Annotated in this window: 53 protein-coding genes (2 of these 53 cut by a window edge); 37 read left to right on the plus strand and 16 right to left on the minus strand. The window is 33.1% G+C overall.

The genetic code is table 11. From position 1 onward, the window contains the following. The 4 genes from JE46_RS10550 to JE46_RS10565 form a co-directional block, all read right to left on the minus strand. On the minus strand, positions 1–2,090 hold the 5' portion of the coding sequence (locus tag JE46_RS10550) for a hypothetical protein (RefSeq protein WP_031455245.1). Its footprint begins 1,342 nt before the window's first position; 2,090 of the gene's 3,432 nt are visible here — the first part of the coding sequence; the start codon lies at positions 2,088–2,090; its stop codon lies beyond the left edge, outside the window. Between the two features lie 87 nt (positions 2,091–2,177). Then, positions 2,178–2,405, minus strand: a complete 228-nt coding sequence (locus JE46_RS10555) for a DUF5808 domain-containing protein (protein ID WP_031455246.1) — start codon at positions 2,403–2,405, stop codon at positions 2,178–2,180. A gap of 152 nt (positions 2,406–2,557) precedes the next feature. Next, the gene (locus JE46_RS10560; RefSeq protein ID WP_031455247.1) at positions 2,558–3,817 is read right to left on the minus strand and encodes an aspartate kinase; all 1,260 of its coding nucleotides are present in this window, start codon (positions 3,815–3,817) and stop codon (positions 2,558–2,560) included. 111 nt (positions 3,818–3,928) lie between these two features. Next, a complete protein-coding gene (locus JE46_RS10565; RefSeq protein WP_031455248.1) occupies positions 3,929–4,399 on the minus strand; it encodes a GNAT family N-acetyltransferase in 471 nt (156 codons plus the stop codon). A 171-nt stretch (positions 4,400–4,570) separates the two neighbouring features. Here JE46_RS10565 and fbp point away from each other — a divergent pair, with 171 nt between their 5' ends. After that, positions 4,571–5,578, plus strand: a complete 1,008-nt coding sequence (gene fbp, locus JE46_RS10570; protein ID WP_031455249.1) for a class 1 fructose-bisphosphatase — start codon at positions 4,571–4,573, stop codon at positions 5,576–5,578. A gap of 64 nt (positions 5,579–5,642) precedes the next feature. Then, positions 5,643–6,017 (plus strand): hypothetical protein, encoded by a 375-nt coding sequence (locus JE46_RS10575; RefSeq protein WP_031455250.1) that lies wholly within the window; start codon positions 5,643–5,645, stop codon positions 6,015–6,017. Between the two features lie 155 nt (positions 6,018–6,172). Here JE46_RS10575 and JE46_RS10580 read toward each other — a convergent pair whose 3' ends face one another. After that, positions 6,173–6,604 (minus strand): TerB family tellurite resistance protein, encoded by a 432-nt coding sequence (locus JE46_RS10580; protein WP_031455251.1) that lies wholly within the window; start codon positions 6,602–6,604, stop codon positions 6,173–6,175. Between the two features lie 169 nt (positions 6,605–6,773). Here JE46_RS10580 and JE46_RS10585 point away from each other — a divergent pair, with 169 nt between their 5' ends. From JE46_RS10585 to JE46_RS10605, 5 genes are read left to right on the plus strand one after another with little or no spacing between them, the layout of a single operon-like run. After that, positions 6,774–7,367: a HupE/UreJ family protein gene (locus JE46_RS10585; protein ID WP_031455252.1), complete on the plus strand. Its 594-nt coding sequence runs from the start codon at positions 6,774–6,776 to the stop codon at positions 7,365–7,367. 5 nt (positions 7,368–7,372) lie between these two features. Further along, entirely contained in the window at positions 7,373–7,804 is a 432-nt protein-coding gene (locus tag JE46_RS10590; RefSeq protein ID WP_031455253.1) for a deoxycytidylate deaminase, read from the plus strand. Continuing rightward, positions 7,804–9,381, plus strand: coding sequence for a S41 family peptidase (locus JE46_RS10595; protein WP_031455254.1), 1,578 nt, complete (start codon positions 7,804–7,806; stop codon positions 9,379–9,381). Before JE46_RS10590 ends, JE46_RS10595 begins: the two co-directional genes overlap by 1 nt. Before the next feature lie 18 nt (positions 9,382–9,399). Further along, positions 9,400–9,765 (plus strand): nuclear transport factor 2 family protein, encoded by a 366-nt coding sequence (locus JE46_RS10600; RefSeq protein ID WP_031455255.1) that lies wholly within the window; start codon positions 9,400–9,402, stop codon positions 9,763–9,765. A gap of 17 nt (positions 9,766–9,782) precedes the next feature. Beyond that, the gene (locus JE46_RS10605; protein WP_031455256.1) at positions 9,783–10,094 is read left to right on the plus strand and encodes a hypothetical protein; all 312 of its coding nucleotides are present in this window, start codon (positions 9,783–9,785) and stop codon (positions 10,092–10,094) included. 122 nt (positions 10,095–10,216) lie between these two features. On the opposite strand, the gene JE46_RS10610 is transcribed toward JE46_RS10605, so the two are convergent. From JE46_RS10610 to JE46_RS10620, 3 genes are all read right to left on the minus strand, one after another. Continuing rightward, on the minus strand, positions 10,217–10,822 hold the full coding sequence (locus tag JE46_RS10610; RefSeq protein WP_031455257.1) for an FAD-dependent oxidoreductase: 606 nt from the start codon (positions 10,820–10,822) through the stop codon (positions 10,217–10,219). A 1-nt stretch (position 10,823) separates the two neighbouring features. Continuing rightward, positions 10,824–11,024, minus strand: a complete 201-nt coding sequence (locus JE46_RS10615; RefSeq protein ID WP_031455258.1) for a hypothetical protein — start codon at positions 11,022–11,024, stop codon at positions 10,824–10,826. Positions 11,025–11,126: 102 nt separating this feature from the next. Continuing rightward, positions 11,127–11,705 carry a MarC family protein gene (locus tag JE46_RS10620; protein WP_031455259.1) on the minus strand — a complete coding sequence of 193 codons (579 nt, stop codon included), beginning with the start codon at positions 11,703–11,705 and terminating at the stop codon, positions 11,127–11,129. 314 nt (positions 11,706–12,019) lie between these two features. Between JE46_RS10620 and JE46_RS10625 the strand changes: the two genes are divergently transcribed. From JE46_RS10625 to JE46_RS10635, 3 genes are all read left to right on the plus strand, one after another. Further along, positions 12,020–12,589, plus strand: coding sequence for a DUF3109 family protein (locus JE46_RS10625; protein ID WP_031455260.1), 570 nt, complete (start codon positions 12,020–12,022; stop codon positions 12,587–12,589). Positions 12,590–12,959: 370 nt separating this feature from the next. After that, the gene (locus JE46_RS10630; protein ID WP_031455261.1) at positions 12,960–13,937 is read left to right on the plus strand and encodes a ribonucleotide-diphosphate reductase subunit beta; all 978 of its coding nucleotides are present in this window, start codon (positions 12,960–12,962) and stop codon (positions 13,935–13,937) included. 266 nt (positions 13,938–14,203) lie between these two features. Continuing rightward, complete coding sequence (locus JE46_RS10635; RefSeq protein WP_031455262.1) at positions 14,204–16,594, plus strand: ribonucleoside-diphosphate reductase subunit alpha; 2,391 nt, start codon at positions 14,204–14,206, stop codon at positions 16,592–16,594. Between the two features lie 286 nt (positions 16,595–16,880). Here JE46_RS10635 and JE46_RS10640 read toward each other — a convergent pair whose 3' ends face one another. Further along, the gene (locus tag JE46_RS10640) at positions 16,881–17,195 is read right to left on the minus strand and encodes a GIY-YIG nuclease family protein (RefSeq protein WP_031455263.1); all 315 of its coding nucleotides are present in this window, start codon (positions 17,193–17,195) and stop codon (positions 16,881–16,883) included. A gap of 247 nt (positions 17,196–17,442) precedes the next feature. On the opposite strand from JE46_RS10640, the gene JE46_RS10645 reads away from it, so the two are divergent. From JE46_RS10645 to JE46_RS10740, 19 genes are all read left to right on the plus strand, one after another. Further along, positions 17,443–18,840, plus strand: a complete 1,398-nt coding sequence (locus tag JE46_RS10645) for a DUF1800 domain-containing protein (RefSeq protein WP_031455264.1) — start codon at positions 17,443–17,445, stop codon at positions 18,838–18,840. A gap of 12 nt (positions 18,841–18,852) precedes the next feature. Beyond that, positions 18,853–20,016 carry a DUF1501 domain-containing protein gene (locus tag JE46_RS10650; RefSeq protein ID WP_031455265.1) on the plus strand — a complete coding sequence of 388 codons (1,164 nt, stop codon included), beginning with the start codon at positions 18,853–18,855 and terminating at the stop codon, positions 20,014–20,016. Positions 20,017–20,158: 142 nt separating this feature from the next. Next, positions 20,159–20,362 (plus strand): addiction module protein, encoded by a 204-nt coding sequence (locus tag JE46_RS10655; RefSeq protein ID WP_031455266.1) that lies wholly within the window; start codon positions 20,159–20,161, stop codon positions 20,360–20,362. 308 nt (positions 20,363–20,670) lie between these two features. Further along, positions 20,671–20,916 (plus strand): hypothetical protein, encoded by a 246-nt coding sequence (locus JE46_RS10660; protein ID WP_031455267.1) that lies wholly within the window; start codon positions 20,671–20,673, stop codon positions 20,914–20,916. A 397-nt stretch (positions 20,917–21,313) separates the two neighbouring features. After that, complete coding sequence (locus JE46_RS10665) at positions 21,314–22,153, plus strand: prephenate dehydratase (RefSeq protein ID WP_031455268.1); 840 nt, start codon at positions 21,314–21,316, stop codon at positions 22,151–22,153. Positions 22,154–22,236: 83 nt separating this feature from the next. Next, on the plus strand, positions 22,237–23,382 hold the full coding sequence (locus tag JE46_RS10670) for a pyridoxal phosphate-dependent aminotransferase (protein ID WP_031455269.1): 1,146 nt from the start codon (positions 22,237–22,239) through the stop codon (positions 23,380–23,382). Positions 23,383–23,689: 307 nt separating this feature from the next. Further along, positions 23,690–24,547 carry a prephenate dehydrogenase gene (locus JE46_RS10675; RefSeq protein ID WP_031455270.1) on the plus strand — a complete coding sequence of 286 codons (858 nt, stop codon included), beginning with the start codon at positions 23,690–23,692 and terminating at the stop codon, positions 24,545–24,547. Between the two features lie 11 nt (positions 24,548–24,558). Continuing rightward, positions 24,559–25,641, plus strand: coding sequence for a bifunctional 3-deoxy-7-phosphoheptulonate synthase/chorismate mutase type II (locus tag JE46_RS10680; protein WP_007811176.1), 1,083 nt, complete (start codon positions 24,559–24,561; stop codon positions 25,639–25,641). A 221-nt stretch (positions 25,642–25,862) separates the two neighbouring features. Further along, on the plus strand, positions 25,863–28,919 hold the full coding sequence (locus JE46_RS10685) for a VIT domain-containing protein (RefSeq protein ID WP_031455271.1): 3,057 nt from the start codon (positions 25,863–25,865) through the stop codon (positions 28,917–28,919). A gap of 117 nt (positions 28,920–29,036) precedes the next feature. Next, a complete protein-coding gene (rsgA, locus tag JE46_RS10690) occupies positions 29,037–30,020 on the plus strand; it encodes a ribosome small subunit-dependent GTPase A (RefSeq protein WP_031455272.1) in 984 nt (327 codons plus the stop codon). An 84-nt stretch (positions 30,021–30,104) separates the two neighbouring features. Next, the gene (gene dtd / locus JE46_RS10695; RefSeq protein ID WP_031455273.1) at positions 30,105–30,557 is read left to right on the plus strand and encodes a D-aminoacyl-tRNA deacylase; all 453 of its coding nucleotides are present in this window, start codon (positions 30,105–30,107) and stop codon (positions 30,555–30,557) included. 63 nt (positions 30,558–30,620) lie between these two features. After that, positions 30,621–32,528: a DUF3857 domain-containing protein gene (locus tag JE46_RS10700; RefSeq protein WP_031455274.1), complete on the plus strand. Its 1,908-nt coding sequence runs from the start codon at positions 30,621–30,623 to the stop codon at positions 32,526–32,528. A gap of 25 nt (positions 32,529–32,553) precedes the next feature. Next, positions 32,554–34,563 carry a DUF3857 domain-containing protein gene (locus JE46_RS10705; RefSeq protein ID WP_031455275.1) on the plus strand — a complete coding sequence of 670 codons (2,010 nt, stop codon included), beginning with the start codon at positions 32,554–32,556 and terminating at the stop codon, positions 34,561–34,563. Between the two features lie 2 nt (positions 34,564–34,565). After that, on the plus strand, positions 34,566–36,554 hold the full coding sequence (locus JE46_RS10710) for a DUF3857 domain-containing protein (RefSeq protein ID WP_031455276.1): 1,989 nt from the start codon (positions 34,566–34,568) through the stop codon (positions 36,552–36,554). A 2-nt stretch (positions 36,555–36,556) separates the two neighbouring features. Continuing rightward, positions 36,557–36,883, plus strand: a complete 327-nt coding sequence (locus JE46_RS10715; protein ID WP_012022600.1) for a nucleotide pyrophosphohydrolase — start codon at positions 36,557–36,559, stop codon at positions 36,881–36,883. A gap of 134 nt (positions 36,884–37,017) precedes the next feature. Then, positions 37,018–38,241: a 3-phosphoshikimate 1-carboxyvinyltransferase gene (gene aroA, locus JE46_RS10720; protein WP_031455277.1), complete on the plus strand. Its 1,224-nt coding sequence runs from the start codon at positions 37,018–37,020 to the stop codon at positions 38,239–38,241. Between the two features lie 344 nt (positions 38,242–38,585). Continuing rightward, positions 38,586–39,635, plus strand: a complete 1,050-nt coding sequence (queA, locus tag JE46_RS10725; RefSeq protein WP_031455278.1) for a tRNA preQ1(34) S-adenosylmethionine ribosyltransferase-isomerase QueA — start codon at positions 38,586–38,588, stop codon at positions 39,633–39,635. Between the two features lie 379 nt (positions 39,636–40,014). Then, positions 40,015–41,292 carry a kynureninase gene (kynU, locus tag JE46_RS10735; protein WP_031455280.1) on the plus strand — a complete coding sequence of 426 codons (1,278 nt, stop codon included), beginning with the start codon at positions 40,015–40,017 and terminating at the stop codon, positions 41,290–41,292. 94 nt (positions 41,293–41,386) lie between these two features. After that, positions 41,387–41,821 carry a YMGG-like glycine zipper-containing protein gene (locus JE46_RS10740; protein ID WP_031455281.1) on the plus strand — a complete coding sequence of 145 codons (435 nt, stop codon included), beginning with the start codon at positions 41,387–41,389 and terminating at the stop codon, positions 41,819–41,821. A 65-nt stretch (positions 41,822–41,886) separates the two neighbouring features. On the opposite strand, the gene JE46_RS10745 is transcribed toward JE46_RS10740, so the two are convergent. Continuing rightward, complete coding sequence (locus tag JE46_RS10745) at positions 41,887–43,698, minus strand: hypothetical protein (protein ID WP_031455282.1); 1,812 nt, start codon at positions 43,696–43,698, stop codon at positions 41,887–41,889. An 87-nt stretch (positions 43,699–43,785) separates the two neighbouring features. Then, entirely contained in the window at positions 43,786–45,342 is a 1,557-nt protein-coding gene (locus tag JE46_RS10750; protein WP_031455283.1) for a hypothetical protein, read from the minus strand. A 103-nt stretch (positions 45,343–45,445) separates the two neighbouring features. On the opposite strand from JE46_RS10750, the gene JE46_RS10755 reads away from it, so the two are divergent. Continuing rightward, positions 45,446–47,830 carry a penicillin acylase family protein gene (locus JE46_RS10755; RefSeq protein ID WP_031455284.1) on the plus strand — a complete coding sequence of 795 codons (2,385 nt, stop codon included), beginning with the start codon at positions 45,446–45,448 and terminating at the stop codon, positions 47,828–47,830. A 46-nt stretch (positions 47,831–47,876) separates the two neighbouring features. Here JE46_RS10755 and JE46_RS10760 read toward each other — a convergent pair whose 3' ends face one another. The 4 genes from JE46_RS10760 to JE46_RS10775 form a co-directional block, all read right to left on the minus strand. Continuing rightward, on the minus strand, positions 47,877–48,302 hold the full coding sequence (locus tag JE46_RS10760; RefSeq protein WP_031455285.1) for a VOC family protein: 426 nt from the start codon (positions 48,300–48,302) through the stop codon (positions 47,877–47,879). A 31-nt stretch (positions 48,303–48,333) separates the two neighbouring features. Continuing rightward, on the minus strand, positions 48,334–49,074 hold the full coding sequence (locus JE46_RS10765; RefSeq protein WP_031455286.1) for a DUF6597 domain-containing transcriptional factor: 741 nt from the start codon (positions 49,072–49,074) through the stop codon (positions 48,334–48,336). Positions 49,075–49,117: 43 nt separating this feature from the next. After that, positions 49,118–49,573 (minus strand): hypothetical protein, encoded by a 456-nt coding sequence (locus JE46_RS10770; protein WP_031455287.1) that lies wholly within the window; start codon positions 49,571–49,573, stop codon positions 49,118–49,120. A gap of 195 nt (positions 49,574–49,768) precedes the next feature. Then, positions 49,769–50,185, minus strand: a complete 417-nt coding sequence (locus tag JE46_RS10775) for a DUF6157 family protein (RefSeq protein WP_031455288.1) — start codon at positions 50,183–50,185, stop codon at positions 49,769–49,771. 509 nt (positions 50,186–50,694) lie between these two features. Here JE46_RS10775 and JE46_RS10780 point away from each other — a divergent pair. Beyond that, positions 50,695–52,035, plus strand: a complete 1,341-nt coding sequence (locus JE46_RS10780) for an FAD-dependent oxidoreductase (protein ID WP_031455289.1) — start codon at positions 50,695–50,697, stop codon at positions 52,033–52,035. Between the two features lie 58 nt (positions 52,036–52,093). Here JE46_RS10780 and JE46_RS10785 read toward each other — a convergent pair whose 3' ends face one another. Further along, on the minus strand, positions 52,094–53,611 hold the full coding sequence (locus JE46_RS10785) for a helicase HerA-like domain-containing protein (RefSeq protein WP_031455290.1): 1,518 nt from the start codon (positions 53,609–53,611) through the stop codon (positions 52,094–52,096). A gap of 388 nt (positions 53,612–53,999) precedes the next feature. Here JE46_RS10785 and JE46_RS10790 point away from each other — a divergent pair, with 388 nt between their 5' ends. The 6 genes in view from JE46_RS10790 to JE46_RS10815 are tightly spaced (at most 52 nt apart) and all read left to right on the plus strand, a layout consistent with a single transcriptional unit that may run on beyond the window. Next, a complete protein-coding gene (locus JE46_RS10790) occupies positions 54,000–54,824 on the plus strand; it encodes a MotA/TolQ/ExbB proton channel family protein (protein WP_031455291.1) in 825 nt (274 codons plus the stop codon). A gap of 52 nt (positions 54,825–54,876) precedes the next feature. Continuing rightward, on the plus strand, positions 54,877–55,509 hold the full coding sequence (locus JE46_RS10795; protein ID WP_031455292.1) for an ExbD/TolR family protein: 633 nt from the start codon (positions 54,877–54,879) through the stop codon (positions 55,507–55,509). Between the two features lie 19 nt (positions 55,510–55,528). Continuing rightward, a complete protein-coding gene (locus tag JE46_RS10800) occupies positions 55,529–56,077 on the plus strand; it encodes an ExbD/TolR family protein (protein ID WP_031455293.1) in 549 nt (182 codons plus the stop codon). Between the two features lie 34 nt (positions 56,078–56,111). Next, entirely contained in the window at positions 56,112–56,915 is an 804-nt protein-coding gene (locus tag JE46_RS10805) for an energy transducer TonB (RefSeq protein ID WP_031455294.1), read from the plus strand. Continuing rightward, entirely contained in the window at positions 56,915–57,145 is a 231-nt protein-coding gene (locus JE46_RS24500; protein WP_031455295.1) for a hypothetical protein, read from the plus strand. The genes JE46_RS10805 and JE46_RS24500 overlap by 1 nt, the downstream gene beginning before the upstream one ends. Before the next feature lies 1 nt (position 57,146). Then, a protein-coding gene (locus JE46_RS10815; RefSeq protein ID WP_031455296.1) for a PstS family phosphate ABC transporter substrate-binding protein crosses the window boundary here: on the plus strand, positions 57,147–57,671 show its 5' portion. 402 nt of this gene lie beyond the right edge of the window; the window shows 525 of its 927 coding nt (coding positions 1–525); it begins with the start codon at positions 57,147–57,149; its stop codon lies off the right edge, out of view.

Here is a 57,671-nt window from a genome sequence, read left to right on the forward strand (position 1 = left end):
GAAAATTGATTGGTAACTTTGTCTTTTTCCTGATTGTCTTCGATCTGAATATTGCCGCCAACCCAGTTTTTTCCAAAATGATATTTGGTTTTGGTCAGGTTTCTAATAAATTTTGAAGTTGAAATTGTGGCATCACTCTTCAAAAAGCTCCCCTGATTATCGATAGTCCAGTTTTTTAATTTAAAAAATGCTGTTGCTGTATGTCTGGTTCCTGAATAATTTTCTTTAAAGTCTAATTTTTCAAACTGATAGTTGAATAAACCAATGCTGGAAGTTTTTTTCTTTGAAAATAAATCAAAATTCAGACCAGTTACCAAAAGACTCTGATTTCCTAAAAAAGGAGTACTTAAATTCCAATCCCTGTTAAATTCAATATTGTATAAACGTTCAACTGATTTAAAATTTTCTTCTACAAACTGATAATTGGCATACCCATCCAATGTCCAGTTTTTAGAAAAAAGTCGTTTTTTTGTATTCAATTTCAAAGCAACTCCGTTATTATCGTTATCATCATTATCCGAAAATAAATTTTTGTCGTTATTACTTATTGCAATTTCAAAATCAACCAGCGTTTTTTCATTAGGATTGTATTTTCCTAAAAAAGTGGCTGCCTGAAGTTTCATGGGTGCCACTAATTGTATAATAGGTTCGTAATTTCCCTGAAGAATTCCGTTTACAGGAGCAATATATTCATAAATCCGCTCAACTGAATTTGTGTTCTGAATTACATAATTTCCGGAATTAACTCCAACTAGGCTAAATTTTACATTGTACAAAACATCAGCTGAGTTGTTTGAATATTCATAAATTTCGACTGAATTTTGAATTGTTTTTTTGTATAAAATTTTAGTGTTGGAATAAGTGTCTTCATAGGCAGATGGTGCTGTCATTAAAGCTGTGTCATCTCCTGCCTGACTTAAAACTTCAACTTGTTCCGAAGAAAGATTTTGCTGTAAAGGCTGATTTTTTAAATCATTTTCCGAATATAAATACCCTGCAAAACTCCAGCTTTTGTTTTCATGAGAAGCGCCGGCATAGGTTACCATTCGGTTATAATTTCTATCCGAATATTGATATTCAATATTGATTCGCATTTCGGAAGTAATCGTGAAAAGTGATGTAAAAACAATTTCTCCGGCATTGTAATCAATCACATAATCATTATTTTCGCCTCTTTTAAGCAAAATACCATTCACATAAACACGTTCAGATCCCGAAATAACCAAAACATACAATTCTCCATTTTGTCCTTTTAGTTTATATGGCCCCTGATTGCCTTCCTGACCTGTAAAGGTACTTTTGGCATATTGTCCTTTTGCAAAAGCTACTGATGCAAATACATTGGTTTTATTATCCTCTTCTCCAAAATCAAAACTGGTCGAAAGTCCCTGCACTTTTTTGTTGAAACTCAAAAATTGTGTTTTTCTGTTTTCTAAAAAGACATCACCTGCCCGAATGTTCCAGTCGTCACTGAATAATTCCATAAAGATATTATCGAACTGATCCAGTTTTTGCGAATAACCGCCGTCCTGCAATGGTATGTTACTGTCCTGAAGCGAAGCCCGCAGACTTATTTTATCTGAAATTTTTCCTGTAATCTGAAGATCTAAATTAGAGTTTAAAACCGTATTTTGGTTGTTTCCAATTGTAACACCACGAGTGATGCTCCCGGAGGTATTCAGTCCGTCAAACGGAGTTGCTTTTTTAGCATTGGGATTTTCTATTTTATATAATTTTTCAGAACCAATATCATTACTCACTACCTGACTCGATTTGTAAAGACTGTATTCTTTGGTTAGAAATTCAGGATATTTTAAATAATTAACAATAAGCGTATCGGAATCTGAAGTGAATTTTTCATTTAAAAGAAGTTTTCCTTTTTGAAAATCAATTTTATAAAATGTCGAATCTACAGGTTCATTTTTAGAATTTAAAAGCTGAAAAAAACCGGAATTGATACTCACATTTTCCAGATGAATAGTATCTCGTGTAACAATTACTTTTTTGGTTTTATAGAGTAAATTTGTTTCCTGAGCCTGAAGCCCGGAAAACCAGATGAAAAGCATTAAAAACAGTAATTTTTTCAACATAAATACTTTAACTCTAAAAAGTCAAAAGTAGTATTTATAATTGGGAAATGTTGTGGCTGATAAGGTTTTAGTTATTGGATAAAATGCTTAATTGAGGTGTCTTCCTATTACAATAAGAGTTATCATTAAGATGATCAATGCAAAAACAGAATGAGGATTCGCAAAATTAGTGGTGTATCCAAATTGCTTTATTTTTTTAGGGGGAAATAGTCTTTTATCTTTTGGGTTATAATAAAAAACACCCCAAATCCAATTATCAGGGTCATTTTCCCATTTGTTTTTGGTTTCTTCATCTGGGTCATTATCGTAATCCATAATTTGGAAGATTAATAGAGTTGATTTTCTTAAACGAATATAAATTTAATGAATTGTTTTATAAGGTACTTCCAAAAGATTATAAAAAACAAAAGGCTTCACTTTTAGGTGAAACCTTTATTATCTTGAATTAAATATAACCTCTTCTAGGTTTAATTGAGTTCTTTGGTTACAATCTGCATAGTCTCTCGGCTTACTTGCTTTAGTAAAACTTCTTTGTTTTCTTCAACGGTTTGTGCCGCTTCTTCACTAAAATGACGAATTGTATACAATGTTACATTGTCAGTAAAATCGACTTTGAATTTTTTCGAAAGAATCGCATTCAGTTCGTTGAAGTTTTCAAATTTATCTTCAACACAAACAGAGAAACTAATCGCTGAGTTCTGAATTAAATTTACCTTTAATTTAAATTCATGAAATAATCCAAAAATTTCACTGATATTTTCTTCCATGATAAAGGAGAAATCAATAGAAGAAAGCGAGATTAAAAGCTGGTTTCTTTTTACAATAAAACAAGGTAGATAAGGTTCTAAATCAACTCCTTTAGAAACACACGTTCCTTTTAATAGCGGGTTGATAAAAGATTTAACATATAACGGAATCTCTTTTTTCTGTAAGGGCTGTAATGTTTTCGGGTGAATAACCGTTGCACCGTAAAAAGCAAGTTCAATGGCTTCACGGTATGAAATCTGATTTAATAAACTCGCATTTTCAAAATAACGAGGATCTGCATTCATAACTCCCGGAACGTCTTTCCAGATGGTAACACTTTCAGCATTCAGGCAATAAGCAAAAATTCCGGCAGTATAGTCAGAACCTTCACGACCTAAAGTGGTAGTAAAATTATTTTCATCAGCCCCTAAAAATCCCTGAGTGATGTTTAATATTTTTCTTGTTACATTTTTGCTGATGTTTTGCTGGGTAGTTTCCCAATCTACTTCTGCATCTCTGTAATTAGAATCTGTTTTTATAAAATTACGAACATCAAGCCATTGCGTCTGAATTCCTCTGAAATTCATAAAATGACTTAGGATGTTTGTCGAAATCAATTCACCAAAACTCACAATCTGGTCGTAAACAAAATTGTAATTTGGAGATTTATTGTGTGCCAAAAAATATTCTAATTCTGAAAATTGCTCATTAATTGCAGCAAAAACTTCGTGTTTTTCGTCCTCAAATAAATCTAGTAATATTTGGGTGTGATATTTTTTTATCTCTTGTACAGAAGAACTAAGTTCTGCTGATTTATCGAAATAGTTTTTAATAACGACTTCTAATGCATTTGTGGTTTTTCCCATAGCCGAAACTACTAAAATCACATCTTCATAACCCACTTTTTGTAAAACGTCATAAACGTTCTTAATTCCTTCAGCATCTTTTACCGATGCACCACCAAATTTAAATACTCTCATCTTTAATTTGTATTGTTGAGATACACTGCAGTGCGTCTCTATCAGTTTTTTAAAATTTTAATATTTGACAGACCATCCTCCTTTTGTTCTGTCGCTTTTTGTTTGATTAGTTTATTTTTCTAAGTACGAATTAATGCCTGCTTCATCCATTTGAACTACTCTCCATTCCTCGATAACTTTTGCGCCAGAGTTCTCGTAGAAATTTACAGCTGGAGTATTCCAGTTGAGAACATTCCATTCAATTCTTCGAACATTTTCTTTTTTTCCTTGTTTCATTATTTCAGAATAAAGTGCAGATCCTAAACCGGTACCACGCATTTTTTCTTTTACAATTAAATCTTCAAGGTGTATTGTTTTTCCTTTCCAGCTAGAATAACGATAATAATACAATGCAATTCCAACAATTTCCTTATCAACATCTGCTACAAAAACATGAAACAATGGATTTTCTCCAAAACCATCACGAATCAAATCTTCTTCGGTTATTAAAACAGCATCGGGCTCTTTTTCGAATATTGCAAGCTCCTGAATCAGTGCTAAAACCGATTTCATATCTTCAGGTTTTCCTTTTCTAATATCCATAATTCATATTTTTAACCTGTTATTCTCTAATTAAGTATTTTTTTAAATGAAACTTTTTGTGTTTCATTAGCAAATATACAATAGTAGCAAACTAACGAAATAATTTTTGAATCATTCTCACAAAAAAAGCGATATTTGTGACTTATAATTAAAAACTACAACGATATAGCAATGGAAGAACGCAATAAAACACTGGGAGAGTTTATTATTGAGAACCAAAAAGCATTTCAGTATTCATCCGGTGAACTGTCCCGGATTATCAACTCTATACGTTTGGCGGCAAAAGTCGTAAACTATAAAGTAAACAAAGCTGGATTAGTGGATATAATTGGCGCAGTAGGCGAGCAAAATATTCAGGGAGAAGAACAGCAAAAATTAGATGTGTATGCAAACGAAGTATTTATCCAGACGTTAATAAACCGTGAGATTGTCTGTGGAATTGCTTCAGAAGAAAACGACGAATATATTACTGTCAAGGGGAGCGACAACAGTAATAATAATAAGTACGTGATCTTAATGGATCCTCTTGACGGATCTTCAAACATTGAAGTGAATGTTTCTTTGGGAACAATTTTTTCTGTTTTTAGAAGAGTCACCCCAATTGGAACTCCGGTAACAAGCGAGGATTTTTTACAGCCGGGCATTAATCAGGTGGCAGCCGGATACGTAATTTACGGAACATCTACTATGCTGGTGTACACAACAGGACATGGTGTAAACGGATTTACTTTAAATCCTGCCATTGGTACATTTTATTTGTCACATCCAAACATGCAATTTCCTAAAGACGGGAATATTTATTCGGTAAACGAAGGGAATTATGTACACTTTCCGCAAGGGGTTAAAAATTATATTAAATATTGTCAGCGCGAAGAAGAAGACAGACCTTACACTTCAAGATATATTGGAAGTTTAGTGTCTGATTTTCATAGAAATATGATTAAAGGAGGGATTTATTTATATCCAACAAGTTCAAAAGCACCAAAAGGGAAATTACGTTTGATGTATGAGTGCAATCCTATGGCCTTCATTGCAGAACAAGCCGGTGGAAAAGCAACAGACGGTTTTGGAAGAATTATGGAAATCCAGCCAACCGAACTGCATCAAAGAGTTCCGTTTTTCTGTGGAAGCATTAACATGGTAGAAAAGGCAGAAGAGTTTATGGCAGAAGCACAATAGCCATGATTTTTTTCTAAACGCAACCTTTTTACATTTTCAATGTCTTTTAAGTAAAATAAACCTTATGAAAAAAATATTGATTTTAGTTATCATGGTTCTGGCTCTATTTGGCTGTTCTAATGACGATTCGTCCGAATTAAGAATTCGATTATCGAATGCGAGTAAATTTAATTTTCAAAATATTACAGTAAATACTTCAACTGGAAATGTGAGTTTTGAGAATGTAAATTCCGGGCAGAATACGACATACAAAATATTTGCAAAAGCATACAGTTATGCATTTGTTGAGTTAGAAATTGACGGAAAAACGTATACATTGCAGCCTATTGATTATGTTGGAGAAACACTACTAAAAAAAGGAAATTATACATATGAGATTACTGCAAATGACTCTCAGGAACGATACGGAAAATTAAGTTTGACATTAGTCAAAAATTAAAATGCCAAATTCAGTTCTTATTAAATAAATTGTTGAAAATAAATAATTTGATATTTTGTAATTGATAATCTGGAGATATTATAAATAAAAGAAACCCGACAAATTTAAATTTGTCGGGTTTTATATTTAATCTAGATAACTGAAAAAGCAGAATATTATTTGTTCATGTGCTGCATTTCATAGATAAAGGTATCTCCATCTACTTTTTTGTCTACTAACGACAATGCTTTTGCAATGATATAATTTACATTGCTTGGAGTAAAACCTAAAGCAATACTTATCTTTTTTAATAATACTTCTTGTTTATCTTCAAGATGATGATCAACATGTACCATTCTTGTTAAATCATATAAACGCTCTAAACGCTGAACATATGAATAAGGTGGGTTGATAGGATATTTCAACGGATCTTCAAGGATTTCCTCGTACTCAGACTCTGTTATTTCTAAACGGGAAGCAAGTTTGTCCAAGAAGCTTTTTTCTTCAGGGTATACAACTCCGTCTGCTAATGCTACACGAACAATAGCTGAAAAGTGACCTTTATTTCTTTGTTTGAATTCGCTATCAAATAAATCTGAAAATGACATAATTAAAAGGGTTTTTATTAGGCAAAGATATATTTTATTTTAAATTATTAATTTTAAAGTTCTCATAAAATTTAACTTATTTTTATCCGTTCAATGAATAAGGGCTTTGTTTAATTTTCAAAATAAATCGTAAGTTTACAAGCCCAAATTAATTAATACAAGTAACCTCATGTCAGAATTTTGGATTTATTTTCAGATAGGTTTAAAGCATGTTTTAGATATTCATGCGTATGACCATGTGTTGTTTTTAATCGCTTTAACAACTCCGTATGCCTTTAAGGACTGGAAGAGGATTTTATTACTCGTTACGGTGTTTACGGTTGGGCATACATTAGCATTGTTGCTTTCTGTTTTTGGAATTATAGCCGTAAAAGCAAATTTGGTAGAGTTTTTAATTCCGGTTACAATTTTAATAACCGCATTTTTTAATCTTTTTACAGCTGGTAAAGCCTCTAAAAATGAAAGTATTAATCTTGTGTTTTTTCTGACCTTGTTTTTTGGAATTATTCACGGGCTAGGATTTTCAAATTATTTTAAGACTATTTTAGGTGGGACAGCTTCTTCAAAATTAGTACCTTTATTGGAATTTGCACTTGGAATTGAAGCAGCGCAATTAATAGTAGTTTTTGTGGTTTTGGTAATATCATATATCGTACAGACTGTGTTTCGTTTTTCAAAACGCGATTGGGCGCTTGTAATGTCGGCTTTTATTATCGGAGTTGTAATTCCGATGATTGTGGAAAGCCCAATTTGGAACAGATAAATTAAATGGAAATAAAAAAATTAAATAAATACGATAAAGCATATTTGCGAATTGCAAAAGAATGGGGTTCATTATCGTATTGTAAGCGTAAACAGGTTGGTGCAATTATCGTAAAAGACAGAATGATTATTTCTGATGGTTACAATGGTACACCATCCGGATTTGAAAATTGCTGTGAAGATGAAGATGGATTAACACGCTGGGATGTTTTACACGCTGAAGCAAATGCTATTTTGAAAGTAGCCAGATCAACACAATCGTGTGAAGGGGCGACCTTATATATTACGCTTTCGCCCTGCAAAGAATGCAGTAAATTAATACATCAGTCTGGTATAAAAAGAGTAGTGTATCAGGATGGATATCGTGATGATTCCGGAATTCAGTTTTTAATAAAAGCCGGTGTCGAAGTAGAACATATTCCTTTTTTAGAAGAATAATGAAATTCAATCCAAAATATTTGCCAATTATTATCGGAGCAACTTTTGCTCTTGGAACAGTTCTCGGAAGCCTTATGAATGCTCCTGTTGAGGATCAGTTTTTGGCAAAAAATTACTCTAAAACCAAGCTGAATAAACTAATTGATTTTATCAATAATGAGTATGTAGATAGTGTTAATACGGATTCGATTGTAAATCTGACTGTAGATAATATTCTGTCCAAATTAGACCCGCATTCTGTTTATATTCCGCCTAGTGAACAAGCAGAAGTTGCCGAAAGTATGAAAGGTGATTTTGTAGGTGTAGGAATTAATTTTTATATGTATAAAGATTCTGTAGCCATTATAAAACCTGTTGAAAACGGTCCTTCGGCAAAAGCCGGAATAAAATCCGGAGATCGCATTTTATATGCCGGAAAAACAAAATTATATGGCAGAAAATTGCCTTCTGACAGCTTGTTTTCTAAGTTAAAAGGCATAAAAGGTTCTGAAATCGAATTGACAATTTTTAGAAAATCAGAACAAAAGAAATTAAAGTTTAAAATCAAGAGAGATGTAATCCCGCTAAAAAGTGTTGATGCTTCTTTGTTGCTTGACAATAAAACAGGTTACATCAAAATCAATCGTTTTGCCGAAACAACTTATGATGAGTTTAAGGCTGGTTTGTCAAGATTAAAACAAAAAGGCATTCAGTCGCTGGTAATCGATCTTCGTGATAATGGCGGTGGTTATATGGAAGAGGCTGTGGCTATTGCCGATGAGTTTTTGAAAGACAAACAGCTTATCGTGTTTACCAAAAACAAAAATGGAACTACCGAAAAAACATACGCAACCAAAAGTGGAAGTTTTGAAACCGGAAAAGTAACCGTTTTGATTAATGAAAACAGTGCTTCGGCAAGTGAGATTCTGGCGGGTGCTATTCAGGACAACGATCGTGGAACTATCGTAGGAAGACGTTCTTTTGGAAAAGGTTTAGTACAGCGCGAAATGGATTTCAATGATGGTTCCGCTGTCCGTTTAACTGTTGCGAGGTATTACACCCCTACCGGAAGATCTATTCAAAAACCGTATGCCAAAGGAAACGAAGAATATTATAAAGAATCTGAGGCAAGGATAAAATCAGGTGAGTTGTATGCAAAAGACAGTATAAAAGTGGCCGATTCTTTAAAATTTAAAACACCAAAAGGGAAAATAGTATACGGAGGTGGCGGAATCGTTCCTGATGTTTTTGTGCCAATGGAAGCAGAGCACGGCAATGAAAATGTAGCTTACTTGCTGCAAACAGGAGTTGTAGGCCATTTTGTCTTTGAAGAACTGGATAAAAACAGAAATGCTTTCGCAGGACTTCATTTTAATGCGTTTTTGGACAAAATGAAAAAGTCTGATGTTTATTTTAAGAAATTCAAAAACTACATTTTTATGACCGGCCTGGATCTTAAGTTAGATAAAACCAAAGATTTGGTCAATCGTTATATTACTGCCGAGTTTGCCCGACAATTATACGGAGAATTGTATTATTATGATGTAATTTTAAAAGAGGATGCCATGATTAAAAAGGTTCTGAATGTAAAGAAATAATCTTCTAATTTTTTTATAATGAAAACAGAAACTATTGTAAATGCTGAAATCGAACTTCTGACAGCTATTAAAAAAGCGGATGTTTTGGTTTTAGAAAAGATGTTGCACGACGATTTGCTATTCAATTTGCCGGACGGAAATACCATTACTAAAGAATTCGATTTAGATTCCTATCGCTCAGGTAAAATAAAAATTGATTCACTGGAAGCTTCAGATCAAATTATCAATATAATTGGTGATACTGCTGTGGTTGCCGTGACCATTTCTTTAAAAGGAGCATTTAATAATGATCCAATAAGTGGTGTTTTTCGTTATGTCAGAGTCTGGAAACAATTTGATGAAAGTTTAAAAGTAATAGCAGGAAGCTGTGTCGCCTTACAATAAATAATAAAATAAAAAACATGAAAAATCTAATAAAAATAAGCTTTCTATTCGTTTTAATGACTTTTGTAGCTTCTTGTGCCTGTATGAAAGATAAAAATACAGTTTCAGGAAAAGTTGAATCTATTGAGAATGGTAAGGACGGTTATACGGCTAAAATCAATACAGCTAAAAATGAAGTTTATTTTGCAACAGTTAGTATTGTGAATGTTGGCGGGCCGGAAAACTTCAAAAGATTTAAAGAAGGAGATGAGGTTTCGGTACAAGGAGAAATCTGGAAAGCCGAAAATGAAAATCATATTAAGGTAGCCAGGATTATTTCGGTTAAATAAATTTTAGATACCTGAAGAAAAAAATAAAACCATTAAGAAATTAAGTTTATTTAGCAAAAATGCTAAATAAACTTAATTTCTTAATGGTTTGTAATTTTATAAAGAAACTTATTTTTGAAATTTTATCGAATACTGTCATGTGTATGAGTCTGCACGCCATTATTCCATAAAGTAAGAATATCAGTAGCAACAGCAGCGCCGCTTCCAGCAGCAATAGCCAGCTGACTTCTCCAGCCTGCCAAAGTTCCAATAACATAAATGCCATCGGCTACTTTATGATCGTCATTTTTAAGCTGGATACGTTGTTTTTCAGGTAAGGCTTTTTTGTGTGGTTCAACATATTGCATCAAACCTTCGATGTCAAAAGTATTCGCAGAGCCTATTCCTATTACAATGGTTTTTGTCTGGTAACAGTTTTTATTTGTAGTTACCGTAAATTCAGGATACATACCCTCAATTTTAATTACTTTCTCATTTGGAATCTGAGAAATGTGTGGGTATGTCTGAGTTAAATCTTCTGTGCTTTCAGATAATAATTCGGATCCTAATTTGCCTGGTTTTATGCCGTAAGCGTTATAAAAAATAGCTTCTTGTAACGAAGAATTTTTTTGATGTGTAAAAATTCCGATTTTTTTATCGGTAACAAAAGCTTTGTTTTTAGCAGAACCTAATACGAGAGCACAGGACATGCCAGAAACGCCTCCGCCAATAATTAAAACATCAAACATATTATCTGCCGTTTGTTTTTTCTTCGATACTTTTCGAAATTCTAAAAATTAAAAGAATTAAAACGGCACAGAATGAAGCGGCAATTCCAATTAAAGCTACTGCGCTGTCTCCCTGAAAAGGATTTTGGAAATCAAGCTGCGTAATATTAAAAACAATTAAAGCTAATGCCAAAAGCACTAAGATGGAAGTAAAGATTTTCATAAGGCTGTTTGTTTGTCTAAAATAGTAAAGAATAGCTTTTTAAGTGAAAAACTTTTGAGCTGTATTTTAGAATTTTATGTAGCAAATTTATAAAAATATCCTTTAGACGAACAAACCTTTAACATTAGCTGCGAATAATTTAACAGCTATTGCTAAGAGAATTACTCCAAATGTCTTGCGGACTACACCAAGTCCGTTTTCTCCCAGTAAATTTTCTATTTTTTTAGAGGATTTTAAAACGATGTAAACCAGGATAATATTTAATAGAATTGCAATAATAATATTAATGGTATGAAATTGAGATCGCAACGAAAGTAAAGTAGTCATGGTTCCTGCTCCGGCAATTAACGGAAAAGCTAATGGAACGATTGATGCTGATCCAGGTTCTTCATCACGGTAAATTCTAATTCCTAAAATCATCTCCAGTGCCAGAAAGAATAGCACAAACGAACCTGCTACTGCAAACGAATGTACATCAATTCCTATTAGATTCAATAGCCCTTCTCCAATAAAAAGAAAAACAATCATTATAGTACCTGCAACAAGTGAAGCTTTTTCAGATTCGATATGGCCTACTTTAGCTCGTAAATTCACAATAATCGGAATGGAACCCACAATATCAATAACAGCAAAAAGCACCATGCTTATTGTAATGATTTCTTTTAAACTGATTTCTAACATATCGTTTTGATTTTTAGGGGTTAAAAACTTTGCAAAAGTAGTTAATAAAGTTAGGTGATTTTTTGACACCATGTATTTTTGTTACAAAAACATGTTTTTGTTGTTAAAAATGAAATATTTGTAACAATGATGCTTTTTGTAACATAGTTTCGCAAACATTTTGTGCAAATATTCACGAAGTATTATTTTAAACATCATAAATAAGAATAAAACTTCAGTGAAAGTTATGTAAACCTTTACGAATCTCCATGCTGGATTTTTTATGTCTTTTCTTTGACTATCTTTGCACTTTATAAATTCAGTATTTTATTATCATGTTTCAATTAGGAAAAACCATTATTTCAGAAGATATTCTTGAAAAAGAATTTGTGTGCAACTTGTCAGCTTGTAAAGGAGTCTGCTGTGTTGACGGGGATGCCGGTGCTCCTTTAAGTGAAGCAGAGACAAAAATACTGGAAGAAATTTATCCGAAAGTAAAACCTTTTTTGCGCAAGGAAGGAATTGCAGCTATTGAAGCGCAGGGAACCTGGGTAAAAGGAACCGATGGCGATCTTGAAACGCCTTTAATCGATAATAAAGATTGTGCTTACGTGATTTTTGATGGTAAAACCGCTCTTTGCGGAATCGAGCAGGCTTATAATCAGGGAATCGTTGACTGGAAAAAACCTGTTTCCTGTCATTTGTATCCAATCCGTGTGAAAGATTTTACGGAATTCGCTGCAGTCAATTATGATAAATGGGATATTTGTGATGATGCCTGTTCTTTAGGAAAGGAATTAGAAGTTCCGGTTTATAAATTTGTCAAAGAGGCACTAATTCGCCGTTTTGGAGAAGACTGGTATTTAGAACTTGAGAAAGTTGCTGAAGAGCTAAAAAATAGCTAAGAAATAGCTGAAAAACGTAAAGAAATTTTTTGAAAAATATCTAATGCATAACGTGTATTTTTCACACCTATTTTGACTCAAAAAAATAAAAATTTCACTCAAAAAAAACTTTTTAAAAGAATTTAAAATACTTGCTTTTTATTCTAAAAATTCTATATTCTACGGGGGTTTAAGAGGAAATGACTAAACTTAAGTGTCTTATTTTCAAATAATTAAATAATTGTATGAAAATCATGTCATTTATCGTAGTTGTTAAAAACTATGTCAGATTGTGAATAAGTTTGAGTTTGATTTTTGACGACAAATGACAATCTTTGTAATCGTTCTGAATAAGGGGAAATTCATTATAAAAATTAAACAAAAAACAACAATGTCACAAGTTGAACCAATACTACAAGAAAACAAGAATCGTTTCGTTATTTTTCCAATTAAACATCATGATATTTGGGAATGGTATAAAAAAATGGAAGCTAGTTTTTGGACTGCCGAAGAAATTGATTTGCATCAGGACTTGACAGATTGGAACAATAAATTAAGTGACGACGAAAGATATTTCATTAAACACATTTTGGCATTTTTTGCTGCTTCTGACGGAATCGTAAATGAAAACCTGGCTGAGAACTTTGTAAATGAGGTACAATATGCCGAAGCTAAATTTTTCTACGGTTTCCAAATTATGATGGAGAATATTCACAGTGAGACTTATTCTTTATTAATTGATACTTATGTCAAAGACGAAGCAGAAAAAGCAGAATTGTTTAATGCCTTAGAAGTATTCCCTGCAATTGGTAAAAAAGCAGAATGGGCTTTAAAATGGATCGAGTCTGATTCGTTTGCTGAAAGGCTGATTGCTTTTGCTGCGGTTGAAGGAATTTTCTTTTCAGGAGCTTTTTGTTCTATTTATTGGTTAAAAAAACGTGGTTTAATGCCAGGTTTGACTTTCTCTAATGAATTGATTTCCCGCGACGAAGGTGTACATTGTGATTTTGCGGTTCACCTGCATAATCACCATTTGATTAACAAAGTTCCAAAAGAAAGAATTAAAGAAATCATTGTTGATGCTTTAAATATCGAAAGAGAATTTGTTACAGAATCTCTTCCGGTTAGTTTGATTGGAATGAATGCAACTTTAATGACACAATATTTAGAATTTGTTGCAGACAGATTATTAGTAGAATTAGGTTGTGAACGTGTATATGGATCGGCAAATCCGTTTGATTTCATGGACATGATTTCTCTTCAGGGAAAAACCAATTTCTTTGAAAAACGTGTTGCAGAGTATCAAAAATCAGGTGTGATGAACACAGATAGTGATGCTCAGAAAATTTCATTCGATGCAGATTTTTAGACAACAAAAATATTTTAGTGTTTAACCCCAAAATAAACACTGATTAAGATTAAAATTTTATAACAAAACATTTTTAGAATCTCTTTTCCCAAATCGAAGATTCAATAATTTTCAACGCTTTTTCGGTCTGATTTCAGATTGGAATAGGGTAGCTATTGAGAATGCTGTAATTCTCAAAAAATAATTAAAAATCACACAATGTTTAAGTGCTGGAATTCGTTTTCCAGTGACTTTAATTTTTTCAATAACACTAAAAAAGTAAGCTTATGTATGTAGTAAAAAGAGATGGCCACAAAGAGCCGGTAATGTTTGATAAGATTACAGAAAGAATCAAAAAATTGTGTTACGGGCTTAATGAGCTTGTAGATCCTGTTAAGGTAGCCATGAGAGTTATCGAAGGATTGTATGACGGAGTTTCTACATCTGAACTTGATAATCTTGCTGCAGAAACAGCGGCTTCTATGACTATTGCACATCCTGATTATGCGCAATTGGCAGCTCGTGTGGCAATCTCAAACCTGCATTCAAATACTAAAAAATCGTTCTCAGAAACGATGAAAGATATGTATCACTACGTAAATCCAAGAAACGGTCAGGATGCACCATTAATTGCTGATGACGTATATAAAGTGATTCAGGAAAATGCAGCTTTCTTAGATTCTCATATCATTTATACCAGAGATTTCAATTACGATTATTTTGGTTTTAAAACCTTAGAGCGTTCGTATTTGTTGAAAATCAATGGAAAAATCGTTGAGCGTCCACAGCATATGTTGATGCGTGTTTCGGTAGGGATTCACTTAGATGATTTAAAATCGGTAATTGAGACTTACGATTTAATGTCTAAAAAATATTTCACGCATGCAACGCCAACGTTGTTCAATGCTGGAACTCCAAAACCACAAATGTCTTCTTGTTTCCTTTTGGCTATGCAGGATGACAGTATTGATGGTATTTACGATACTTTAAAACAAACAGCAAAAATCTCGCAATCAGCAGGAGGAATTGGTCTTTCTATTCATAACGTTCGTGCAACAGGATCTTACATTCGCGGTACAAACGGAACTTCAAACGGAATTGTTCCAATGTTGAGAGTATTCAATGATACAGCACGTTATGTAGATCAGGGTGGTGGAAAACGTAAAGGAAGCTTTGCGATTTACATCGAAACCTGGCATGCGGATATCTTCGATTTCTTAGATTTAAAGAAAAATACAGGAAAAGAAGAAATGCGTGCAAGAGATTTATTCTTTGCTATGTGGACATCCGATTTATTCATGAAGCGTGTTCAGGAAGATGGCTCCTGGACGTTAATGTGTCCTAACGAATGTCCTGGATTATATGATGTTTACGGAGAAGAATTCGAAAAATTATACCTCGATTACGAATTCAGAGGAAAAGGAAGAAAAACAATCCGTGCCCGTGAATTATGGGAGAAAATCCTGGAATCTCAAATCGAAACGGGAACGCCTTATATGTTGTACAAAGATGCAGCAAACCGTAAATCGAACCACAAGAATTTAGGGACAATTCGTTCTTCAAACTTGTGTACTGAGATTATGGAGTACACATCAAAAGATGAAATCGCGGTTTGTAATTTAGCTTCAATCTCATTACCAATGTTTATTGAAAACGGAAAATTCGATCACGAAGCACTTTACAATGTTACAAAACGTGTAACTCGTAACCTGAATAAAGTAATCGACAGAAACTACTATCCGGTAAAAGAAGCTGAAAATTCTAACATGCGTCACCGTCCGGTAGGATTGGGCGTGCAAGGTCTGGCAGATGCTTTTATCATGTTGCGTATGCCGTTTACAAGTGATGAAGCTAAAAAATTAAACCAGGAAATTTTCGAAACGTTATACTTCGCAGCCGTAACCGCTTCTATGGAAATGGCGAAAGAAGAAGGGCCATATTCTACATTTGAAGGTTCTCCAATGTCTAAAGGAGAATTCCAATACAACATGTGGGGAATGAAAGATGAGGAATTATCTGGTCGTTGGGACTGGGCTTCCTTAAGAAAAGAAGTAGTAGAGCACGGAGTTCGTAACTCATTATTGGTTGCGCCAATGCCGACAGCGTCTACTTCTCAGATTTTAGGAAACAACGAAGCATTCGAACCATATACTTCAAACATTTATACGCGTCGTGTATTGTCTGGAGAGTTCATCGTAGTAAACAAGCATTTATTGCATGATTTGGTTGAAAGAGGTTTATGGAACGAGTCATTGAAACAGGAAATCATGCGTCATAACGGATCTGTTCAAAACATTGATGTGATTCCGCAAGACCTGAAAGAATTGTATAAAACGGTTTGGGAAATGTCGATGAAAGATATTATCGATATGTCCCGTCAAAGAGGATATTTCATTGACCAGTCTCAGTCACTGAACTTATTCATGCAGGATGCCAACTATTCTAAACTTACATCAATGCACTTCTACGCTTGGCAATCCGGTTTAAAAACAGGTATGTATTACCTAAGAACAAAATCAGCAGTTGATGCAATTAAGTTCACATTGAACAACGATAAAAAAGAAGAAACACCAGCTTTAGTTGCTGAAACTGAAGAAATCAATATTGAGGAATACAAAGCGATGTTGTTAAAAGCACAAGCTGCAGGTCCTGAGGATTGTGAAATGTGTGGGTCTTAATTTTTTTAGAATAAAGAAGATAGAATAAAGAGAAAAGATTTATTATGAGTAATAGAAAGCAGTTATTGTCATGATAGCTGCTTTTTTTTATCCATAATCTTTGTCATTCCGAGGAACGAGGAATCTTCGCAAGAAACTCGACAAAGATTGATGATTTGTATTGCAGAGTTTATTGTGAAGATCCTTCCTCCGTCAGGATGACAAAACGGTGAGAAAAATCATTAAGGATTAATAACTGCAAGTCCCACAAGTATTTTAAGATTGATAAACTTTGAAAATAGTAATTTCAATCAAACAAATTGTTCAAAAAATCCAAATCTGGATTAAGAGTTTTAATTAACTCAATTTTTTTATTTCTACTCCAGCCTTTTATTTCTTTTTCACGACTAATAGCTTCTTGAATCCAAGTAAATTTTTCATAATACAATAAAAACTCAACTTTATATTTTGAAGCAAAACTTTTATTTCCATCAGTAATATTTTCTTTATGCTGAATTAAACGAATTTTTAAATTGTTGGTTACTCCAGTATAGAAAACAGTTTTTGATTTGTTTGTTATAATGTAGATGTAATAAGTATGGGAGCCTTCGTATATTAGCATGGCAAATTTTTTTAAATCACAAATAAAGAAAGATTTTTCTTGTTTTAAATGCATTTTACTAAAAAATATGTGAACCTATTGGTGCGGAGTTTCTTGCGAAGATTCCTCGTTCCTCGGAATGACAATTTTCATGAGAAAATTTTGCTTTACAATAGTCAACAGCTTTTAAATCTTAGTAATGTTTTAGGTCATTTGAATTAAACCTTTTCAAAAAACAAAAGTCTTATTTTAAACAAACCTCTTTGTTATGAAAAAAAGCAATCTTTGGTCGTTACGATTAGGCTTCTCAGGAAAGGAAGCTGCTAAAATTGAAAAAATAGGATTAGAAAAATTTCTAAAGAGATCTTATGATTCAAAGTTCGATAATCAACTTCCTGCTTTTTTACAAGACAGTCCCAAAACAATTGCTGAATATAAAGAATTACGTCAGTCCGTAAAAAATCTCGATCCAGAAGAGAAAAATAAAATTCAGAGAAAAGAAACCTTAACTACAGCTGAATTAAAAAAATGGTGGGTTGCCAAAATGCAAACCGATGAATTTCCGTTACGTGAAAAAATGGTTTGTTTCTGGCACAATCATTTTGTTTCTACTTCCCAAAAAGTAAAAATCAATTACTGGATTTACCAGCACAATATGATTTTACGTGAAAATGCTTTTGGAAATTTCAAGGAACTTACCAAAAAAATGGTAAAATCGAATGCTATGGTCAAATACCTTGATAATGTCGATAATAAAAAAGGCAAAATTAACGAAAACTTAAGCCGTGAGTTGCTGGAACTATTCACCATCGGAATCGGCAATTATACCGAAGAAGATATAAAAAACGGAGCAAGAGCTTTGGCCGGATTGAATTATGGTGATGAAGGAGCTGTTTACAAAAAAAACGCCGAAGATAACAGCAACAAAACCTATTTTGGAAGAACGGGAAACTGGAAAGCCGATGATTTAGTTGACATTATTTTTGAACAAAAAAGCATTCCGTATTTAATTACACGAAAAATTCTGAAATGGTTTCTTTATGATAATCCCTCAGAAGAATCGGTGAAATATTATGGTGACTATTTCAGGAAAGTAAATTTTGAAATGAAACCGTTGCTTACTAAAATCTTTACTGAAGAATATGCCAAAGATGTTTCGGGCAATAAAATCAAAGACCCTCTGGTTTATATTTTTCAGCTTATTGATGAATTGCAGTTAAAAGATTACGATGAAGCGATGATTGTTGCTTTTCTAAAACAGCAGGGAATGGATTTGTACAATCAGGTCAATGTGAAAGGCTGGGATGGAGGAAATTCATGGCTGACTTCGCAGGTTTATCTACAACGAAACAATACTTCGGACTTGCTTTGCAGCGGGCGAAAACTTTCAAAAAAAGTACTTAATTCGATGAATAATGAAAACCCGAAACCTAAATTAGAATTGGAGAAAAGAGAGGTAAAAGTTGAATTTGATGCCAACGGAAATAATAAAACCATTATTGCCGAATTGTCAAACAGATTGTTGTTTAATGTAAACGAATCCATGCAAAAAGATATGGAAAATCTGCTTAAATATGATTTTGATCCTAAAGAGCCCAATGCCAATTTTGCAGTAGTGCGTTTGTTTAATTATATCACCAAATTACCCGAATACCAGTTAATTTAAAATGCTATCATCATGAACAGAAGAAATTTTCTAACCTTAACTGGAACTTTTACGGGCGGAATGCTCGTGCTTCCAAGTTTTTTGCATGCATTTGGCGAACAAAGTAATTTGGTAATCGGTGAACAGTGCCTGGTTTTTGTTCAGCTCAACGGAGGAAACGACGGACTGAATACTTTTATTCCTTACGATGATCCGTTGTATTACGAATACAGAACTAAAATTGCCCTGAATAAAGATATAGTGGTGGGCAAAAATAAAGGAATGGCATTTCATCCGGCATTAAAAGATTTTGCTCAGATGCAGCAAAACGGAGATTTAACCGTAATTCAGAATGTCGGTTATCCGGAACCGGTTCGTTCGCATTTCCGCAGTCAGGAGATTTGGCAGACAGCTGCAGATTCTAATAAATACATCAACGAAGGCTGGTTAGGAAGATATCTGGATTTACAATGTCACGACCATCAGCCAACAGCCGGGATCAATCTCGATTCGATTGACAATCTGGCCTTGAAAGGTTTGGAGCCGAATGCAATTACAGTAAAAGATCCCGATCGTTTTAAAGTGAAATCAAATAAGGAAAATGAAAAGCTGTCTGAAAATCCGCAATTGGATTTTGTTCGGAAAATAGCTAACTCGGTTGTAGAAGGTTCAGATGATATTCAGAATGCACTAAAACAATCCAAAACAGAAATCAGTTATCCAAAAACAGGATTGTCTAAAAATCTCGAATGGATTGCGAGGCTGGTAAAAGGAAACCTGAATTCAAAAGTGTATTATACATCACTTGGCGGATTTGACACGCACGACAATCAGCTTTCTCTTCATGAAAGAAAATTGACAGAACTGAATGATGCGTTATTTAGTTTTTATACGGATCTGAAGCAGGCAAAATTGCTTCAAAACGTTACAATCGTGGTGTTTTCTGAATTTGGAAGACGTGTAAAAGACAACGGAAGCGGAACAGATCACGGAACTGCAGCGCCAATGTTTGTGATTGGAGGAAATAACAAAGGAACAATTCTGGGCAATAATCCAAATTTAGCCGATTTGGATAATGGCGATCTAAAACACCAAATTGATTTCAGGTCTGTTTATGCTTCCTTGTTGCAGCAAAAAATGGGCTTCGATTATTCAAAAATTGGAATTAAGAATAGTCCGGTTTCAGGATTGTTTTAGTTTTTTAAGGGGCTATTCCCGCTTTTCGTTGCAATCTTTTTATTTTTAAAGAAAAAATAAAAAGGATTTTCACTGCAATCGGGGCTAAAAAATATCCTCGTTTCAAAATAAAATTTGTAATATTCAATTAAATAAAAAGGATATGGAAATTAAAAATTTATCTAAATATAGTGATGCTGAGAAAATTGTTTTGGCAGAACAATTGTGGGATAGTGTTTCCAAAAAAGATTTAGAAATTTCTGATGATGTAAAAAATGAATTGAATATTCGGATTAAAAACTTAGAAGAAGGAAAAACAGAGTTGTACACCTGGAATGAGGTTAAAAACCATTTAAAATCTATATAGTTATATATCATTTCGATACCTAATAAAATAATGAGACATTTTTTTGTATTTCTAATTCTGCTAGTATTTGTATTTCCTTCTTGTAAAAAAAGGAAAATTTTCCAAAACAAGATTTTAATGGTAATAGAATATATTATAATGTACAAGATTTTACTAGCAATCCTAACTTTGTAAGAATTAAGCCAAATTATCAAACTATAGATACAAACTGTATTTCTCAAAAAATTAAAGCTCTTAAGAATATTCAAAATGGGAAGTTAATATTTTATACCGAATCGCGAAGGGAATTTGAATTAACCAAATCAATTTTGAAAAAATACAATTTAGAAACGAAAAGTGTTGTTCCGGGATGTTTAAGACCCGGGAGATTTGATCCTTTTTGTTATCAAAATGAAATGAATGAAGAAGTTTATAGAAGATTTGGGGATGTTTTTATTGACTCGATATTAGAAGTTTCACGTACTATCTACATTAATAATCACCCAAAAGAAGAGTATTTTGAAGACGGACTTGATTTAAGAGGTAAATATTTATTAAAGAGAAACAATCCATAAACTGCGGTTCTTAAAATTGCTACTTTATACTTAATTTCTCAAAAAGCTTATTCAAAAGATAAAGTCTTAGAAGTTTTTCATACAGGCCATTTGTAAATCTCATTTTAAGTGCAATTTATTAAAATATCATACAAAACTGCTTTAATTTGTTAAGAAATCCTTTTTTGTTTCATAAAATGCAATATTTTTTTTGGTGCAGTTAAAATAATTTATACATTCGCACAGAATTTAAAAAATAACACAAACAAAATGGCAACTAACCGTTTTTATTTTAGCAACAACTTTTATTTCTTCTTTAGTAGAAGTTAGGATTGTGCTATGGTTATTTGAAACAAATTAAAAGACAAATAAAACTAATATACAATCCTGATGAAAATCAGGATTTTTTTTTGACTATATGACAGCTAAAATTGCAATACAAGGTATCAAAGGTTCTTTTCATCATCAGGTTGTGAAGGAATATTTTTCTGAAAGTGTAGATATTGATGAATGTCTGTCTTTTGAGGAATTGGTTGACAGCCTTCTTGCAGGGAAATCAGATCAGGCAGTTATGGCAATTGAAAATTCGATCGCGGGACCAATTATTCCGAATTATGCTTTGATTGACAAGAATAATTTACACATAATAGGAGAACATTATTTAAGTATTCACCAGAATTTAATGGCTTTAAAAGGTCAGAAGATAGAAGATATAAAAGAAGTTCATTCACACCCGATGGCACTTTTGCAGTGTATGGATTTCCTGAAACAATATCCAAACATCAAATTGGTAGAGGATAAAGATACAGCCGAAACAGCAAGAAGAATTCAGGAAAAACAGTTAACCGGAATTGCTGCAATAGGAAGTAAAGTAGCATCGGAAATGTATAATCTTGAAATTATCGCGCCGGAGATTCAGACGATTAAAAATAATATGACGCGTTTCGTAATCATCAAAAAGCAAAATTCATTTTTGCCTGAAAACGAGATCAACAGAGCGTCTATCAAATTTGAACTCGATCATAAAAGAGGAAGTCTGGCAGCAGTTCTAAATGTAATGAGTGACTGCAAACTGAATTTGACAAAAATTCAGTCACTTCCAAAAATTGAAACACCATGGAAATATTCGTTTTTCGTAGATGTGACATTTGAAAATTATGAAGATTACTCGAAAGCCAAATCGTTACTCAATATTATGGCGGAATATTTTAAGGTTTTGGGAGAATATAAAAATACAAAGCCTTTAAGTCAGTCTTAAAGTTGGAAAGTCGAAAGTCTTAAAGTCAAATAAAAAAAGAGCATAAAGCTTATGGCGTAAAGCCTAAGCAAAAAATAAAAAACATGATTACAACAGCAAAAAGATTAGATACAGTTGAAGAATACTACTTTTCATCAAAATTGAGAGAAGTTCGTCAACTCATGTCTGAAGGAAAATCGATTATCAATATGGGAATCGGAAGTCCTGATTTGAGTCCGTCGAAAGCAGTAATTGAAGCGGTAGCCGCAGCAATTCAGGACGAGAATGGACATGGTTATCAAAGCTATCAGGGATTACCGGAAATGAGGCAGGCGATGGCAGATTTTTATCAGGATCAATTTGGTGTTGCAGTGAATCCAAATAACGAGATTTTACCATTGATGGGGTCAAAAGAAGGAATTATGCATATTTCGCTTGCATTTTTAAACCCGGGCGATCATGTTTTGATTCCGAATCCGGGTTATCCGACTTACACTTCGGTAACCAATTTGGTAGAAGCAGTTCCGGTTTATTATGATTTGAAAGAAGCTAATACATGGGAGCCGGATTTTGAAGCTTTAGAGAAACTGGATCTTTCGAAAGTAAAAATTATGTGGCTGGGTTATCCGCACATGCCGACAGGAGCAAGAGGAAATTTAGCGTTATTTGAAAAACTGGTTGCTTTTGCTAAAAAACACAACATATTACTGATCAACGACAATCCGTATAGTTTTGTTTTGAACGACAATCCGATGAGTTTATTACAGGTTGAAGGAGCAAAGGATGTGGCTTTAGAATTGAATTCACTGAGTAAAACATTCAACATGGCCGGTTGGAGAGTCGGGATGGTTTTAGGAAATCCTGAAATTATCGATGCAGTGTTAAAAGTAAAAAGCAACATGGACAGCGGTATGTTCTACGGAATTCAGAAAGGAGCAATTGCAGCTTTAAAATGTGATAAATCCTGGTTCGAAGATCAAAACAAAATTTACAGACGCCGCAGGGAATTGACAGAGAAACTTGCAGAAAAATTAAACTGCAAAGTGTATAAAGAAGGAGTTGGGCTTTTTGTCTGGGCCAAACTTCCGGAAGGAATAGCATCAGCAGAGAAGTTCATTGACGAAATATTATATGAGAAACATATTTTCATTACACCGGGAACCATTTTTGGAAGCAACGGCGAAGGGTATATAAGGTTCTCATTGTGTGTAAAAGAAGAAAAAGTACAAGAAGCGATAGATCGATTTTAGAATCAAGATTTTAGATTTTTTTCGCCACAGTTTGTCATCCCGAGGAACGAGGGATCTCCACAAGTAACTCGACAAAGTTTGGGCTCTCGTTGCGGAGCTACTTGCGAAGATTTACTTCGTCTGTTCGCTATCGCTCGAGTCTCCTTCGTCGAAATGACAAAAAGGCGGAAAACAATAACGGTCTTGGAAAAAACGAGAAGCCCTAGCCCTGATAGAAGTGGAAATCCTTTTTTGCCGTCCCGATAGCTATCGGGAGGCAGAAAAGATTGAAGCGGATAGCAGGAATTAGCTTCAAATAATAAAAAATATGAAAGTATACGTAATAGGAATAGGATTAATAGGCGGTTCAATGGTGTTAGACATCAAAGGGCGTTATCCTGATGCGACTATTTTAGGAATCGATAGTAACGAGCAACATTTGCAGGAAGCAATTGATCTTGGAGTTATTGACGAAGCGGGAAGTTTTGAAGATTTACAAAAAGCAGATTTTGTAATTGTTTCGGTTCCTGTTGATGTTGCGCTTACCGTTTTGCCTAAAGTTTTAGACGCAGTTGGAGATAAAACGATTGTTTTTGAAGTTGGATCGACTAAAAAACCAATTTGCGATGCAGTAGCAAACCATCCGAAGAGAAGAAATTTTATTGCTACGCACCCAATTGCAGGAACAGAGTTTTCGGGTCCTTCGGCGGCAATAAGAGGTTTGTTTCAAGGAAAGACAAACATTATATGTGAAGTAGAAAAGACAGCTTTTAAACTGCAGGAGAAAGCATTGAATCTTTTTAGTTCGATAGGAATGAGAATTAGATACATGGATCCTGTATCGCACGACAAACATATTGCTTATGTTTCGCATTTGTCGCACATTAGTTCGTTTATGCTCGGAAAAACAGTAATGAACAAAGAAAAAGACGAACAGGATATTTTTGACATGGCGGGCAGTGGATTTGAAAGTACAGTTCGTCTCGCAAAAAGTTCACCGGCGATGTGGACACCAATTTTTAAGCAGAACAAAGAGCATGTCATTGAAACATTAGAAGAATATATTTCGAATCTAAGCAGGTTCAGGGATTTGTTGAAAGAAGAAAATTATAATGCCATTTTTGAAGAAATGGAAAGCACAAATAAAATAAAAGAGATATTAAACGGATTAACAATTAAAAAGTAAATTAGAATAAGATGGAAAATAAGAAAGAAATGAGAAAGTGGTTAGAAGATTTCAATTTAGATCACCCACTTGTGATAGCTGGACCTTGTAGTGCAGAAACGGAAGATCAGGTTTTGAAAATTGCTCACGAATTGAAAGATTCAAAAGTTAGTGTATTCAGAGCTGGAATCTGGAAACCAAGAACGCGTCCGGGAGGATTTGAAGGTGTAGGGGAAATTGGTTTGAAATGGTTGCAAAAAGCAAAAGCTGAAACTGGTTTATTAATGGGAACTGAAGTTGCGACTGCAGCGCATTGTAAATTAGCTTTAGAACATGATATCGACGTTTTATGGGTTGGTGCGCGTACAACTGCAAATCCTTTTGCGGTTCAGGAAATTGCTGATACTTTGAAAGGAACTGATAAAATCGTTTTGGTTAAAAACCCTGTAAATCCTGATTTGGCTTTATGGTTAGGTGGTGTAGAGCGTTTACATATGGCTGGAATTGAGAAATTAGGAGTAATCCACAGAGGTTTCTCTACTTACGAAAAAACAAAATACAGAAATATTCCGGAATGGCAGATTGCTATCGAATTGCAAAATAAATTTCCTGATTTACCATTAATCATCGATCCATCTCACATTACGGGAGATCGTAAAATGATTTTTGAAGTAACGCAAGAGGCTTTAGATTTGAATTACGACGGTATGATTATCGAAACGCACTACGATCCGGACAACGCCTGGTCTGATGCTGCTCAACAAGTTACTCCTGATGCTTTGAAACAAATCATTAAAGATTTGACGATCAGAAAAACAGATGATACTACTGATGAGTACAGTTCAAAAATGACGAAACTAAGAGCTAATATCGACGTTTTGGATGCTAACTTATTAGAGTTGTTAGGAAAACGTATGAAAGTAGCTGACGAAATTGGTCAGGTGAAAAAAGATGCAAACGTTGCGATTCTTCAAAACAATCGTTGGAATGAAATCTTAGGGAAAATGATTTTGGAAGGTGAGAAAAAAGGTCTTACTGAAGAGTTTGTTTTGAAAATGTTCAAAGCAATCCACCAGGAAAGTATTGGTCACCAGGAAAAAGTATTGAATGCATAATTTTTTCTAAACCATATAAGTGATATAAGTTAATTTAAGTTTTTTGTAAAACTTGTTATTTATTTTTCTTATATCACAGAAGTGATTAGATAATTAAAATAGAATCTCCATCCCTTTTACAAAAAGGGTTGGGGATTTTTTTATGAAATTAATTTACACTCCTCCCAACCTTTTCGTATTTTTTGTTCTCTATATCACTATACAACCTTAACTTTCGCGTTATGAAATCAAATATGTGTTTATCTCCGTCTAAAATTTTTCAGGTTAATCTGAAATTACTGTTTTGCGTTTTACTGTTTTCAGCCGTTAAAGTTTTTGCTCAAAGTCCTGAACTGAACGTAAAAGGAGAGGAAGCTGAAAAGGTAAAAATGAGTAAGCTGCTTGTTAATGTTAAGGTAATTGGAAATATTGCCTACACTACTGCCGAAATGCATTTTTTTAATTCGGGAACTCGCCAGATGGAAGCAGAACTTATTTTTCCGCTGCCTGAAAATGTTTCTGTTTCAAGATATGCAATTGATATTAATGGTAAAATGCGCGAAGCTGTTCCTGTAAATAAAAATAAAGGGAAACAGGTTTTTGAAGCCATTGAACATCGTCGGGTTGATCCGGGATTGCTGGAAAAAGTGGATGGAAATAATTTCAGAACCCGAATTTATCCTTTAATGCCAAACGGGGAACGAATCGTAATTATTGGTTATGAAGAAGAGCTTTCTGCATTGGATAAAAATAATCTGGGTTATCAATTGGTAAGCCGTTATCCTAAAAAATTGGATAAATTTCAAATCAGGGTCTCTGTAACAGGTTCTTCTACTGAACCCAAGATTGCTGAAAGAACAGGATCGAAGATGTCTTTTTCAAAATGGAATCAATCTTTTGAGGCTTCAATTGAAAAAGAAAATTATCAGCCTGAGGAAAAGATCGTTTTTGAAGTTCCAATACAAAATAATGCACCAGGCGTTTTGACTCAGGATGTAGGTGGTCAGTATTATTTTTATGGAAATGCCTTTACTGAAGGAATTACGAAAGCAAGAAAAATTCCGTCTTCAATTGGTTTAATCTGGGATAATTCACTAAGTTGTCAGACACGTGATTTGAAAAAGGAACTGGATTTTCTGGACTCTTATTTTCAAAAGATACAAAATACAAAAGTGACTTTATACTTTTTGAATTACACTTTTGAAAAGCAAAGAGAGTTTATTATTTCTAATGGAAATTGGAGTGAATTAAAAACGGTTTTAGAAAACACAAAATATGACGGCGGAACACGTTACTCGCAGTTAAGTTTTGCAAATCATGATCAGTATCTGTTTTCTACAGACGGATTATCTTCTTTGAGTGAAAATTCATTTCCTAAAACTAAAAAACCGGTATTTACGATTTCATCTTCTGTATCGGCTGACTTTGCTTTTTTAAATTATACAGCTTCAGAAACGGGTGGAAATTTTATTAATCTGAATCAGTTAAGTACAGAAAATGCTTTGGATAAATTGGTTACGACGAATCTGAAATTCTTAGGTATAAAGGAAAATCTTTTGATTACTGATTTTTTTCCTATGGGAGGAACTGCAGTTTCAGGTAGTTTTAGTTTTTCTGGTATTTCATTAAATCCAAAAAATGAAATTACATTGTTATTTGGTAATGGAGATGATGCTGTTTTAGAAAGAAAGATAACTGTAGACAATGCTGTTCAAAATACCAATCAGGTCAATATCGAAAAACTCTGGGCTCAGAAAAAAATTGCGAATCTGGAATTGCAATATGACAAAAATGCTCAGGAAATAGAAACTTTAGGGAAGAAATATGGAATCATTACCAAGAATACTTCGCTGATTGTTTTAGAAAATATTCGTGATTATATTATGTATGATATTATTCCGCCGGCCGAATTACGTGCCGAATTTGATAAAATCAAAAAGCAGGAACATGATACCAGTCTGGCCAAACAAAAAAATAACTGGGAAAATATTGATAGTTATTTTACAGGATTAAATTCATGGTGGAAAAAAGATTTGAAATATGTGGCTCCAAAAGTTTTACCAAGATCTAAAAATAAGAAACGTGAAGCTTATGAAACCATTAAGGGTGATCCGGATGCTGTTATGACGGTTGACGAACCTGTTGGCTCAGGACCAGTAATGGAGATCGTGCAAGAAGACAATAATGTATATAGTACAGCCTCACCCCCAAGAGTGGATCAGGTTAAATTTGTTAGTCCTGTAGTTGCGAAAACGGAAGAAGTTACTGAAGATGCGCCAAAAATTATTGAGTTAAAAGATAAGAAGGTTGGCAGTGAAGTAATAAGGTCAGAAGTTTCGGGACTTGTAGTTACTCAGATTGCAGAAAACAATACAAATAGCGTAAGTGTTGTAAATGTAGATACTAAAACTTGGAACCCAGATCGCTTATATTTAAAAGCTTTGGCATCGGCACCAAAAGAAAAACAATATGATTTGTATTTGGAATTGAGAAAATCTCAGGAGAGAAACCCGAGTTTTTATTTTGACGTGGCGCACTTTTTCTATAATCAGGGAGATGTAAAAAAAGCACTGCAGGTAGTCAGTAATATTGCAGATTTAGGATTAGAAAATCATCAGCTTTATAAGACATTAACCTATACTTTGCGTCAATGGAAGGATTTTGAAGATGCGTCATTTACAGCAAAACAAGTTGCTAAATGGAGAGCTCATGAACCTCAAAGTTTAAGGGATTATGCACTGGCTTTGGAAGATGCAGGCAACTATCAGGAAGCTTTTGATCAATTGGTAAAAGCTTTGGAAGTGAATTATTATGGAGAAATGAGCGGACAATATCAAGGGGTAGAAGATATTATTTTGATGGATTTAAACCGAATGCTTATTGAACATGCAGATTTGAAAACCGGAAAATTAGATAAAAAATATCTTGATAAAATGCCGGTCGATATTAGAATTATCATGAACTGGAATCTGATGGATGTTGATTTGGATCTGCATATTATTGAGCCCACGGGTGAAGAATGTTATTATGGACATAAAGTAACAGAATCAGGGGCAAGCTTTTCAAAAGATTTTACACAAGGGTATGGTCCTGAACAATATCTGATTCGAAATGCAGTGAAAGGGAAATACCAAATAAAAAGTAACTATTTTGGAGAAAATGAATTAACAGAAAATGGCCCTGCGACGGTTATGGTTGAGATTTACACTACCAAAGCCGGAAAAACTTCTAAAATTCTTAAAACAATTCAGCTTGGAAAAGTCAAAGAAAATGATGTTTTAGCCGAAATTATTTGGTAAACATATCCTATTAGGAGATTCATATTTATTTTTAAAAGGCGAAGTTTCGTTGTTGAATTCAAAAAACGTAATTTTGCCTTTTATTTTTTAAGAATAAATCTAAAACCTACAATTTGAATGACAGGACTCGTATATAAATCTACAGGAAGCTGGTACACTGTAAAATCTGAACAAGGCGATTTTATAGAATGCCGTATGAAAGGGAAGTTTAGGATGAAAGGCATAAAAAGCACTAATCCTATTGCTGTAGGTGATATTGTCGATTATGAATTGGAAGAAACATCGGATGCCGTTACTGGCATGATTCATAATATTCACGAAAGAAAGAATTACATCGTTCGTAAATCAGTTAACCTGTCACATCAGATGCATATCATTGCATCCAATATCGACAGGGTGTTTTTGCTGATTACCATTAATAATCCGCCCACTACTTTTAATTTTATAGATCGCTTTCTGGTAACTGCCGAAGCTTACAATATAGAGACCATATTGGTTTTTAATAAAATTGACACTTTTGATGAAACAACTCTGGATGATCAATTGTATATGCAATATGTATATCAGCAAATTGGGTATAAATGCCTTCGTGTTTCATCTACAGAAATGAAAGGAGTTGATGAACTAAAAGAAATGATGATTGGTAAAGTAAGCATGTTTTCCGGACATTCCGGCGTAGGAAAATCGACTTTAGTAAATGCAATGGAACCATCACTTCATCTTAAAACTAAAAACATTTCTGAGGCAAGTAAACAAGGGCAGCACACTACAACTTTTGCAGAAATGTATGATTTGTCTTTTAATGCAAAAATCATTGATACTCCCGGAATTAAAGGGTTCGGAATTGTTGATATGGAAAAAGAAGAAATCAGCGGATATTTTCCTGAATTTTTTAAATTGAAAGATCAATGTAAATTCAATAATTGTCTGCATAAAGAAGAGCCTCATTGCGCCATAAAAGCAGCTTTGGAAAAAGATGAAATTGCATGGTCACGCTACAACAGTTATCTTAAAATACTGGAAGGTGATGAGGAAAATTATCGCACCGACTCTTACGACGAAGACCGAAAAATCAGCGATGAAACCAGAAACCAGAAATAAATAATAGTCTAAAGTCAAATGTCTTAAGTCCAAAGTGAGATTTTAGACTTTCAACTTTATGACTTTCAAACTTTAGACTAAGATATGAAAGTTGTTCTTCAAAGAGTTTCTCAGGCATCTGTAACCGTTGATTCTAAAATTGTTGCAGATATTAAACAAGGACTATTAGTTTTGGTTGGTATAGAAGATATCGATACTCAGGATGATATTGACTGGCTCGTTGGGAAAATCATAAAAATACGCATTTTTGGTGACGAAAATGGCGTAATGAATTGCTCAGTTCAGGATATTGATGGTGATATTATTGTAGTAAGCCAATTTACACTTCATGCATCTACCAAAAAAGGAAACCGTCCTTCATACATTAAAGCTTCAAAACCAGAGTTTGCAATTCCGATGTATGAGAATTTTGTGAGATGTTTAGAAAATGAATTTCAGAAGAAAATACAAACCGGAATATTTGGTGCAGACATGAAAGTCAGCCTCATAAATGACGGGCCTGTAACGATTTTAATTGATAGTAAAAACAAAGAATAAATAGCACAAATATTTGTTAAGGATTTCTAAAAATGCTATATATTTGACGAAATTACTTATTAAATGAAAAATCAGGTTTTCGCATTAATTTTCTTCTTATTTTCCCTTGTTTCTAATGCTCAAAAGAGTGAATACTCGACTGCTAAAATTGCCGATAGTCTTAAAGAGAATACCAATGCAGTTGTGCGTTTAAATCAGGTTGATATTACGATTGCATCGCAAAGAAGTATGAATATTAAAATACAAAGGGTTGTATCGGTTTTTAATGAGAAAGGATTAAATGATATTGATGCTTATCAGCACTATGATAAAACAACTTCAATAAAAAACATCGAAGCGATTGTTTATGATGCATTTGGTAACGAAATAAAAAAGATTAAACGAAAAGATTTTAGAGACCAAAGCGCTGCAGGTGGAAGTACTCTTTTTTCAGATAACCGTGTAGTTTATTTAGATTATACACCAGTTTCATATCCTTTTACAATTGTTTATAAAAGTGAAACTGAAACTTCAAATACCGCTTTTATACCGCAATGGTATTTTTTGGGAGGATATTACGTAAGTGTCGAAAAATGTATACTAAATGTTACTTTTCCTAATAATCTTGGCTTTAAAAAGAAAGAGTTATATTTTTCAGGATTTAATATTAAAAAAACAGCTGATACAGATACTAAACTAAGTTATGAAGCTGTCAATATTTTAGCTCAGAAGGCAGAAGATCTTAGTCCCGCTTTTTTCGATTTATATCCAAAAGTATTGATGAGCCTTGAATATTTTAATCTGGAGGGAGTTGATGGCAATGCAAAAAATTGGAAAGAATATGGTAAATGGTTTTCGGATAAAATTTTAGCAGGAACAACATTGTTACCGGAAGAAACAAAAGTAAAAATTAAAACACTGATAGGCAATGAAACAGATCCTATAAAAAAAGCAAAAATTGTATATCAATTTGTACAGGAAAAATCCAGATACGTTAGTGTTCAGGTAGGAATTGGAGGATGGAAACCAATGTTTGCAAGTGATGTCGACAGATTAGGTTATGGTGATTGTAAAGCATTGTCTAATTATACCAGAGCATTATTAGATGTGGTTGGTGTTTCTTCCTTTTACACAGAATTATATGGTGATTTAGATTTAAGAGATATTGATGAAGATTTTTTTTCTATTCAGGGTAATCATGCGATTTTATGTGTTCCAGATAAAGATAAATACGTTTTTTTAGAATGCACAAGTCAGAATGACCCTTTTGGATATCAGGCAAATTTTACAGATAATAGAAAAGTAGTTGTAATTAAACCTGATGGAGGGGAAATAATCAGAACAAGAATTTATGATCCATTAAATAATGCGCAATTTAGCAAAGGAACTTATACAATAGATGAAAATGGCAGTTTTGCCGGAAAAATCAATATCCGGTCTGAAGGTTCACAATATGGTAGAAAAATGATTGTGGAGAAATTACAGCCTACAGAAAAAGAAGCACATTATAAAGAATATTGGGGCAATATAAATAATCTTAAATTAGGTAAAATCAATTTTGCCAATGATAAAGAGAATATTCGTTTTACAGAAGATATTCAGATTACAGCAGTAAATTATGGAACAATTTCTGCCAATAAAATGATTTTTGTAATGGACGCCTTTAATCAGTATACAGGAAATGTTAAGCGTATAAGAAATCGTAAAAATCCATTTCAAATCCAGCGTGGTTATTTAGATACAGATGAAATAGAAATTAATCTTCCCGCAGGTTTTTCAATCGAATTTCTACCTTCAAACTTCCAATTAAAAGGAAAGTTTGGGGAGTATAAAACAGAAATCATCAAAAATGAAAATAATAAACTCACATACAAACGTTCTATGTTTTTAAATAAAGGAAAATATTCAAACAAAGAATATGATGAATATCGTCTTTTTATGGAACAAGTTTCAAAAAACGATAATGCCAAAATCATTTTGACCAAGAACTAACCAAATCAACAAAAAAACAAACCCAATGAAATTCATTAATTTTTTTAGTTTCTTATCTCTGCTTTTTATTCTTTCCAAAACAACTGCACAAGAATTTAAATTAGGAAAAGTATCTATAGCTGAATTAGAAGAAAAAAAACACCCAAGAGATTCATCTGCAGCAGCGGCTATTTTATATAAAAAAGGTAAATCCAGTATTGAATATGATACTAATGATGGATTTATTTTGGTTACTCACGTAGATACACGAGTTAAAATATATAAAAAAGAGGGTTATGATTGGGCAAATCAAAATGTGTCCTATTACATTGGAAGCAATGAATCAAGAGAAAAAGTTGATTTTTCGAATGTCAATACTTTTAATTTAGTGAATGGGAAAATTGAGAAAACCAAACTTAAAAGTGATGGTGTTTTTAATGAAGAGGTTGATAAATACTATGCAAGAAAAAAAATCACAATGCCTAATGTAAAAGAAGGCTCAGTATTAGAATATAGTTATACAGTGAGAACACCTACTATTGGAATGATGAAAGGGTGGGCTTTTCAAAGTAGTATTCCAGTGAATTACTCAGAATATACAACTTATATACCAGAGTATTATACTTTTAATGCCAGACAAAAAGGATATATTTTTCCTAAAGTAACAACAGAAACACGATCAAGATCAATCTTATTTACAAGTAAAGAAAGAGGACTTAATTCACATACAACATTTTCTACAGATACTGTTGATTACCTTGAAACACAAACTACCTATATTGCTGAGAATTTACCTGCAATGAAAGAGGAATCGTATGTTAATAATATAGATAATTATACGGCAAGTTTAGAACAAGAACTTTCAATGGTTAAGTATCCTAATAGTCCAATGAAAACTTTTTCTACAGATTGGAACTCGGTAGCAAGGACAATTTACGAATATGAAGATTTTGGCCCTGAATTAAATAAAACAGGATATTTTGAAGATGATTTAAAAGCTTTACTGGCAGGAGTAACAACACCCGAAGAAAAAATAGTAGTTATTTTAAACCATGTTAAATCAAATGTGAAATGGAATAAATATAATGGCTACAGTTGTGATAAAGGTGTACGTAAAGCATATCAGGAAAAATCAGGAAATATTGCAGAGATAAATTTAATGCTGACAGCAATGTTACGTTATTCTGGCTTAACGGCAAATCCTGTTTTGGTTAGCACAAGGTCTAATGGAGTGGCATTTTTTCCTAACAGAACCGCCTATAATTATGTAATCACGGCAGTTGAAACTGAAAACGGCTACATATTATTAGATGCATCAGATAGATTTTCTGTTCCCAATGTTTTACCATTTAGAACTTTAAACTGGTATGGAAGATTGATACGAAAAGACGGGACTTCAGAACAAATCGATTTAATGCCTAAAAAAACATCAAATGATATTGTTTTTTTAACTTACAGTATTGACCCTGAAGGTAAAGTTACAGGACAAACAAGAAGACAATGCACAGATTATAATGCTATGATTACCAGAGAGAATATTTTTAGTACCAAAGAAGATGAGTATCTGGAAAAACTGGAAAATCAAAACAATAAAATAGAAATCAGCGATTATGCAAAGACAAACGAAAAAGAAATCCTGAAGCCCATTATAGAGACATACTCTTTTACAGGAAATAATTTATCCGAGGTAATTGGAGGGAAAATCTATGTTAGTCCAATGTTGTTTTTTACCAATGAAAAAAATCCTTTTAATCAGGAAACGAGAGAATACCCGGTTGATTTTGGATTTCCTTTTATGGATAAATATAACATAACAATAAAGATTCCGGATGGATTTGCAGTTGAAACAATACCTACACCCGCTGTAATAAATATGGAAGACAATTTAGGTTCTTTTAAATTTAATATAGCGGCAAACGAAAATACGCTTCAAATGACTATTTCTCACCAGATTAATAACGCTATTGTATCGACACAACAATACGAAATGCTGAAAGAATATTACAAAGCAATGATTGCAAAAGAAAGCGAAAAAATTGTTTTAAAGAGAATTTAAAAATGAGATTGTGTACAATTATTATTTTGATAATATTAATTTTTACTTCTATTAAAACCAAAGCTCAAAATTATGAGTTAGGCAAAGTAACGGTTGGAGAATTAGAAGAAAAATTTAATCCAAATGATACAACGGCTCCTGCAACAATATTATTCAAAAAAGCCAAAACTTTTTTTACTTATGATATAAAAAATGGTTTTACAGCAAATCATGTTTATGAGTATAAAATAAAGATTTACAAAAAGGAAGGATTAAGCTGGGCAAATCAAAAAGTGCGGTTTTATGTTGGGTACGAAAACATGAACAAAGAGCAATTAGAGTTTTCCAATGCCCTCACTTATAATCTTGAAAATGGAAAGATTGTAAAAACAAAATTAGATGGTCAGGGAACTTTTAAAAGTAATGTAAACAAATATTGGAGCGAAAAAACAATTACACTTCCTAATGTAAAAGTAGGTTCAATTATAGAATTCAAATATATTTTAAAATCTGAAAACATTGTAGAGTTTCCAGATTTTCAATGCCAATATGATATTCCGGTAAATTACTTTCAATATAAAACTGCAATTCCGGAATTTTATATCTATAAGCCCTTATTAATTGGATACCAAAATATGACATCTGACTCTAAAATTACTTCAGGATCTCAGAGTTTTGCTAATCAATATAACCAATCCCGTTCGTTTACATATAATCAAATAGATGCCGTTTATTCAGATAAAAATATTCCTGCCCTTTTAGATGAGCCCTATGTTGATAATCTGGAAAATTACAGAGTTTCAATTAGACATGAACTAGAAAGAGTTCGTTTGCCAGAGGAGCCCGTTAAAGACTATGCCATGACCTGGGAAGGTGTTGCTACTACTATTTATAAAAATGAGAGCTTTGGAAAACAACTTAATGAAAAGATTTTTTTACTGGAAGATTTAAAACGTATATTGATGAATGTTGAATCAATGGACGAAAGATTAAATATCATTTTCAAATTTGTTCAGAATAAAATGAATTGGAATGAAAAGAACGATTACTACACAGATAAAGGAGTTGTAGAAGCTTATAAAAACCAAATAGGAAATGTAGCCGAAATCAATTTTATTTTAATCAGTATGCTGAAATTGGCAGGTATTGAGGCAAATCCGGTATTAGTAAGTACTGTTGAAAATGGTATTCCTGTTTATCCAACCCGAACAGGATTTAATTATGTTATTGCTGCAGCTGAAATTGAAGGAAAGCGCATTTTATTAGATGCTTCCCATAAGTTCACATCACCAAATATTTTACCATTAAATGTTTTAAATTGGAAAGGAAGGCTTATTAAAAATGACGGGACTTTTGAAGAGGTTCAGTTGCCACCGTCAAATTTGTCAAAAGAAAATTTTAATTTATTAGCAGCTATTGATGCGAACGGCAGAATGTATGGAAAAGCCCGAATTCAGCGAACAGAATATGATGCTTATCGATTTAGAATTGAAAATAATATGAGTGAAGAAAATTATCTGGAAAAATTTGAAAGAGAGTTGGGCAATTTAAGCATTTCAAATTATCAGGTAGAAAATAAAAAGTCTAATTTTAAAGACCCCATTTTAGAAACTTTTTCATTTACATCAAATAATCAATTTGATATTATTAATGGAAAAATTTATGTAAATCCATTACTTTTCTTTACCAGAAAGAAAAATCCTTTTAATCAGGAACAAAGACATATGCCAGTTTATTTTGGATATAAAAATCAGGTAAAATATAATATCATGATTGAAATTCCTGAAGGATATGTTTTAGAGTCAATGCCAGCTCCAATTAAAATTATTTCTGAGGATAAAAATATAATTTATATTCAGAACTTTTCTAATGAGGGAAACAAAATTCAAATTAGTTGTTTGAAAGAAATAAACAATGCTATTTTTGCACCAGACCAGTATAATGGGATAAAAGAAATTTTTCAGAAAATGATTGCTAGTCAAAATGAAAAAATTGTTCTTAAAAAAATATAACAATGGATTTGAAAAATGCACAACTTGACGTTGATACCTGGATAAAAGAACACGGTGTCCGCTATTTTAATGAATTAACCAATATGGCTCAGCTTACAGAAGAGGTAGGCGAAGTTGCCCGAATTATTGCCCGCAGATACGGCGAACAATCGGAAAAAGAAAGTGATAAAAACAAAGATTTGGGTGAAGAACTGGCTGATGTTGTTTTTGTAGTTTTATGTTTGGCCAATCAAACTGGTATTGATTTACAAGCCGCTTTTGATAAAAAAATGGATTTAAAATCGGTTAGGGATAAAGATCGTCACAAAAACAACGATAAATTGAAATAATTGTGAAATATCACTCATAAGTTTTGAATTATGAGTTTTGAATTTTGAATTATGAATGGGGAGTGGTAAATTGCGCGTCTGAATTACGTTTTTAATCATTCATAATTCAAAATTTACAACTTATAATTAAAAAAATGAATTTATTACTTCAAACCAATCATAAAAATTTACAAGGTCAAATTGCGGTTACAGGATCAAAAAGCGAAACCAATCGTTTGTTACTGTTAAAAGCATTATTCCCAAATATTACACTCGCAAATACTTCTAACTCTGATGACAGCGAGGTAATGCAAAAAGCCCTTGTTGGGAATGATGGGATTGTAGATATTCATCATGCCGGAACAGCAATGCGTTTTTTAACAGCTTATTTTGCAGTAAATGAAGGGCGTGAAGTTGTAATGACAGGTTCAAGCAGAATGCAGGAACGTCCGATAAAAATTTTAGTTGAAGCTTTGGCGCAATTGGGAGTTGAAATCTCTTATGAAAAAGAAGAGGGTTATCCGCCAATAAGAATCAAAGGAAAAAAAGTGACAGCTTCAAAAGTAAGCTTAGCGGCAAATGTCAGCAGTCAGTATATTTCGGCTCTTTTATTGGTTGCTTCAAAATTAGAAAATGGCTTAGAACTGACTTTAGAAGGTGAAATTACTTCGATTCCGTATATCAAAATGACATTGGCTTTGCTGAATGATTTGGATATCCAAACCAGTTTTGAAGGAAATATAATTAAAGTTTATCCAAAAGAAGCTGTTGCATCAAAAGAAATGGTAGTAGAATCTGACTGGAGTTCGGCATCTTATTTCTTTAGTTTGGTTGCTTTGGCAGATACAGCATCGATAACTTTGAGCAGTTATAAGGAAAATAGTTTGCAGGGAGACTCTGCTTTAGTTTCTATTTATGAAAAAATGGGTGTCAAAACTACTTTCGAAGGAAACAAAATGACGTTGGTAAAACAGCCTGATTTTAAATTTGAAACAGTAAATTTTGACCTGAATAATACGCCTGATATTGCACAAACTATAGTTGTTACCTGTTTAGGTTTAGGAATTGGGTGTCATTTAACAGGTTTGCATACTCTAAAAATTAAAGAAACAGACAGACTTGAAGCACTCCGAATTGAGCTTACAAAATTAGGAGCCAATATTTCGGTAACTAATGATAGTCTGACTTTAGGACTTTCTGATACGATCAATCACAATGTGAAAATTGCAACTTATAACGATCACCGTATGGCGATGGCATTTGCTCCATTAGCGCTAAAAGTACCAATTATTATCGAAAATGCCGAAGTAGTTTCAAAATCATATCCTGATTTCTGGAATGATTTAAAAGAATTGAATTTTGAAGTTTCAGAACTGTAAAGTTTTTGAAACATACAAGTTATATAAGTTCATTTAAATAAAAAATGAACATAATTTGAATAACCTCCAGTTTTTAATTGGAGTTTTTTTTATGATTACTTTTCGGCTTTAGGCAAACAAAATGCACGCAGTAATATTCAAGAATTCAAATTAAATGAACTTATATAACTTATATGGTAGAAAAAACGTTTTTAATGTTGTTGAAACCCTCAGTAAATCAGCGACTTTTGAAAATAAACAGCAAAACACTTGACAACGCCTGTCTCACAATCGTATATTTGCACACGATTTACAATTTTAGATACAAAATCTAAAAGCTACATTTTAAAATCAACAATTCAAATATGAAATTATCACACTTCAATTTCAACTTACCGAAAGAACTTTTAGCAGAATTCCCGGCAGAAAACAGAGACGAATCTCGTTTAATGGTAATTGACCGTAAAAAGAACACTATCGAACATAAAATGTTTAAAGACGTAATCAACTATTTTGATGACGGAGACGTTTTAATTCTAAATAACACAAAAGTTTTTCCTGCACGTTTGTATGGAAACAAAGAAAAAACAGGAGCAAGAATTGAAGTTTTTTTATTAAGAGAATTAAACTCAGAACAACGTCTTTGGGATGTTTTGGTTGATCCGGCACGTAAAATCAGAATTGGTAACAAACTTTATTTTGGTGATGACGATTCGTTAGTGGCTGAGGTAATTGACAATACCACTTCTCGTGGAAGAACTTTACGTTTTTTATATGATGGTTCTTATGAAGAATTCAGAAATAAATTGACAGAACTTGGGGAAACTCCAATTCCAAAATATATCAGCCGTGAGGTAACTCCGGAAGATGCAGAAAGATATCAGACTATTTATGCAAAAGAAGAAGGAGCCGTAGCTGCACCAACTGCTGGTTTGCACTTCTCAAAACATCTTTTGAAAAAACTTGAAATCAAAGGAGTTAATTTTGCTGAGGTAACACTTCACGTAGGACTTGGAACTTTTAATCCGGTTGAGGTTGAAGATTTATCGAAACACAAAATGGATTCAGAAGAATTGATTATCAATCAAGCTGCCTGTGATATTGTGAATGAAGCAAAAGGAAAGAAAAAACGCATTTGTGCAGTAGGAACTACTTCAATGCGTGCTATAGAAAGCTCTGTATCGTCACAAAGCACTTTGAATCCTTATGAAGGCTGGACAAATAAATTCATTTTTCCTCCTCACGATTTTAGCATTGCAAACTGTATGATTACAAATTTCCACACACCAAAATCAACATTATTAATGATGATTTCGGCTTTTTGTGGTCATGATTTAATGAAAAAAGCTTACGATGAAGCAATCAAAGAAGGATACAAATTTTATTCTTACGGAGATGCGATGTTAATCATCTAATCTGAAAAACATATAAATTTAAGAAACCTGTCAGTGATGACGGGTTTTTTTGTTTCAAATTTCGGCGTATTACGGGCCATCCATTTCAAGTTTTGCGATGAAAACCGTAGTAATACAAGCACTTCGGGAGCTTCCGCTGGTCGCTTCCTCGTTGCAGTATTACTACGGTTTTCATCGCAAAGGCTTTCCATTTCTATCCCTAACGCAATTTAGGGTCAATTTCAAAAATCCGTTTTAATTGCCGTTTTCGCGACAGCGAATCAGTTTCATCAGCGTATCATTTTTTATTTAATAACTCCAGAACCTGAAACTTGAAACCTGAAACAAAAAACAACTTTTAGAGCATTTTTTGTTATTTTTACCCCACAAAACAAAAACAATGACTTTTCAAAATACACGCGAATTCGCCAGGAAACTTGACTCACAGGATGCTCTAAATCATTATCAGGATCAGTTTATATTCCCTAAAGTAAATGACAAACGTGTTATTTATTTTACAGGAAACTCTTTAGGACTACAACCCAAAAGAACCAAATCCTATATTGATGAAATAATGAACGATTGGGCAAACCTTGCAGTAGAAGGTCATTTTTATGCTGAAAAGCCTTGGTGGGATTATCAGGAAAGATTCCCTGAACCTTTAAGTAAAATCGTAGGTGCTTTGCCTTCAGAAGTTACGGTTATGAATACTTTGACCGTAAACCTTCATTTATTGATGGTTTCTTTTTATCAGCCAACAGCAACCCGTTATAAAATTATCTGCGAAGAAAAAGCGTTTCCTTCAGATCAGTATATGTTTCAAAGTCAGGTTAATTTTCATGGTTATAAACCCGAAGAGGCTATTGTAGAAATCAAACGTCGTGATGGCGAACACAATATTCGCCTGGAAGATGTTTTGGCAAAAATTGAAGAAGTAGGTGATGAACTAGCTTTAGTTTTAATTGGCGGTGTAAATTATTATACCGGACAGGTTTTTGACATTAAAACGATTACTGCCGCCGGACAAAAAGCAGGTGCAAAAGTAGGGTGGGATTTAGCGCATGCAGCAGGAAATATCAAGTTAGAACTTCATGACTGGAATGTAGATTTTGCTGCCTGGTGCAGTTACAAATATATGAATTCCGGACCTGGAAATGCTTCCGGTTGTTTTGTTCACGAAAAACACCATACTGCCAATTTACCAAGATTTGCAGGCTGGTGGGGACATAACAAAGAGCGCCGTTTTAAAATGGAGCCTAATTTTGATCCTGTAGATGGAGCAGGAGGCTGGCAGATCAGCAATTTGCCGGTACTTTCTTTGGCTCCTTATTTAGCTTCGGTAGAAATGTTTGCTGAAGTTGGAATGGATGCCTTAATTAAAAAAAGAGACAAAATCACCTCTTATTTAGAATTTATACTCCACGAAATAGATAAGGAAGTTGAGAGTAGTTTCGAAATTATCACGCCATCAAATCCTGAAGAAAGAGCTTCTCAATTATCTGTTTTTTTACACGGAGAAGGAAGAAGCTTATTCGATTATTTAATGAAAAACGGAGTGATTACAGACTGGCGCGAACCTAATGTTATTCGATTGGCACCCGTTCCTTTGTATTGTTCTTTTGAAGATATGTACGATTTTGGACAGATTTTAAAAAAAGGAATTTTAGGCAAAAAGTAATATCATTTAATTCTGTAAATTTTAAACAAAATCATATAACAGTTGTAATATATGTTCTCTTTTACTTTGTAGTGTATAATTTAAATTTACAATTATGAAAGGCTTATATATTTTATTAGCGGCTATACTTATTACTTCTTGTCAAAATCAAAGTAAGGAAGATTTAAATAAAGCGAAACAAGCGAGTATTGATTCAATGAAAGTTGAAATTGAAAAGCAAAGAGTAATTGATTCAATGAAAACGGAAATGGCTAATTTGCAAGAGGAAAAAGAAAAAGCTGAAGCAGAAAAGGCAGAGGCACAAAAAGTGGTAGTGGTACATCAGCAAGATAGAACAACTACTGCCGCACCCGCTAAAAAGAAAGGTTGGAGTTCTACTGCAAAAGGTGCGGTAATTGGTGCCGGCGTTGGAGCAATAACAGGTGCTGCAGTCAGTAAGAAAAAAGGTGAAGGAGCCATTATTGGCGGTTTGGCCGGAGCTGGTGTTGGAGCAGGAACAGGTGCAATTATTGATAGCAAAAAGAAATAAAATAGATTTTGAATTCTATTATAATAACAAACCCCGATTTTAGAAATAAATCGGGGTTTTGTTATTTAGGCCAGTTTTAATATTGGGATTTGAATTGAATCTAATTCAGATTTATAAAAATTGAATTGATTCCTGATTCGTTCTTCATCGTTTTTAAAATATGAATTCGAAGAAAACAGTGTTTGATAGTATTCGATTCCTTCAAAAATATTTGCTTTAAAAGTATTCCATTTTTTAAGCTGGTTAGAATTTATTTCTCCGGAAAGCGTAGCAATTTCATTTTTTAAATATTCGATGTACATTTTAAGCTCCTTCACAAATAAATTAGGCCGGTTTTGAGTTCTCAAAACGGACTTATTTCCATAAATATGCTGTAGCATATCTTTTAAAGAAACTTCCTGGTCAAAATAAGCCATATTTGGTCCGGGACAAATAACTACACCTTGGGCTTGCCCTTTTATACTTATATCGTTCTCTAAATAGGATGCGTTGGCCAAACCAACACACAAACAAGACTTCTCTGTAATTTTAGTTTTAGCCTTCTCAAAAGCATTTAGCGAAATAGTATTTTTTATGGCGTTCAGTTCTTTCAGTTTTATATCCTGGTATTTTTTTGAAGCAGTACAAATTCCGTGCGAATCATATTCCTTACTTAATGCCAGAAATTTTTTTGGACATGAACTCCCGGCTTTGCTTTCCTGAATTCGTTTTTGTTTCAGGATTTCATTTGTAGTCCCTTTCAAAGTATTAAACGGAACTCCCAAGGGAGAAATATGACTTAAATACAAATCTTCCTCCTTTGCGTTTATCAATAAATTTCGGGTATCACGATCTACTGATGTGGCTTCGGCAACCAACAAAAATGGCGATCCCCAACCAACAGAATCAACGTGATATTTATTTAATAAAAATTCATGTTCTTCAGCCGTTCCTACGCCTCCCTGAACTGTAATTTTTAGATCTAAAGGTTTATCCGGTATAATTGCATTTTTTTGCTGTAATGCTTTTACCATTAACTCATGTGTGGAATTGATTAATTGCTCTTTTTTGTGTTTGAATTCTTCCAGAATAGTACCTAATAAAAGTCCGTCAGTAGCAAAAGCATGTCCACCGCAATTTAATCCGGATTCAATTCGATATTCTGAAACCCAAAGCCCTTTTTTGGCTAAAAAATTCCCCTGAATCATCGCAGATCTAAAGTCACTGACTTTTAAAATAATTTTCTTTCTAAGCTGATTATTTTCATCTGGGAAAAAATCCTTGAAATTTTCAAAATAACTGTACAATCGCGGATTCATACCAGCCGAAAGTACAACCGAAGATTCAAGATTGCTGTTGGCAAAACCTCTTAAAGCGGCATGTGCATCATTAAATTCAGTAGGAAGCTGTTTGCTTTTAACAAAATTATCTTTGTCCAGTTTCGTCATGATGTTAACATCAATTTCTCCAGGAAAAAGATTGGATTCAATATAGCTTCGAATGTTTTCTTTAAAAGAAATTCCTTCTTCAAGTAAATTTTGAAAACCTTTTTTGATATCGGAGGTATTGGGAAGCATCAAGATAAAATTTTCTAAGGCAGTTTTGCTCTCGGCAATCTCTGTTTTAAAATTTTCGAATTTTTCTTTTACGATTTTGTCAACCAGATTCAGATAAGAAGTAATTCTTTCGGCCCGGTAATCATTAAATTTCTGCGATATTTCTTCATACGGAATATTGAATTTGGTACTATAAAAATTACGCATCTTCTCGATCAAATCATCATCTGCAATTGATATTACAGACGAAATCCCGTACTGTGCCACCCGAATTGGGCTGTCTATTGTATATGCAAGTCCCATTACCGGAATATGAAAAGTGTGTAAAGGCTTTTTTGTCATTTGTTTTTTTGATTAAAATAAAAACAAAGGTTGAAAAAAACATTTTCTAAAAACCTGATAATTGTCAGGTTTGCAATAGATTAATAACTAGATTAAAATCTTTTTCAAAGATTCGGCAATGCTTCTCCATAAAAAATTGTAAAATGATTTTTCCTGAATTCTTTTTAGTTCGACATCGGCATTTTTGACTTTATCTTTCGAATCATTTTTGACTACCAGATTAACGATGACACTTTTGAGTTTTGCTACTTTTTCGGGATTTTTCTTTTTATAAAGTTTCACTTTTAGATCATCATAATCTAAGGATGCATTTCCTTTTACAGCATCATCGTTCCCATAAAAATTAAAACGATATTTATTAAAAACTCCTGTAAATGAAGCATTCATATAAGGTTTGCTGAATCTTTCGATTGCCGCAACATCAAAGTTTGAGATTACACCCTGAATATGAAAACTGTCTTTTTTGTCTAAAACATTAAAACTCCAATCGACATCTAATGGAGAAGTTTTCATGAAAATGCAATTCACTTTAATCTTAACATCATCAGTTTTTTTTAATCCAAAACCACTCTTTATATTGGTTGCCTGCAAATTAAATTTATCAAAATTTAAAACTCCCGGACCTTTAGAAAAATCTTTCTCTTCTTCATAAACAAGTTTAGATTTAAGAACCTGCAGCGTGTCAATTTCAAGTGGAAATTTTATATTCCGTAATAAATGATTATATAGATATTTTTTGCTCAGATCGTCTGCTGGCATTTTGCCGCGATAAATGTTGGCGTCAAAATGGTTGATTACAATCGAGTTTGCCTTAAAGAAAAAACGATCATTTTTGAATCCCCAATTCATTTTTGCTACTTGAGCCGAATCAAATTTCAGGATATTAATGTCTTTTTCTTTTTTTAACTGCTTTATAAAATCAGGACGATTAAATTGCGGTATATAGGAGAAATTATTAATTTTCAGAAAGTTCTTTCCAGTACTTATTTTGCCAATATTCAAATGATAAAAAGCACTTGTGCGAAAAAATAAGCTGTCAATTACTAAGGCATAACTTTTATACTGAATTGGAATTTTTTCCTTTAAAGTAGCGTCTGTCAACAAAATTCCTTCTAATTTAAGAATGATTTTTTTAATGCTTAAAATTGGTTTTTCTGTGTCTAAAGAAACGACATCAGCGGTTCCGTCATTTAAATAAATATTTGAAACCGCAATTATTTTACGAAAAGGTTCAAGAATTTCACTTTTAATGCTTTTGCTGTTGTTCAATAATTTTTCGCCTTTTTTATATAATATTATTCGTGGTTTATTGATAATAATACTCTCTGCCTGTATAACATCGTTAAAAGCAAGATCCCAAATATTGAAATGCTCGATTGTGATGGATTCAATTTTAGAAAAAAGTCCGTTTTTGCTGTCTTTTGGCTGATTTTTAGGGCTTACTAATAACGTCTGTGCATAGATATTTCTTGACCAAAGCGAAACTTCTATTTTTTCATAATTGATATTATATACAGTGTTGTTTTTCTCATGAATAATAATAGGAAGCTGTTTTTTGATCCAGTAATTAAGACCAATGTCCAGAAATATACCTAGAAGGAATAAAGAAATTAGACCGATTGCTATTTTTTTGAATATTGACATTATCGTATTGGTATTAATTACATAAATTTAGATTTTTAAAATAACTGCTTTTTTACACGATTTTACTTTTAAGTTATAATATTACTTTTTCACTAGCTTTAATATGAAGATAATTAAAAAAATCCTGCTGATTATTTTGGTGCTGATTGTAGTTGCTGCAATAAGTTTGTTTGCCTATATTTTTCATTTAAAACCCAGGTATGAGGGCAAAATAGAATTAAAAAATCTCCAAAAAGAAACCAGCGTTTATTTTGATGATTTTGGAATTCCACATATTTACGCTGATTCCGAAAAAGATGCTATGACTGCATTGGGATATGTTCATGCTCAGGATAGGTTATGGCAAATGGAATTACTTCGAAGAATTGCGCCTGGAAGATTATCAGAGATTTTTGGGGCTGTAGCATTAAAAAATGATATGTTTTTCTCTGGAATAGGCATTGAAGAAGCTTCTGCTAAAGCCATTGCAAAATTAGATAAAAATAGTCCTGGCTATCAATTGACATTAGCATATTTAGACGGCATTAACCAATATTTGGAAGAAGGAGTAACGCCAATTGAATTTACCCTGATTGGTGTCAAAAAAGAAAAATTCACTATAAAAGATGTTTATAATATTTTTGGATACATGTCTTTTAGTTTTGCAATGGCTCAAAAAACAGATCCTTTATTAACTGAAATACGAAACAAATATGGAATGCAATATTTGAAAGATTTGGGAATTGAAGGAGAATTTAATACCACACAAATCAAAAGTTCAAAAGAGATTGAAGCATATGCCGAGATTGCAAAATCAGTTGCAGCATTGTTGGATAAATCACCAATTCCACCATTTGTAGGCAGCAACAGTTGGATTGCGGGTCCAAATAAAACCAAAAACGGGAAAGTTATTTTTGCAAATGATCCGCATATTGGATTTTCGCAGCCTGCCACTTGGTACGAGGCACATATAATAACACCAAATCATGAATTATATGGATGTTATCTGGCAGGAACCCCATTTCCTTTATTAGCGCACAATCGTGATTATGCTTATGGTTTAACCATGTTCGAGAACGATGATATCGATTTTTATCAGGAAAAAGACAAACCCGGAGATTCATCTCAATACCAGACGCCAACAGGTTTTGCCAAATATGAATCCAGAAGAAAAACAATAAGGGTTAAAGATACTTCTGATGTAGTTCTGACCGTTAAATCAAGCCGTCATGGACCAATTATGAATAATTTGCTGGAGCGTTTAAAAAATAAAAATCCAGTAGCTATGTCATGGATTTATACGCAGCAGCCTATCCGGATTCTGGATGCCGTTTATGGGCTTTCACATGCTAAAAGCAAAAGTGATTTTAAAAAAGCAGTGCAATTAGTTGCAGCACCGGGATTGAATGTAATGTATGGCGACGCTAAAGGAAATGTTGCCTGGTGGGCTACAGGTACATTATATAAGCATAATAAAGGTGTGAATTCATTTTTTATTTTGGATGGTACTACTGGAAAAGATGATATTGCAGAATATCTGGATTTTTCCAAAAATCCATCTGCAGAAAATCCAAAGTGGGGTTATGTGTATTCGGCTAATAACCAACCGGAAGCAATTGATGGTTATTTGTATCCGGGATACTATTTGCCGGAAGATCGCGCTAAAAGAATTTCGACATTAATGGATAAAAAATCGAATTGGGATAAAGAAGAAATCAGCAAAATGATTTATGATAATACATCAGATGTCGCGGTCGAGGTTACCCGAAATTTAATTTCGAATATTGATTTCAATTCGATCTCATCAAAAGAAAAAGAAGCTGTAAATGTTTTAAAATCATGGAAAGGAACAACCAATCTGGAAGATCTTGGACCCACGATTTACAACAAGTGGATTTATCTCTACCTCAAGAATACATTTGAAGATGAAATGGGAGCCGATAATTTCAATTTGTTCTTAGGAATTTCTGTTGGCAAGCAAGTGATAGCGCATCAAATTAAAAATGAAAATTCGGTTTGGTGGGATAACATTAAAACCAAAAAAGTGAAAGAAACAAGAAAAGATATTATTTCAAAATCGTTTCATGAAACTATTGCTTCACTTCAAAAACAATTAGGAAATACAATTACTGACTGGAAATGGGGAGAAGTACACACTGTTGAGCACGAACATCCTTTAGGAAAAGTGGCTGTGCTTCGTGGTCTTTTTAATGTAGGGCCTTTTGCGGCTCCAGGATCAAACGAGGTAATTAACAATCAGTTTTTTGGCTTTAATAATGAAGGTAAATATTATGTAAAAGGAGGCCCTTCAACAAGAAGAGTTATCGATTTCTCTGACATTGAAAATAGTTGGAGTATTTTGCCAACCGGACAATCAGGAAATCCGTTTAGCAAACATTACAGCGATCAGGCCGAAATGTTTAATACAGGAAAATTCAGAAAAATGAAGCTGAATAAAGAAGAAATTGTAAAAACTTCGACCAAATTGATTTTAAAGCCGAAGTTTTAATTAAAAAAAGCCAGAGCTAAAAGTTAGTTTTTAAAAATTCACTTTACTAACTTTTAGTTTTTTCAGCTATTCCTAAAATATATCCATTATTGTCCTGGATGTAAAATTCCTTCATGCCGTACCATGCTTTCTTTAATGGAGTACTTTCAATTTTTTTGTTGCTGATTTCCTCATAAAAGCTATCAATTCCTTCGATTTCGATATAAAAAGAAACGGTCGCTCCAATTGCAATTCCTTTTGAAAAGATAATATCTTCTTTAAAGGAGTCTGTTCGTTGAAACATCAATTCTATATTATCTTTTGAAACCAAAGCATAGATATATTCTTTATTTTCATCAAAAGACGAATCAACTCCATCCTGAGTTTCGGGAACAGCCATAACTAAATGAAAGCCTAAAATATTCTGATAAAATTCGACAGTCTTTTTAACATTAGTTACTTCAAAATTGGGTGTTAGTTTGTTTGCTTTCATAAGTCTATTAATTTTAATTTAAAAGACAAACTTACTTTTTAATGAGAGTTGATAATTGTAAAAATCGGTCATTTTCATTTTTTGCTAATTTTCGTGGAGTAGCTCCTGTATATTTTTTTATCTCTTTTATATAATGTGCCTGATCCGTATATTGATTGGTGTTATATAGTTTTTTGTTGGCGATTTCAGGATAAGTTTCATTGCATCGCATTATATTCAGAAGTGTTTTTAACGGAAAGCCAAATTGTTTGTAAAAATACCTGTTAATTTGGCGACTGTTCCAAAAAGTGCTTTCTGACAATTGACTGACGTTGTAAATTTTCTTTTCGTATATGAGGTTAAAAAGAGAAATTTTCCTTTCATCAATTTTTTTGATATTGTTAATAGAAAAAGTTATTTGATTCAAAAGTTCAGCAGCAAATAGATCGAGGTGATCACTTTTTAAAGTATCAATTCCCCAAAAGTTTATTGGCAAACATTGTGTTTTTTCCAGAATTGATTTTATCTCTTTTTGAAATATGTATTCTGCTGAAATAAGTTTAAATCGAATAGCAAATAATTTTGTTGATTTTGGGAGTGTTATATTTACGGGCTTTGTCCAAACGCCTGTAAGCTTTATTTGTGTTAGCTTTTCGTTCTTATATTCTGCAATTAAATCAAAACAACCATCTGGTATTATGCAATGTTGTATTTGTATCGTGTTTTCATATTCCCAAAAGCATTCGATAAAGTTTGATAGAAAGCCATCTGCTTTTATTTCTCTGTATTTCATTATCGAATAGATTTAGAACGGATATAGTTCAAATAGGCATATTTTACTTGGCCATAATATATTTTCCTGTAACAATATCTCTGGCATATATGTCAAGATTGATATTAAGCGCTTTATTAGTAGTCATTATATTTGTGGTCTGATATATTTTGTCCTTTTGATATGTTTTTAAAAGCGTTTCTAATTCTATTTCGTCGTGAAAAGCAAATAAATTATAAACGGCATCTCTGAAATTTCTAAAATTGATAGTTTCAGTTATTTCCATTGTTTTTTGTTCATTCCATTTTTCTTTGAAAGCAGTTTCGTTTATTTTGTTTAGACAATAATCGACGAAATAGGTTTTGTAATGGGTCGCTTCAATGATTTCATTGACAATAATTGCATTTTGTTGAGTAGGCATTTGTACTGGTGTAGAATATGTTTGAGAAATACCAATATATGGAGCCAATATGAGGAGTAATAAAATCAAAAGAGAATGCTTTTTTTTTAAATTTTTCATAGGTTGTTTAAAGTTGTAAACCGTGTTGGTTTTGGGTTTTAATATTGTTTTTTGGGTGGCGCTAAAATAGTATTTTTTGTTTTAAATATTAGATTGAATAAATGAGTTTTGAATAAAAAACCGATAACAAATTTTCAAAATTTGTTATCGGAGTCACTAAGATATCCATTACGATACTATTTTTTTTGAGAAAATTTATTTTCTTGAAGTGCGCATAGCTTTGACAACCTTAATATTTTTATCAGTAGAAAGTTTTTTATATTCCGGAGTTTCCACTCCGTAAAGGGCAATTTTTCCGCTTTCGTCATTGTGTATTCCCCAGCCATAACGTTTTGTTAAAGGAGAGGCTCTGAGACATGCTTGTCCTTTCGAGAAAAATTGTTTCCTCGTTTCGGTATATTCTGATTTAGTCAAATCTTTTTTGTCAGCAAACACCTGAAACAAAACATCGTCCGAAGAATACTGATACGGATGTTTACTGATCATCTCAAACTCAATATTAGCAATTGTTTTGTTCTCGCCTTTTACGGGTGGAATTTCGCCACTCGTTAAAGGACAGTCTTCTGCAACTTCAATAAATGTGTTTTGGTAGTTCGTAGTGTGGACTTTCATTTTTTTGTTTGTTGATTTTAAAGTATTGAAAAATGAGTAGAATTTTGATTGACTGATTTTGTTTTTGATTGATGATTGAAACTTTAATACATAGATTTCCAGTGTGTTGGTTTTAAAATTACAAATTTTTATTGAAATTTGAATGTGATTATATGTTAGACGATTTTTTTGTTATTTGGTTTCAGTTTTTATAAAATATTTTGTAAAGCTGAAACCAATTTTTTATGAAAACTAATGTCACAATCATTAAGTTGAGGATTAAAAGATAAAATGATTGCTGATTTTTGATTAACGATTTTTGATTTCAGATGTAAAAACCTTCTAAAATCATCAATCTAATATTTAGCCAAACCAAATCTGAAATCAAAAATCGTTAATCGTCAATCTAAAATCTCTTAACTTAATGTCATGACCAACTAAATATCAATGATAAGGAGGAAATATTTGGGTTATTTTAAAGCTGTTGTGTATTTATTACTTATTTTTACGGCCTTATATAGATTTTCTTGATGCAAACTTCACTAAAAATTGCTGTTGTTGGTTCCGGACTTGTAGGATCGCTGCTGGCAATTTATCTTAAAAAAGCAGGTCACATCGTTCATGTTTATGATCGTAGTCCTGATATTCGCAAAATAAATTTTTCAGGCCGTTCCATTAATCTGGCAATGTCAAACAGAGGCTGGAAAGCCCTTGATCGTGTTGAAGTTGGAGATTCAGTTCGTGAAATCGCTATTCCTATGGATAAGAGGGCGATTCATCTGGTTGATAAACTCAATTTTCAGAATTATGGACAGGAAGGTGAGTCGATTTATTCGATTTCAAGAGGAACACTAAACAGAAAAATGATTGATCTTGCCGAAGAAGCCGGAGCTGAGTTTTATTTTGAGGAAAAAATCTGGGATGTGACACTAAATGATGCTACTTTGCATATTGGTGAAACTGAAAGAGGAGAGTGGGAAGAGAGGAAATACGATATGGTTTTTGGTGCAGATGGTGCCTTTTCGAGAATCCGTCACAGAATGCAGCGTCAGAGCATGTTTAATTATTCGCAGGAATTTTTGAATATGGGCTATAAAGAATTAAACATTCCGGCCAACCCGGACGGATCACATAAACTGGATAAAAATTCTTTTCATATCTGGCCCAGAGGTGAATATATGCTGATTGCGCTTCCTAATCTTGACGGGAGTTTTACTTGTACTTTATTTATGCCTTTTGAAGGAGAAAATTCATTTGCTTCGCTAACAGACCGAAAAATGGTAGAAGATTTCTTTGAGAAAAACTTCCCGGATTCGATTGAAGTAATTCCGAAGCTCGCAGAAGATTTCTTTAAAAATCCAACAAGTACTCTGGTTACAATGAAATGTTTTCCGTGGACATATGAAGATAAAATTGCTTTAATTGGAGATGCGTGTCACGCTATAGTTCCTTTTTATGGACAAGGGATGAATGCTGGTTTTGAAGACATTACCATATTAAATGAAATGATTGAAAAGTATGGAAATGACTGGAAAAAAATCTTTTCAGAATATCAAATTTCCCGAAAGCCAAATGCTGATGCAATTGCGGAACTTTCGTATCGAAATTTTATGGAAATGAGTACTAAAACTGCCGATGAAAAATTTTTACTGCAAAAGAAAATAGAAAAAGTATTCTCAGATAAATACCCTGAAAAATGGATTCCGCTTTACAGTCGTGTAACTTTCAGCGATCGTCCGTATGCCGAAGCTCTGGCAATTGGAGATTTTCAGAACGGAATTATGGAAGAAGTATTACGAATGGATAACATTGAAAATATCTGGAACACTCCTGAAGTTGAAAATAAGATTTTGGAACTGCTTAAAAAATAATTACATTAAAAACAATTACAATGTCAATCTGTTTTTTGACATTGTAATTGATTTGTTTTTATTTCTTAAATATTTTAGTTAGGACGCCAAAAACGCCACGAATAAATGTAGCACTCGTTACAACTTTCAAAACCGATTTTCCAACAACACTCGCCGTACTTGGTTCTGCTTTTGATGCTCTTGTCGGAGCCTGTTCTTCCTGTTCGGCAGCAGCCTGAGCAGCTTCATCAATTTTCTTGTTTAGGATTTCATAAGCACTTTCTCTGTCAATTTCTTCAGCGTATTTTTTAACTAATTTAGATTTATTGTTAATATTGTCAATTTCATCTGATGTTAAAATATCCATTCGGCTTTGTGGAGCACGCATCATAGTCGCTACAAGAGGAGTAGGGACTCCTTTTTCGTTTAAAGCAGTTACGAGCGCTTCTCCAATACCTAAGCTAGTAAGCAATTCGTCAGTTTTGTAATATTCAGAAGTTGGGTAATTATCAGCTGTTTTTTTAATTGCCTGTCTGTCATTTGCTGTAAATGCTCGAAGCGCATGCTGAATTTTTAAACCTAATTGAGCCAAAACCCCACTCGGTACGTCCATTGGATTTTGTGTTATGAAATAAACACCAATACCTTTTGACCGAATCAATTTTACAATGGTTTCAATTTGGTCTAAAAGCGCTTTGCTGGCTTCGCTGAAAATCAAATGAGCTTCATCAATAAAAATAATCAGTTCTGGTTGTTCAGCATCTCCTTTTTCAGGCATTTGTTGATAAATTTCGGCCAATAAACTTAACATGAAAGTAGAGAATAATTTGGGTTTGTCCTGAATATCCGTCAGGCGGATAATATTTATATACCCTTTTCCATTTTCATCTATTCGCATCAGATCATCAATTTCAAATGATAATTCTCCAAAGAACAAATCGCCTCCCTGTTGTTCGAGTTCAATGATTTTTCTTAAAATAGTTCCGGTCGTAGAAGTGGAGATTTTGCCGTAGTTTTCTTCAATTTCTTCTTTACCTTCTTCCGTAATATAATTGATGACTTTTTTGATGTCCTTCAAATCTAATAAAGGCATTTTATTATCATCGCAATATTTAAAAATGACAGCCACTACACCAGCTTGAGTGTCGTTTAAATCTAAAATTCTGGAAAATAATACAGGACCAAACTCAGAAACAGTTGCACGAAGCCGCACACCATTTTGTTTAGATAATGACATTAATTCAACCGGGAAAGAACTAACATTGTAAGGGATGTTTATTTTGGTATGACGTTCGGTAATAAAGTCTTCCTCTATTCCTTCTTTAGCAATACCGCTAAAATCACCTTTTATATCCATCATCAAAACAGGGATTCCGGCATTTGAAAGCTGTTCTGAAAAAACCTGAATCGTTTTTGTTTTACCCGTTCCGGTTGCACCCGCAATCAGACCATGTCGGTTTAAGGTTTTTAAAGGGATTTTTACATGTGCTTCTGCAATTGCATTTCCGTCAAGAATTGCACCTCCCAGTGTAATGCTGTCGCCTTTAGATGAATATCCATTGTTTATATCTTCAATGAAATTGTCTTTTTTATTCATATTTTAGTTGTAATTTAGATGATTATAAGAGAATTGCTTGGTTTTTTGGTTCTTTTCTTAACTTTTTATTGGTTTTTTTTAACAGGAAAACAGGCTTTTTTATTGAAAATAATATAAAAAATAATTTCGCAGGTTTTTAAGAAGATAACAAAGGAATATTTGAATATTTACTAAAACGTTGTAATTTTTCTATAAATCACGCATTTTTTTGGTTTATCAAAAAAAATACTCAGGCAATTTAATGAGATCTTTTGTAATTCCAAGTTAAATTTCATTCAATTAAATTAAAAAAAGTTTTTTTATTTAAACTAAAAATATAAATTTGCTCCTCTACAAGTTAAATATAACTAAAAATAAAAATTATTTAAAACTATTAAAATTAAAAAAAATGGCAAACGTTAAAGTTAAAAAAGAAAGCACTTCAAATGGAGGAGGGATGGTTTCAGGAATCATTATTGTAGCATGTGTTTTTGTTGGTTGGTTAATCTGGAAATTCGTTATGGGAGCTCCTGCTAACTTTGAAGGAGGAAACGCTGAAACAGGTCATCCATTGAATACTTTAGGTATGGTTTATAAAGGAGGTTTCATTGTACCAGTATTATTAGGTATGTTTTTAATGGTTGTTGTTTTTTCTATTGAAAGATTTTTTGTTATTTCAAAAGCTGCTGGTAAAGCTAATTTAGATGCATTTATGAAAAATGTACAAGGAAGCATCAAAGAAGGTAACATTGAAGCTGCTATCGCATCATGCGACAAACAACAAGGTTCAGTTGCAAATGCAATTAAATCTGCTTTGATTAAATACCAGGACGTTAAAAAAGAAGGTTTCAATAGTGAAGAAGCTTCAGAAGTAATTCACAAAGAAATCGAAGAGGCGACTTCATTAGAAATGCCAATGTTAGAGAAAAATATGACTATTATTTCTACTTTAGTATCATTAGGAACTTTAGGTGGATTGTTAGGAACTGTATCAGGGATGATTAAAGCGTTTGGTGCGTTGGCTTCTGCTGGAACTCCAGATCAGGCTGCTTTAGCAACAGGTATCTCTGAGGCACTTATTAATACTGCAACAGGTATCTCTACTTCAGTGTTAGCAATCGTTTCTTATAACTTCTTTACTGCTAAAATTGACGATTTAACTTACTCTATCGATGAGGCTGGTACTACAATCGTAAATACTTACAGAAAATTCAGAGGAAGCTTAAGACAATAATTAATTTTTGATATTAATTTTAGATTAATTATCAAAATAAAATAAAAAGAGAATGGCTAAAATAAAAATGAAAAAAAAGTCAACATCGACAGATATGACTGCCATGTGTGATGTTGCGTTCCTTTTGCTTACGTTCTTTATTTTGACCGCTACTGCTAAAGTGCCTGAAGCACTTCCAGTTGATACGCCTTCATCTACTGTGTTAACTAAATTGCCGGATTCTGATTTGGCTATTATTTCAATAGGTAAAGGAAAAGACGGGAAAAGCAAAGTGTTTTTTGATTTAAAAGGAAGAGAATTGCGTAAACAAACTCTTGAGGGTATGGGTGCGAAATTAGGAGTTGCTTTTTCAGAGGAGGATAAAACTAAGTTTTCGTTAATGGACGACTTTGGTGTGCCGCTTGCAAATCTAAAGCAAATCATTGATATGAAGGCTGCAGAGAGAACTAAGACAAATCAGCCTGGAATTCCGACCGATTCTTTAAATAATCAATTAAAAGAATGGTTATTAATTTCAAGAAGAGCTACAATTGATTTGAGTGGAGGTACTAAAGAATTGCAGATTGCAATAAAAGGGGATGCTAAAGAAGATTATCCACAAATCAAAAAGATTATGGATATTCTGCAAGATCAGAAAATCAATACCTTTAACTTGGTTACGGGTATGAGAGGTAAAGATTTTTAATTAAAAAAATATACACTAAATGGCTGAATTAAATACCGGCGACGGTGGCGGCGGAAAAGGTGGTAAAGTAAGAAGTAAAAAGCAGAATTCAAAAGTCGATTTAACGGCAATGGTAGATTTAGCTTTCTTATTGATCACATTCTTTATGTTGACCACTACGTTGTCAAAACCTCAGGCGATGCCTTTAGGTTTGCCAGATAAAGACGAAGATCCTACTAAAAATAAGGATATAAAAGTTGATGAAAAACGAACCTTGACTATTATGATGGGTGAGAATAATAAGCTTATCTATTACATGGGGCTAATTGACAGTCCTATTGCAGGTCCTAAAGATATCGCTTATGGAAAAGATGGAATTCGTAAAGTATTATTGTCTCGTAAAAAGTCAGTAATAGAATATACTGGTGATAAAGCGAAAGGAATCATTGTAATTATCAAGCCAGGTAAAAAATCAAAGTATAAGAATCTAGTTGACATTTTAGATGAAATGGCAATTTCAGGAGTTGAAACTTATGCTATTGTTAATGATTTTCTTCCTAAAGAAACAGAATTGTTAGAGAAAAAATAATTTTATTTTTTTAATAACCTAATAATCAATAAAAATGAAATTAGATATTATAAAAAATCAGTGGCTTGATATCGTATTCGAAGGGCGTAATAAGATATATGGTGCATATGAGTTAAGAAAATCAAATACCAAAACTACGGTAAGAGCACTTATCATTGGTTCTATTGTTTTTAGCTTGGCTGTAGCTGCTCCTCTTATTATGAGTTTAATACCTGATTCTGGTGAAGAAGAAGTATTAGCTAACGAGATTAAGCTGACTAAAATAAAACTGCCTCCAAAAAAAGAGGAAGTAAAGCCTAATACGCCACCACCGCCACCGCCACCTCCAAAAGTGGATCAGGTGAAATTTGTGAAACCTGTAGTAGCTAAAACTGAAGAGATTACTGAAGAGCCACCAAAAATTGTGGATCTTAAAGAAAAGAAAATCGGTTCTGAAACTATTAAGGGTGACCCGGATGCAGTTTTAACTGTCGATGAACCAGTTGGTAAAGGACCGGTTGCTGAAATAGTACAAGAAGATAACAACGTATATAACACGGCTGGTATCGAAGTAAAACCGGATTTCCCAGGAGGGATGGAAAAATTCTACAAATTCGTAGGAAATAATTACAAGACTCCTGAAGAAGAAGGTTTAAAAGGTAAAGTATATGTTACGTTTGTAGTTGAAAAAGATGGTTCATTAACTGATATTAAAGTTTTAAGAGATATCGGATACGGAACTGGAGCAGAAGCTATCAGGGTTTTGAAAAAATGTCCAAAATGGACTCCTGGTGAACAAAATGGTAAAAAAGTAAGGGTACTTTATTCTCTTCCTATTACAATTCAATCTGCAGAGTAATGTTAAAGAATATATTGGATAATATTCAGAAGAAATCGCTCAAAGAGCGATTTCTTCTCGTTTTAGGAATATTGTTTTTTTTGATTTATCTTGTACTGGGTTTAATGATTATGTTTTGGAAAAAATTACCATTAGACATGGATCCTATCTATAGATATGCATTTGGTATTTTGTTAATAGTATATTCCGGGATACGATTTTTAAGATTAATAAATTCTAACACTGAATGACATGTTAAAAAATGTTAAAATTTTGGCTTTGATTGTTTTTATCTTTTTGTTTGCGATGTGTAACCAAAAAAGTAAAAACGATTCGAACAAGGAAACAATTTTAAAGGGATCTATAGAAGTTACTGTCGATGAAACGGTTAAGCCAATTATAGATGATCAGGTTGCTGTTTTTGAGGGAACATACTATGATGCTAAAGTTGTTGTTAAAGCTAAATCGGAGGCAGAGTTAATCAATGATTTATTGAATGAGAAGGCAAAGGTTGTTATTACGGCGAGAGATTTAACTAAGGAAGAAACAGATAAATTTATAAAACTCAAGATAAACCCTAGAGTTACTCCATTTGCCAGTGATGCTATTGCTTTTATTTCCAATAAAAACAATAATGATACTTTGATTGCGTTAAAAACTGTAATTGATTTTATGAAAGGAATATCTAATCCTCAAATAAAAGGATTGGTCTTTGATAACCCAAACTCCAGCACAGTAAGGTTTATGAAAGATTTGGCTAAAGTTAAGGATATACCG

Source organism: Flavobacterium chungangense LMG 26729 (assembly GCF_000735715.2).
In the GTDB taxonomy this organism is placed as follows: domain Bacteria; phylum Bacteroidota; class Bacteroidia; order Flavobacteriales; family Flavobacteriaceae; genus Flavobacterium; species Flavobacterium chungangense.

Coding starts and splice junctions, on each gene's coding strand:
- queA (WP_031455278.1), top strand. CDS start 38,586: ATGAAATTATCACACTTCAATTTCAACTTACCGAAAGAACTTTTAGCA.
- JE46_RS10745 (WP_031455282.1), bottom strand. CDS start 43,698: ATGACAAAAAAGCCTTTACACACTTTTCATATTCCGGTAATGGGACTT.
- JE46_RS10665 (WP_031455268.1), top strand. CDS start 21,314: ATGACAGCTAAAATTGCAATACAAGGTATCAAAGGTTCTTTTCATCAT.
- JE46_RS10785 (WP_031455290.1), bottom strand. CDS start 53,611: ATGAATAAAAAAGACAATTTCATTGAAGATATAAACAATGGATATTCA.
- JE46_RS10685 (WP_031455271.1), top strand. CDS start 25,863: ATGAAATCAAATATGTGTTTATCTCCGTCTAAAATTTTTCAGGTTAAT.
- JE46_RS10800 (WP_031455293.1), top strand. CDS start 55,529: ATGGCTGAATTAAATACCGGCGACGGTGGCGGCGGAAAAGGTGGTAAA.
- JE46_RS10635 (WP_031455262.1), top strand. CDS start 14,204: ATGTATGTAGTAAAAAGAGATGGCCACAAAGAGCCGGTAATGTTTGAT.
- JE46_RS10750 (WP_031455283.1), bottom strand. CDS start 45,342: ATGTCAATATTCAAAAAAATAGCAATCGGTCTAATTTCTTTATTCCTT.
- JE46_RS10605 (WP_031455256.1), top strand. CDS start 9,783: ATGAAAAATCTAATAAAAATAAGCTTTCTATTCGTTTTAATGACTTTT.
- JE46_RS10710 (WP_031455276.1), top strand. CDS start 34,566: ATGAGATTGTGTACAATTATTATTTTGATAATATTAATTTTTACTTCT.
- fbp (WP_031455249.1), top strand. CDS start 4,571: ATGGAAGAACGCAATAAAACACTGGGAGAGTTTATTATTGAGAACCAA.
- JE46_RS10560 (WP_031455247.1), bottom strand. CDS start 3,817: ATGAGAGTATTTAAATTTGGTGGTGCATCGGTAAAAGATGCTGAAGGA.
- JE46_RS10795 (WP_031455292.1), top strand. CDS start 54,877: ATGGCTAAAATAAAAATGAAAAAAAAGTCAACATCGACAGATATGACT.
- JE46_RS10555 (WP_031455246.1), bottom strand. CDS start 2,405: ATGGATTACGATAATGACCCAGATGAAGAAACCAAAAACAAATGGGAA.
- JE46_RS10705 (WP_031455275.1), top strand. CDS start 32,554: ATGAAATTCATTAATTTTTTTAGTTTCTTATCTCTGCTTTTTATTCTT.
- JE46_RS10640 (WP_031455263.1), bottom strand. CDS start 17,195: ATGCTAATATACGAAGGCTCCCATACTTATTACATCTACATTATAACA.
- JE46_RS10775 (WP_031455288.1), bottom strand. CDS start 50,185: ATGAAAGTCCACACTACGAACTACCAAAACACATTTATTGAAGTTGCA.
- JE46_RS10590 (WP_031455253.1), top strand. CDS start 7,373: ATGGAAATAAAAAAATTAAATAAATACGATAAAGCATATTTGCGAATT.
- JE46_RS10755 (WP_031455284.1), top strand. CDS start 45,446: ATGAAGATAATTAAAAAAATCCTGCTGATTATTTTGGTGCTGATTGTA.
- JE46_RS10615 (WP_031455258.1), bottom strand. CDS start 11,024: ATGAAAATCTTTACTTCCATCTTAGTGCTTTTGGCATTAGCTTTAATT.
- JE46_RS24500 (WP_031455295.1), top strand. CDS start 56,915: ATGTTAAAGAATATATTGGATAATATTCAGAAGAAATCGCTCAAAGAG.
- aroA (WP_031455277.1), top strand. CDS start 37,018: ATGAATTTATTACTTCAAACCAATCATAAAAATTTACAAGGTCAAATT.
- JE46_RS10600 (WP_031455255.1), top strand. CDS start 9,400: ATGAAAACAGAAACTATTGTAAATGCTGAAATCGAACTTCTGACAGCT.
- JE46_RS10580 (WP_031455251.1), bottom strand. CDS start 6,604: ATGTCATTTTCAGATTTATTTGATAGCGAATTCAAACAAAGAAATAAA.
- JE46_RS10780 (WP_031455289.1), top strand. CDS start 50,695: ATGCAAACTTCACTAAAAATTGCTGTTGTTGGTTCCGGACTTGTAGGA.
- JE46_RS10655 (WP_031455266.1), top strand. CDS start 20,159: ATGGAAATTAAAAATTTATCTAAATATAGTGATGCTGAGAAAATTGTT.
- JE46_RS10760 (WP_031455285.1), bottom strand. CDS start 48,302: ATGAAAGCAAACAAACTAACACCCAATTTTGAAGTAACTAATGTTAAA.
- kynU (WP_031455280.1), top strand. CDS start 40,015: ATGACTTTTCAAAATACACGCGAATTCGCCAGGAAACTTGACTCACAG.
- JE46_RS10680 (WP_007811176.1), top strand. CDS start 24,559: ATGGAAAATAAGAAAGAAATGAGAAAGTGGTTAGAAGATTTCAATTTA.
- JE46_RS10805 (WP_031455294.1), top strand. CDS start 56,112: ATGAAATTAGATATTATAAAAAATCAGTGGCTTGATATCGTATTCGAA.
- JE46_RS10565 (WP_031455248.1), bottom strand. CDS start 4,399: ATGGATATTAGAAAAGGAAAACCTGAAGATATGAAATCGGTTTTAGCA.
- JE46_RS10770 (WP_031455287.1), bottom strand. CDS start 49,573: ATGAAAAATTTAAAAAAAAAGCATTCTCTTTTGATTTTATTACTCCTC.
- JE46_RS10585 (WP_031455252.1), top strand. CDS start 6,774: ATGTCAGAATTTTGGATTTATTTTCAGATAGGTTTAAAGCATGTTTTA.
- rsgA (WP_031455272.1), top strand. CDS start 29,037: ATGACAGGACTCGTATATAAATCTACAGGAAGCTGGTACACTGTAAAA.
- JE46_RS10575 (WP_031455250.1), top strand. CDS start 5,643: ATGAAAAAAATATTGATTTTAGTTATCATGGTTCTGGCTCTATTTGGC.
- JE46_RS10700 (WP_031455274.1), top strand. CDS start 30,621: ATGAAAAATCAGGTTTTCGCATTAATTTTCTTCTTATTTTCCCTTGTT.
- JE46_RS10610 (WP_031455257.1), bottom strand. CDS start 10,822: ATGTTTGATGTTTTAATTATTGGCGGAGGCGTTTCTGGCATGTCCTGT.
- JE46_RS10790 (WP_031455291.1), top strand. CDS start 54,000: ATGGCAAACGTTAAAGTTAAAAAAGAAAGCACTTCAAATGGAGGAGGG.
- JE46_RS10765 (WP_031455286.1), bottom strand. CDS start 49,074: ATGAAATACAGAGAAATAAAAGCAGATGGCTTTCTATCAAACTTTATC.
- JE46_RS10740 (WP_031455281.1), top strand. CDS start 41,387: ATGAAAGGCTTATATATTTTATTAGCGGCTATACTTATTACTTCTTGT.
- JE46_RS10715 (WP_012022600.1), top strand. CDS start 36,557: ATGGATTTGAAAAATGCACAACTTGACGTTGATACCTGGATAAAAGAA.
- dtd (WP_031455273.1), top strand. CDS start 30,105: ATGAAAGTTGTTCTTCAAAGAGTTTCTCAGGCATCTGTAACCGTTGAT.
- JE46_RS10595 (WP_031455254.1), top strand. CDS start 7,804: ATGAAATTCAATCCAAAATATTTGCCAATTATTATCGGAGCAACTTTT.
- JE46_RS10625 (WP_031455260.1), top strand. CDS start 12,020: ATGTTTCAATTAGGAAAAACCATTATTTCAGAAGATATTCTTGAAAAA.
- JE46_RS10620 (WP_031455259.1), bottom strand. CDS start 11,705: ATGTTAGAAATCAGTTTAAAAGAAATCATTACAATAAGCATGGTGCTT.
- JE46_RS10630 (WP_031455261.1), top strand. CDS start 12,960: ATGTCACAAGTTGAACCAATACTACAAGAAAACAAGAATCGTTTCGTT.
- JE46_RS10650 (WP_031455265.1), top strand. CDS start 18,853: ATGAACAGAAGAAATTTTCTAACCTTAACTGGAACTTTTACGGGCGGA.
- JE46_RS10645 (WP_031455264.1), top strand. CDS start 17,443: ATGAAAAAAAGCAATCTTTGGTCGTTACGATTAGGCTTCTCAGGAAAG.
- JE46_RS10675 (WP_031455270.1), top strand. CDS start 23,690: ATGAAAGTATACGTAATAGGAATAGGATTAATAGGCGGTTCAATGGTG.
- JE46_RS10670 (WP_031455269.1), top strand. CDS start 22,237: ATGATTACAACAGCAAAAAGATTAGATACAGTTGAAGAATACTACTTT.